Annotated in this window: 55 protein-coding genes and 1 pseudogene (2 of these 56 cut by a window edge); 26 read left to right on the forward strand and 30 right to left on the reverse strand. The window is 70.7% G+C overall.

Annotated features, from left to right (window positions below; translation table 11 throughout):
* Window positions 1–289, forward strand: partial view of a LacI family DNA-binding transcriptional regulator gene (locus ACN20J_RS06685; RefSeq protein ID WP_190228598.1) — the 3' portion only. It extends 743 nt beyond the left edge of the window; the window shows 289 of its 1032 coding nt (coding positions 744–1032); the start codon falls outside the window, past its left edge; the stop codon is at window positions 287–289.
* A gap of 10 nt (window positions 290–299) precedes the next feature.
* Here the strand turns inward: ACN20J_RS06685 and ACN20J_RS06690 are convergent, their stop codons facing one another.
* Window positions 300–692, reverse strand: a complete 393-nt coding sequence (locus ACN20J_RS06690) for an SseB family protein (protein WP_190228599.1) — start codon at window positions 690–692, stop codon at window positions 300–302.
* Between the two features lie 356 nt (window positions 693–1048).
* On the opposite strand from ACN20J_RS06690, the gene ACN20J_RS06695 reads away from it, so the two are divergent.
* The 3 genes from ACN20J_RS06695 to ACN20J_RS06705 all read left to right on the forward strand — a co-directional run bounded on the left by ACN20J_RS06695 (window position 1049) and on the right by ACN20J_RS06705 (window position 2712).
* Window positions 1049–1633 carry a TMEM165/GDT1 family protein gene (locus ACN20J_RS06695; RefSeq protein WP_189838743.1) on the forward strand — a complete coding sequence of 195 codons (585 nt, stop codon included), beginning with the start codon at window positions 1049–1051 and terminating at the stop codon, window positions 1631–1633.
* Window positions 1634–1806: 173 nt separating this feature from the next.
* Window positions 1807–2157 (forward strand): VOC family protein, encoded by a 351-nt coding sequence (locus ACN20J_RS06700; RefSeq protein ID WP_361890027.1) that lies wholly within the window; start codon window positions 1807–1809, stop codon window positions 2155–2157.
* An 84-nt stretch (window positions 2158–2241) separates the two neighbouring features.
* The gene (locus tag ACN20J_RS06705; RefSeq protein WP_190228601.1) at window positions 2242–2712 is read left to right on the forward strand and encodes a MarR family winged helix-turn-helix transcriptional regulator; all 471 of its coding nucleotides are present in this window, start codon (window positions 2242–2244) and stop codon (window positions 2710–2712) included.
* Between the two features lie 39 nt (window positions 2713–2751).
* Here the strand turns inward: ACN20J_RS06705 and ACN20J_RS06710 are convergent, their stop codons facing one another.
* On the reverse strand, window positions 2752–3609 hold the full coding sequence (locus tag ACN20J_RS06710; RefSeq protein ID WP_190228602.1) for a LysR family transcriptional regulator: 858 nt from the start codon (window positions 3607–3609) through the stop codon (window positions 2752–2754).
* A gap of 334 nt (window positions 3610–3943) precedes the next feature.
* Here ACN20J_RS06710 and ACN20J_RS06715 point away from each other — a divergent pair, with 334 nt between their 5' ends.
* From ACN20J_RS06715 to ACN20J_RS06755, 9 genes are all read left to right on the forward strand, one after another.
* Window positions 3944–4666 (forward strand): lysophospholipase, encoded by a 723-nt coding sequence (locus ACN20J_RS06715; RefSeq protein WP_419665496.1) that lies wholly within the window; start codon window positions 3944–3946, stop codon window positions 4664–4666.
* Window positions 4663–5535 carry a sulfurtransferase gene (locus ACN20J_RS06720; RefSeq protein ID WP_419665497.1) on the forward strand — a complete coding sequence of 291 codons (873 nt, stop codon included), beginning with the start codon at window positions 4663–4665 and terminating at the stop codon, window positions 5533–5535. Before ACN20J_RS06715 ends, ACN20J_RS06720 begins: the two co-directional genes overlap by 4 nt.
* Window positions 5536–5588: 53 nt before the next feature.
* Window positions 5589–6473, forward strand: a complete 885-nt coding sequence (locus ACN20J_RS06725; protein WP_259333448.1) for an ABC transporter permease — start codon at window positions 5589–5591, stop codon at window positions 6471–6473.
* 62 nt (window positions 6474–6535) lie between these two features.
* Window positions 6536–7282 carry an ABC transporter ATP-binding protein gene (locus ACN20J_RS06730; protein ID WP_189839198.1) on the forward strand — a complete coding sequence of 249 codons (747 nt, stop codon included), beginning with the start codon at window positions 6536–6538 and terminating at the stop codon, window positions 7280–7282.
* Entirely contained in the window at window positions 7279–8259 is a 981-nt protein-coding gene (locus ACN20J_RS06735; RefSeq protein WP_246575083.1) for an ABC transporter substrate-binding protein, read from the forward strand. Before ACN20J_RS06730 ends, ACN20J_RS06735 begins: the two co-directional genes overlap by 4 nt.
* Before the next feature lie 87 nt (window positions 8260–8346).
* The gene (locus ACN20J_RS06740; RefSeq protein WP_189838737.1) at window positions 8347–9447 is read left to right on the forward strand and encodes an LLM class flavin-dependent oxidoreductase; all 1101 of its coding nucleotides are present in this window, start codon (window positions 8347–8349) and stop codon (window positions 9445–9447) included.
* Window positions 9448–9530: 83 nt separating this feature from the next.
* Window positions 9531–10535, forward strand: a complete 1005-nt coding sequence (locus tag ACN20J_RS06745) for an ABC transporter substrate-binding protein (protein ID WP_419665498.1) — start codon at window positions 9531–9533, stop codon at window positions 10533–10535.
* A gap of 62 nt (window positions 10536–10597) precedes the next feature.
* On the forward strand, window positions 10598–11704 hold the full coding sequence (locus ACN20J_RS06750; protein ID WP_419668844.1) for an acyl-CoA dehydrogenase family protein: 1107 nt from the start codon (window positions 10598–10600) through the stop codon (window positions 11702–11704).
* The gene (locus ACN20J_RS06755; protein WP_419665499.1) at window positions 11701–13089 is read left to right on the forward strand and encodes an FAD-binding oxidoreductase; all 1389 of its coding nucleotides are present in this window, start codon (window positions 11701–11703) and stop codon (window positions 13087–13089) included. The genes ACN20J_RS06750 and ACN20J_RS06755 overlap by 4 nt, the downstream gene beginning before the upstream one ends.
* On the opposite strand, the pseudogene ACN20J_RS06760 reads toward ACN20J_RS06755, so the two are convergent.
* A pseudogene (locus ACN20J_RS06760) lies at window positions 13090–13511 on the reverse strand (IS982 family transposase); the annotation flags it as partial.
* A 70-nt stretch (window positions 13512–13581) separates the two neighbouring features.
* Between ACN20J_RS06760 and ACN20J_RS06765 the strand changes: the two are divergent.
* Window positions 13582–13971 (forward strand): hypothetical protein, encoded by a 390-nt coding sequence (locus ACN20J_RS06765; protein WP_189838735.1) that lies wholly within the window; start codon window positions 13582–13584, stop codon window positions 13969–13971.
* 409 nt (window positions 13972–14380) lie between these two features.
* Window positions 14381–15346 (forward strand): hypothetical protein, encoded by a 966-nt coding sequence (locus ACN20J_RS06770; protein ID WP_419665500.1) that lies wholly within the window; start codon window positions 14381–14383, stop codon window positions 15344–15346.
* Window positions 15347–15495: 149 nt separating this feature from the next.
* Here ACN20J_RS06770 and ACN20J_RS06775 read toward each other — a convergent pair whose 3' ends face one another.
* Window positions 15496–15903, reverse strand: a complete 408-nt coding sequence (locus ACN20J_RS06775; RefSeq protein ID WP_125534890.1) for an SseB family protein — start codon at window positions 15901–15903, stop codon at window positions 15496–15498.
* A 121-nt stretch (window positions 15904–16024) separates the two neighbouring features.
* The gene (locus tag ACN20J_RS06780; protein ID WP_361907917.1) at window positions 16025–17266 is read right to left on the reverse strand and encodes an acyl-CoA dehydrogenase family protein; all 1242 of its coding nucleotides are present in this window, start codon (window positions 17264–17266) and stop codon (window positions 16025–16027) included.
* A 236-nt stretch (window positions 17267–17502) separates the two neighbouring features.
* Between ACN20J_RS06780 and ACN20J_RS06785 the strand changes: the two genes are divergently transcribed.
* A complete protein-coding gene (locus ACN20J_RS06785) occupies window positions 17503–18768 on the forward strand; it encodes an alpha-L-fucosidase (RefSeq protein WP_419665501.1) in 1266 nt (421 codons plus the stop codon).
* Window positions 18769–18792: 24 nt separating this feature from the next.
* Here ACN20J_RS06785 and ACN20J_RS06790 read toward each other — a convergent pair whose 3' ends face one another.
* The 9 genes from ACN20J_RS06790 to ACN20J_RS06830 all read right to left on the reverse strand — a co-directional run bounded on the left by ACN20J_RS06790 (window position 18793) and on the right by ACN20J_RS06830 (window position 31062).
* Window positions 18793–19074 (reverse strand): metal-sensitive transcriptional regulator, encoded by a 282-nt coding sequence (locus ACN20J_RS06790; RefSeq protein ID WP_055616905.1) that lies wholly within the window; start codon window positions 19072–19074, stop codon window positions 18793–18795.
* A 148-nt stretch (window positions 19075–19222) separates the two neighbouring features.
* Complete coding sequence (locus ACN20J_RS06795; protein ID WP_419665502.1) at window positions 19223–19783, reverse strand: cysteine hydrolase family protein; 561 nt, start codon at window positions 19781–19783, stop codon at window positions 19223–19225.
* Entirely contained in the window at window positions 19780–21276 is a 1497-nt protein-coding gene (locus ACN20J_RS06800; protein WP_189838730.1) for a purine-cytosine permease family protein, read from the reverse strand. Before ACN20J_RS06800 ends, ACN20J_RS06795 begins: the two co-directional genes overlap by 4 nt.
* Window positions 21277–21421: 145 nt before the next feature.
* The gene (locus ACN20J_RS06805; protein ID WP_419665503.1) at window positions 21422–23641 is read right to left on the reverse strand and encodes an NADP-dependent isocitrate dehydrogenase; all 2220 of its coding nucleotides are present in this window, start codon (window positions 23639–23641) and stop codon (window positions 21422–21424) included.
* Between the two features lie 121 nt (window positions 23642–23762).
* The gene (locus tag ACN20J_RS06810) at window positions 23763–25253 is read right to left on the reverse strand and encodes a hypothetical protein (RefSeq protein ID WP_419665504.1); all 1491 of its coding nucleotides are present in this window, start codon (window positions 25251–25253) and stop codon (window positions 23763–23765) included.
* A gap of 271 nt (window positions 25254–25524) precedes the next feature.
* Window positions 25525–27906, reverse strand: a complete 2382-nt coding sequence (locus tag ACN20J_RS06815) for a bifunctional salicylyl-CoA 5-hydroxylase/oxidoreductase (protein WP_419665505.1) — start codon at window positions 27904–27906, stop codon at window positions 25525–25527.
* An 11-nt stretch (window positions 27907–27917) separates the two neighbouring features.
* Window positions 27918–29627, reverse strand: coding sequence for an AMP-binding protein (locus ACN20J_RS06820; protein ID WP_419665506.1), 1710 nt, complete (start codon window positions 29625–29627; stop codon window positions 27918–27920).
* Between the two features lie 41 nt (window positions 29628–29668).
* The gene (locus ACN20J_RS06825; protein WP_419665507.1) at window positions 29669–30583 is read right to left on the reverse strand and encodes an acyl-CoA thioesterase; all 915 of its coding nucleotides are present in this window, start codon (window positions 30581–30583) and stop codon (window positions 29669–29671) included.
* On the reverse strand, window positions 30580–31062 hold the full coding sequence (locus ACN20J_RS06830) for a cupin domain-containing protein (RefSeq protein WP_190228611.1): 483 nt from the start codon (window positions 31060–31062) through the stop codon (window positions 30580–30582). Before ACN20J_RS06830 ends, ACN20J_RS06825 begins: the two co-directional genes overlap by 4 nt.
* A gap of 180 nt (window positions 31063–31242) precedes the next feature.
* On the opposite strand from ACN20J_RS06830, the gene ACN20J_RS06835 reads away from it, so the two are divergent.
* On the forward strand, window positions 31243–31662 hold the full coding sequence (locus ACN20J_RS06835; protein WP_190228612.1) for a RidA family protein: 420 nt from the start codon (window positions 31243–31245) through the stop codon (window positions 31660–31662).
* Between the two features lie 97 nt (window positions 31663–31759).
* Here the strand turns inward: ACN20J_RS06835 and ACN20J_RS06840 are convergent, their stop codons facing one another.
* The 4 genes from ACN20J_RS06840 to ACN20J_RS06855 all read right to left on the reverse strand — a co-directional run bounded on the left by ACN20J_RS06840 (window position 31760) and on the right by ACN20J_RS06855 (window position 34845).
* Window positions 31760–32791: a hypothetical protein gene (locus ACN20J_RS06840; protein ID WP_419668845.1), complete on the reverse strand. Its 1032-nt coding sequence runs from the start codon at window positions 32789–32791 to the stop codon at window positions 31760–31762.
* 286 nt (window positions 32792–33077) lie between these two features.
* Window positions 33078–33524, reverse strand: a complete 447-nt coding sequence (locus ACN20J_RS06845) for a DUF7144 family membrane protein (RefSeq protein WP_189838722.1) — start codon at window positions 33522–33524, stop codon at window positions 33078–33080.
* 52 nt (window positions 33525–33576) lie between these two features.
* On the reverse strand, window positions 33577–34041 hold the full coding sequence (locus ACN20J_RS06850; protein ID WP_419665508.1) for an SHOCT domain-containing protein: 465 nt from the start codon (window positions 34039–34041) through the stop codon (window positions 33577–33579).
* 120 nt (window positions 34042–34161) lie between these two features.
* Complete coding sequence (locus ACN20J_RS06855) at window positions 34162–34845, reverse strand: HdeD family acid-resistance protein (RefSeq protein ID WP_419665509.1); 684 nt, start codon at window positions 34843–34845, stop codon at window positions 34162–34164.
* A 311-nt stretch (window positions 34846–35156) separates the two neighbouring features.
* On the opposite strand from ACN20J_RS06855, the gene ACN20J_RS06860 reads away from it, so the two are divergent.
* Window positions 35157–35651, forward strand: a complete 495-nt coding sequence (locus ACN20J_RS06860; protein ID WP_308405906.1) for a potassium channel family protein — start codon at window positions 35157–35159, stop codon at window positions 35649–35651.
* Between the two features lie 74 nt (window positions 35652–35725).
* On the opposite strand, the gene ACN20J_RS06865 is transcribed toward ACN20J_RS06860, so the two are convergent.
* The 4 genes from ACN20J_RS06865 to ACN20J_RS06880 all read right to left on the reverse strand — a co-directional run bounded on the left by ACN20J_RS06865 (window position 35726) and on the right by ACN20J_RS06880 (window position 41248).
* Window positions 35726–35923 (reverse strand): hypothetical protein, encoded by a 198-nt coding sequence (locus ACN20J_RS06865; RefSeq protein WP_419665510.1) that lies wholly within the window; start codon window positions 35921–35923, stop codon window positions 35726–35728.
* Window positions 35924–36097: 174 nt separating this feature from the next.
* A complete protein-coding gene (locus tag ACN20J_RS06870) occupies window positions 36098–36616 on the reverse strand; it encodes a hypothetical protein (protein ID WP_189838717.1) in 519 nt (172 codons plus the stop codon).
* A 39-nt stretch (window positions 36617–36655) separates the two neighbouring features.
* The gene (locus ACN20J_RS06875) at window positions 36656–38293 is read right to left on the reverse strand and encodes an MFS transporter (RefSeq protein ID WP_189838716.1); all 1638 of its coding nucleotides are present in this window, start codon (window positions 38291–38293) and stop codon (window positions 36656–36658) included.
* Window positions 38294–38533: 240 nt separating this feature from the next.
* The gene (locus ACN20J_RS06880; RefSeq protein ID WP_419665511.1) at window positions 38534–41248 is read right to left on the reverse strand and encodes a LuxR C-terminal-related transcriptional regulator; all 2715 of its coding nucleotides are present in this window, start codon (window positions 41246–41248) and stop codon (window positions 38534–38536) included.
* A 525-nt stretch (window positions 41249–41773) separates the two neighbouring features.
* Between ACN20J_RS06880 and ACN20J_RS06885 the strand changes: the two genes are divergently transcribed.
* The 8 genes from ACN20J_RS06885 (at window position 41774) to ACN20J_RS06920 (ending at window position 50870) form a co-directional block, all read left to right on the forward strand.
* Window positions 41774–42544, forward strand: a complete 771-nt coding sequence (locus ACN20J_RS06885) for a response regulator transcription factor (RefSeq protein WP_361908836.1) — start codon at window positions 41774–41776, stop codon at window positions 42542–42544.
* Window positions 42531–44642 (forward strand): sensor histidine kinase, encoded by a 2112-nt coding sequence (locus ACN20J_RS06890; RefSeq protein WP_419665512.1) that lies wholly within the window; start codon window positions 42531–42533, stop codon window positions 44640–44642. The genes ACN20J_RS06885 and ACN20J_RS06890 overlap by 14 nt, the downstream gene beginning before the upstream one ends.
* 123 nt (window positions 44643–44765) lie before the next feature.
* Window positions 44766–45125 carry a hypothetical protein gene (locus ACN20J_RS06895; RefSeq protein ID WP_246575087.1) on the forward strand — a complete coding sequence of 120 codons (360 nt, stop codon included), beginning with the start codon at window positions 44766–44768 and terminating at the stop codon, window positions 45123–45125.
* A 142-nt stretch (window positions 45126–45267) separates the two neighbouring features.
* The gene (locus ACN20J_RS06900; RefSeq protein ID WP_419665513.1) at window positions 45268–45903 is read left to right on the forward strand and encodes a class F sortase; all 636 of its coding nucleotides are present in this window, start codon (window positions 45268–45270) and stop codon (window positions 45901–45903) included.
* A 212-nt stretch (window positions 45904–46115) separates the two neighbouring features.
* Complete coding sequence (locus ACN20J_RS06905) at window positions 46116–48371, forward strand: hypothetical protein (protein WP_190228620.1); 2256 nt, start codon at window positions 46116–46118, stop codon at window positions 48369–48371.
* Window positions 48371–49513 carry a hypothetical protein gene (locus ACN20J_RS06910; RefSeq protein WP_190228621.1) on the forward strand — a complete coding sequence of 381 codons (1143 nt, stop codon included), beginning with the start codon at window positions 48371–48373 and terminating at the stop codon, window positions 49511–49513. Before ACN20J_RS06905 ends, ACN20J_RS06910 begins: the two co-directional genes overlap by 1 nt.
* Before the next feature lie 17 nt (window positions 49514–49530).
* Window positions 49531–50406 carry a hypothetical protein gene (locus ACN20J_RS06915; RefSeq protein WP_190228622.1) on the forward strand — a complete coding sequence of 292 codons (876 nt, stop codon included), beginning with the start codon at window positions 49531–49533 and terminating at the stop codon, window positions 50404–50406.
* Window positions 50407–50462: 56 nt separating this feature from the next.
* A complete protein-coding gene (locus ACN20J_RS06920; protein ID WP_190228623.1) occupies window positions 50463–50870 on the forward strand; it encodes a hypothetical protein in 408 nt (135 codons plus the stop codon).
* Between the two features lie 69 nt (window positions 50871–50939).
* Here the strand turns inward: ACN20J_RS06920 and ACN20J_RS06925 are convergent, their stop codons facing one another.
* From ACN20J_RS06925 to ACN20J_RS06960, 8 genes are all read right to left on the reverse strand, one after another.
* Window positions 50940–51314: a hypothetical protein gene (locus ACN20J_RS06925; RefSeq protein WP_419665514.1), complete on the reverse strand. Its 375-nt coding sequence runs from the start codon at window positions 51312–51314 to the stop codon at window positions 50940–50942.
* A gap of 207 nt (window positions 51315–51521) precedes the next feature.
* Complete coding sequence (locus ACN20J_RS06930) at window positions 51522–53030, reverse strand: gamma-glutamyltransferase (RefSeq protein WP_419665515.1); 1509 nt, start codon at window positions 53028–53030, stop codon at window positions 51522–51524.
* Window positions 53031–53032: 2 nt separating this feature from the next.
* Window positions 53033–53665 carry a cyclase family protein gene (locus ACN20J_RS06935; RefSeq protein WP_419665516.1) on the reverse strand — a complete coding sequence of 211 codons (633 nt, stop codon included), beginning with the start codon at window positions 53663–53665 and terminating at the stop codon, window positions 53033–53035.
* On the reverse strand, window positions 53662–54516 hold the full coding sequence (locus ACN20J_RS06940) for a creatininase family protein (protein WP_419665517.1): 855 nt from the start codon (window positions 54514–54516) through the stop codon (window positions 53662–53664). The genes ACN20J_RS06935 and ACN20J_RS06940 overlap by 4 nt, the downstream gene beginning before the upstream one ends.
* Window positions 54517–54583: 67 nt before the next feature.
* Window positions 54584–55063: a cytidine deaminase gene (locus tag ACN20J_RS06945; protein ID WP_361991545.1), complete on the reverse strand. Its 480-nt coding sequence runs from the start codon at window positions 55061–55063 to the stop codon at window positions 54584–54586.
* Window positions 55060–55824, reverse strand: a complete 765-nt coding sequence (locus ACN20J_RS06950; RefSeq protein ID WP_419665518.1) for an amidohydrolase family protein — start codon at window positions 55822–55824, stop codon at window positions 55060–55062. The genes ACN20J_RS06945 and ACN20J_RS06950 overlap by 4 nt, the downstream gene beginning before the upstream one ends.
* Before the next feature lie 6 nt (window positions 55825–55830).
* Entirely contained in the window at window positions 55831–56889 is a 1059-nt protein-coding gene (locus ACN20J_RS06955) for an ABC transporter ATP-binding protein (protein WP_189838704.1), read from the reverse strand.
* Window positions 56886–57098, reverse strand: the final stretch of a protein-coding gene (locus ACN20J_RS06960) for an ABC transporter ATP-binding protein (RefSeq protein ID WP_419665519.1). It continues 921 nt past the right edge of the window; only the last 213 of its 1134 coding nucleotides appear in the window; its start codon lies beyond the right edge, outside the window — the gene reads right to left on this strand; its stop codon occupies window positions 56886–56888. The genes ACN20J_RS06955 and ACN20J_RS06960 overlap by 4 nt, the downstream gene beginning before the upstream one ends.

The raw sequence follows: 57098 nt of genomic DNA on the forward strand, positions 1-57098 counted from the left end.
GGCCCAGTGCCCGGACGTGGACGCGGTGTTCGTCGCGTCCGACCTGATGGCTCAGGGCGTACTCACGTCACTGGAACGGGCCGGGCGCCGCGTCCCGGAGGACGTCTCGGTGGGCGGCTTCGACGACTCCTCGGCCGCCCTGGCCGCCCGCCCCCAGCTCACGACCATCCGGCAGCCGTACGACCGGATCAGCGCCGAGATGGTGCGGGTGCTGCTCGCCCAGATCGGCGGGGAGGATCCGGCGGCGGTGATCCTGCCGACGGAACTGGTGAAGCGTCAGTCCACCTGAGACCGGCGCCTCACGCGGCTTTCAATGGTGGACCCAGCAGCAGGTGCACGCCCTCCACCGACAGCGTCACGGCCTCGGGCGAACCCGGGTCGATGGTGAGCGCCAGGCCGCGCCGGGGCCAGTGGGCCGGAATCATGCCCAGGGGTACGAGGTGGTAGCACTGGATGTCCGGCAGGGCCTGAGCCATGCGCTCCTCGGACGTGAAGACGAGGACGGCCCGGCCGATGACCGGCAGGATCAGTTTCCGCGTCTCCGCGTCCGAGGCCGGCACCAGCACCTCGGTGCCGGCCAGCCGCGTCCGCGCGGCGCCGTCCAGGCCGTTGTGGGCGAGGACGCTCAGCGCGCGCAGGATCACATCGGACGTGTCGTCCGAGTTTGTCGCTTCGTGAAGTGAGCCGTTCATGAGGGTTCCGCTCGTGAGTCGCGGGCTGGACCATCCCTTGCCCGTCCGCGTCAAGTGTTCTTCGCATACCCCCGGCCCGCACTCTCATGCGAGGCCCGTATGGGTGTCCTGTACACTGAGTGACTGCGAAGGGGAGTAGTCCTGCGAACCGGTCGTCGACACACTGGAGCCCTCGGGTTCCCGGTGGCCGGGCCCGCGTGATCACACGGGTGGACGAGACCTTCGGCCAGGCATTGATGTGCCCGCGAGTCCTTGCGGCGCACCCGTCATACCGGGCCGATCGGTTCTCCCGTCGCCCCGGTCGAGGGCGCTTCGCGAAGATCCGGGGGCCCGGTCCCAACAGAAAGCCACCCGGAATGCATCTCGACCCTCTGGCGATCCTCACCGCCTTCGGGCTGATCTTCCTCGCCGAGCTGCCGGACAAGACGATGTTCGCGTCGCTGGCCATGGGCACCCGTATGCGGCCGCTGTACGTGTGGTTCGGTACGTCCACCGCGTTCGTCGTGCACGTCGCGATCGCCGTCGGCGCCGGAAGCCTCATCGGTCTGCTGCCCGACTGGACCGTCAAGTCGGTCTCGGCCGCGCTCTTCGCGTTCGGCGCCTTCATGCTGCTGCGCAGCGGAGGGGACGACGACGAGGAGGACGCGGGAGGCCGGACCGTCACCGGCTTCTGGCCCGTCTACACGACCGCCTTCATGGCCGTCTTCATCAGCGAGTGGGGTGATCTGACACAGATCACGACCGCCAACCTCGCGGCCACCAACGGCGTCGCGTCCGTGGCCGTCGGTTCCGCCGCCGCCCTCATGTCGGTCTCCGCGCTCGCGCTGCTGGCCGGGCGGTTCATCGCCAAGCGCGTACCACTGAAGACCGTCCAGCGCATCGGCGGTCTGTGCATGCTCGGGCTCGCCGTCTGGTCGGTCGTGGAGATCTTCGCCGGGTGACGATCCGCGCGCGCCGGTGCGACCGGTCAGGATCCGACCCGTCCGTTCCTGACCGGTCAGGAACGGAGAAGCGTGCTCCCACCCCTCGGCCATAGCGTGTTTCCACCGGCGAGAAACCGGTCCGAACCGGTGACGACCGCCGGTGGAGATCACGACCAGCGGAGGAGCCCGTCATGTCCGAAGGCCTCAAGACCATCACTTATCCCGTCAAGGACCTCGCCCGGGCCAAGGCCCTGTTCGGCTCGCTGCTGGGGGTGGAGCCGTACGTGGACGAGGCGTACTACGTGGGCTTCCGGGCCCCCGGCGGGCCGGAGGTGGGGCTCGACCCCAACGGCCACGCGAAGGGTCTGACCGCGCCCGTCCCCTACTGGCACGTCGCCGACATCAAGGCGAGCCTGGCCGGTCTCGTCGACGCGGGCGCCGCGGTCGTCCAGGACATCCAGGACGTCGGGGGCGGCACGCTGATCGCCTCCGTGAAGGACGCGGACGGCAACGACGTCGGTCTCGTCCAGGAGGCGTCCTGAGCAAGGTGGGCAAGTCGAGCAACTCCATGCAACTGCACTAGTTGCATGGTAAACAATGGCCGCTTTCTCTGTTACCGTGCGGATATGGCAGCAGAGAAGGTCGCTCCCCGGCTCGAGGACCAGTGGCGGGACATCCTGTCGGTGCACGCGCGCACCATGTGCGAGATCGACCGCGAGCTCCATCCGCACGGCCTCGGCGCCAGCGACTTCGAGGTGCTCGACATCCTCGCGTCGACCACGGCGACCTCGGGCCCGGACACCGGCTCGGACACCGGCTCGCGTACGGGCAGGGGCTCGGGCACGAACACGGGCTCGGGCGCGGGTCCCGTCGAGCAGTGCCGGGTGCAGAACATCGCCGACCGCGTCCATCTGAGCCAGAGCGCCCTCTCCCGCCTCATCGGCCGCCTGGAGAAGGAGGGCCTGGTGGAGCGGAGCGTCTGCCAGGAGGACCGCCGCGGGGTCTGGGTGGCCCTCACCGGCAAGGGCCGCGACCTGCACACCGAGGTACGCCCGCTGCAGCGCGCCGTCCTGGCCCGCATGCTGGCCGACAGCTGAGCCACCCTGCCGAGAGCCGAGCCCCCGGAGGGGGCCGAGTCATCCCGCCGGGCGCAGCAGGTCCCGTACGGCCTCGAACGCCGCCGCGACCGTCTCCGGGTCGGCGCCCGGCCGGGCCAGCGCGCTCATCGGGATCGGGGTGACCGACGGCAGTCCGTCGTACGGGCTCAGTCCGTCCGGCGCGGGACCGACCGCGGCGAGGAGCGCCACGCCCACACCCGTGCGTGCCACGTCGAGCACCCCCGCGAGATAGCCGGCGTCGCCGACCACCGTGGCCGCGACGCCGTGTGCGGCGAGGGTCGCGATGGCCCGGCGGCGGATCGCGCACGGGTCCTCGATGGCGACCAGCGGGACCGGGGCGGGTGCGGGCGGCGGCACCCAGCCGGGAGTGGCGTGCCAGGTGAGCGGGAGACCGCCGACCGGAGTCCCCTCGGTGGCCGCCGCCTCCGTCACATACACCGCGACGTCCACGCTGCCGCGTTCCACGGCCTCGACGAGCCGTGCCGAGCGGTCGATGCGGAAGCGCACCCGGCAGCCGGGCCGCACTTCCTGGACGGCCGCGGTCAGGCGGGGCAGGAACTGGTCGGCGGCGTGCTCGGTGGACCCGATGGTGACGGTGTCGCCCTCGGTGTCGAGCAGCACCCGCACGGCCTCGTCGTGGACGGCGAGGATGCGGCGGGCCTGCTCCACGAGGAGCCGTCCCTCCGGGGTGAACCGGGTGCCCCGGCCCTCGCGTTCGACGACCCGGCTCCCCAGCGTCTTCTCCAGCCTGCGCACATGCTGGCTGACCGCGGACTGGCTCAGGGCGAGGGAGTGGGCGGCGCGGTGGAAGCCGCCGCAGTCGGCTATCGCGGTCAGGCTGCGCAGGGCCACGATGTCCAGGACAGGTTGGGGCATACGGCGACCGTAGCCCGTCGCCCTCATCGATCGCGATAGCTGATCGATTTCGATGCGGAATCGTCGTTGGACGGAATCCGCCCCGGCCGGTCATGATGAACCCATGGTTCCCACGACCGCTTCTGCTGCCCTTCTGACGCAGCGCCGAGTCATTGACTTCGGCGTGGCGTGCAGCGCGCGCTGTCGTTGATTCCCCGCCGGTCACCGGCGTTCCCGCTCGGCCTCCACTGATCGTGTCTCCCCTGTCCTGACACGTGTCGGCAGGCTGCCGCGCCTCCCCCTCGCTCCTGCGGTCCTCCTTTCCCCCTGCCCTGAACAAGGGAGTTGCTTCCTCATGCCCTCCTCGCTGCCCACCCCGCCGTCCACCTCATGGGACGAGCCCGAAGGTCTCGCGGCCCGCGGCACGCTGATCGTGCTGGCCGGCCGGGGCGAGCACGGTGGTGTGTACGAGCGGTTCGGCCGCCGTCTCGCCTTCGACGCCTATCGCGTACGTGCCCTCGGTGACCCGGTCGCCGATCCGTCCGTGCTCGACGAGGCGGCCAAGCTCCTCGCCGACGAGTCCCTGCCCGGCCCGAAGGTGCTGGTCGGCTCGGACACGGGTGCCCTGTACGCCGCCCGGCTCGCCGCCGAGCAGACTCCGGGGATCGACGCGCTGATCCTGGCCGGTCTGCCCACCGCCCCCTGGGCGTCCGGGAGTTGGGAGACGGAGGTCGAGGCACGCACCGCCTGCCCCACCCACCAGGCACGCCTCACGAACGACTCTGGCTTCCGGCGCGGGGCACTGGACACGGCCCCGGACCTGCCGGAGCCGAGCCTGGATCTCGTACGGGTTCCCGTGCTGGCCCTGCACGGCGCCGAGGACACGGTGAGTCCGCTCGCCGACGCGCTTAGCGCCTACGAGGGGCACCCCGACGTACGGACCGTGACCTTCAACGGCGGCCGGCACGACGTGCTCAACGACGCGCTGCACCGCACCGCCGCCGCCACGGTCGTGCTCTTCCTGGAACGGCTGCGCCTCTCCCCCGAGCTGCCCGCGATCGCGGAGGGTCTCGCATGAGCGCCCGGGTGACGACGACGGTCGAGGAACTGCGCGAGCTGATCGACTCCGGGCGGCCGCCCGTCCTGCTCGACGTGCGCTGGGCGCTGGGCGACCCGCACGGCCGCGACCACTACGAGGCCGGCCACATTCCGGGGGCGGTGTACGTCGACCTGGACCGCGAACTGGCCGGTCCGCCGAGCCCGGAGGGCGGCCGTCATCCGCTGCCGGACCTCGCGGATCTGCAGGCGGCTGCACGGAGTTGGGGCCTCAAGGAGGGGCGGCCGGTCGTCGTGTACGACGACCTGGGCAACACGGCCGCCGCCCGCGCCTGGTGGCTGCTCCGCTGGGCCGGAGTGCCCGAAGTGACCCTGCTGGACGGGGCGTTGGGCGCATGGCGGTCGGCGGGGCTGCCGCTGGAGTCCGCTCCGGGTGCGACAGAGTCGGCTGCGAATACGCCGGATCCGGAGCCGGGCGACATCGTCCTCCGGCCGGGCGGGCTGCCGGTGACGGACGCGGACGGTGCGGCCCAACTGGCCGCAAGCGGGCTGCTGTTGGACGCCCGTGCCGGGGAGCGCTATCGCGGTGAGCAGGAGCCGGTCGACCCTCGCGCGGGCCACATCCCGGGCGCGGTCTCCGCCCCGACCGGCGAGAACATCGCGGCCGACGGGACGTTCCTGCCGCCCGAGGAGCTGCGCAAGCGGTTCGAGGACCGCGGTGCCGGTGAAGCGGCCGTGATCGGCGTGTACTGCGGGTCCGGTGTCACCGCGGCCCACCAGATCGCCGCCCTCGCAATCGCCGGGTTCGACGCGACGCTCTTCCCCGGCTCCTGGTCGGCCTGGTCCGCCGATCCCGCCCGCCCGGCCGCGACCGGGCCCCTGCCGTCCTGATCCGCACCCAGCAGTCCCCAACCGCCTTCGGCCGTCCCGAGAGGAAGACCGCCATGCCGACGAAACAGATCGGGGTGACACCCCCGGTACTGGAGAAGCCCGAACCGCCCGCCGAGCCCACGCCCGCCCGCGTCACCATCCGCGGTACGGCTCATCTCCCCCGCCGCCGCCTGTCCGTCCCCCGTTCCGTACGCCGGGCAGCCGGACCGGTCGGGCTCGTGGTCCTGTGGTTCCTGGGCTCCGTCACCGGTGTGCTCCCGGAGTCCGTACTCGCCTCGCCCGTGGACGTCGTACGCCAGGCCGTCGAGCTGACGAAGACCGGCGAACTGCCGGACGCGATCGCCGCGTCCGGGCGCCGGGCGGCGACCGGGTTCCTCATCGGAGGGACGGTCGCGCTGTCGCTGTCCCTGCTCGCCGGGCTGTTCCGGCTCGGGGAGGACGTCATCGACTCCTCGATGGGCATGTTCCGGGCGATCCCGTGGGTCGGTCTGATCCCGCTGTTCATCGTCTGGTTCGGCATCGAGGAGACCCCGAAGATCGCGCTGGTGGCCCTCGGCGTGACCTACCCGCTGTACTTCAACATCTACGGCGGCATCCGCTCCACCGACGCCCAACTCGTCGAGGCCGCAAGGATGATGGGGCTCGGCAGGTTCGGTCTCATCAAGTACGTCATCCTGCCGAGCGCGCTGCCCGGTGCCCTCGTGGGACTCCGGTACGCCCTCTCCACCGCCTGGCTCGCCCTCGTCTTCGCCGAGCAGATCAACGCCGACGCAGGCCTCGGCTATCTGATGAGCAACGCCCAGCAGTACTTCCGTACGGACGTCATCGTGCTGTGCCTCGCCGTGTACGCGCTGCTCGGTCTGGCCTGCGACTTCGCCGTACGGGTCCTCTCGCGCCGCCTGTTGAGCTGGCGTGCCTCCTTCGAAGGCGAGGCGTGACCATGACCGCGAACACCGTGAACACCCTGAAGTCCCAGCCCGCGCCGGCGACCGCTACGGCAGTGGCGAACAGCGTCGAGATCCGGGGGCTGTCCCGCGCCTTCGACGGCAACACCGTGCTGCACGAGCTCGATCTCGACATCCGTGAGGGCGAGTTCGTGGCCCTGCTCGGCCACAGCGGCTGCGGCAAGTCGACCCTGTTGCGCATCCTGGCCGGGCTCGACGACGAGATCGGCGGCGAGGTGACCGTGCCCGCCCGGCGCAGCGCCGCGTTCCAGTCGCCGCGGCTGCTGCCCTGGCTGAAGGTGTGGCGCAATGTCGTCCTCGGGCTGCCCGGCCGGCCCGACCGGGCGCTGGCCGACAAGGCGCTGGACGAGGTCGGGATCGCCGAGCGCGCCACCGTCTGGCCCAAGACGCTCTCCGGTGGTCAGGCCCAGCGCGTCTCGCTGGCCCGCGCTCTCGTCCGTGAGCCCGAACTCCTGCTCCTGGACGAGCCGTTCGGGGCGCTGGACGCGCTGACCCGCGGCAAGGTGCAGCAGCTCGTCGCCGAGCTGTGGGAGCGGCACGGCTGCGCGATCCTCCTGGTCACGCATGACGTGGAGGAGGCGCTGCTGCTCGCCGACCGCGTCCTCGTGATGGACGAGGGGCGCATCGCCCACGAGGTCACCGTCGAGCTGCCCCGCCCCCGCGATCTGACCGCCCCCGAGTTCGTCACGCTCCGCGCCCGCCTGCTCGGCTGGCTCGGAGTCACCCACACCGGTACCTCCGACGTCCCCAACCCCCGTACCCCCGAAGGGAACCCCTCGTGAAGCGCACCATCTTCCGTACGCTCGCCGCCGCTCTCGGTCTGAGCGCCCTGCTGACGGTGACGGGCTGCGGAGGGGACTCCGCCGCGGACACGGCCGGCGGCTCCTCGGACGTCACGCTCACCATCGGCGACCAGGCCAAGACCCTCCAGACGATCCTCGCCGGTTCCGGTGCCCTCAAGGGGGCCGACTACAAGGTGAAGTGGGCCGAGTTCGAGGGCGCGGCCCCGCTCTTCCAGGCCGTGCAGGCGGGCGCCGCCGACACCACGTACTCCGCGGACCTGCCCGCGCTCCAGGCGCTCAGCGGCGGGGTGAAGTTCAAGAACGTCGCCGCGCTGAAGAACGACGGGCACCACACCGGCATCGTCGTCCGCAAGAACTCGGACGTGAAGAGCGTCAAGGACCTCAAGGGCAAGAAGGTCGTCGTGTCCTCCGCGAAGGGCAGCATCGCCGAGTACCTGCTCGCCAACGTGCTTCAGCAGAACGGCCTCAAGTACTCCGACGTGAAGGTCCAGTACCTGCTGCCGACCGACGCGCAGGCCGCCTTCTCCTCCGGCAAGGTCGAGGTCTGGGCGACCTTCGGGGTCTACCAGGCGGTCGGCCTCCAGCAGGGCGGCAGGCTCCTCGTGGACGGCGCCGACGGACGGATCAGCGGCTACGGATTCATCGGGGCCTCCGAGAAGACGCTCGCGGACAAGGCGAAGAAGGCCGCGCTCGGCGACTTCCTGAAGCGGCTCGGTACGGCCCTGAAGTGGACGAGCACCCATCAGGACGAGTACGCCGACGCCATCGTCGAGCGCAACGGCGCCGACCCCGCGATCGCGAAGACCCTGGCCTCGGCCGCGTACAGCAAGGTGCTGCCCGTCACGCCCGAGGTGAACAAGACCGTCCAGGACGTGGCCGACCTGATGCACGGCATCGGTGTCCTCGACCCGAACGTGGATGTGGCGAAGTCCGCCGACGCCTCCGTCCTCAAGTAGCGGCCCTCAAGCCGCAGCTCTCAAACAGCAGGCCTGAAGCAGCGACAGAAGCACTCTCACGTCGCTTGCCAAGCAAAGGAGTTCACCATGCCTGTCGAGTTCATCAGCGCCGTGCACACCGACTCCGGGGCGTCCGGTCCGGCCGCCGCGAGCCGTACCGGTCTCGATGTCGACCATCTGCGGCGGTACGCCCGGGCGTTGGACGACGGAGGCTTCGACCACACCCTGGTCGCCTACCACTCGGCCTCGCCGGACGCCTTCCAGATCGCCCAGTTCGTGGCCACGCACACCGAGCGGGTGCGTCCGATCCTGGCGCACCGGCCGGGCGTGATCTTCCCGACGCACGCGGCCCGCGCCCTCGCGACCCTCGACCGGATCAGCGACGGCCGCCTCACCGTGCACATCATCTCCGGCGGCAGTGACGAGGAGCAGCACCGCGAGGGCGACTACCTCGACAAGCGGGAGCGGTACGAGCGGTCGGACGAGTACATCCAGATCCTGCGGAAGGTGTGGCAGGCCGACGGGCCCGTGTCGCACGAGGGCACGTACTTCAAGTTCGAGGGCTACTACTCGGACGTGAAGCCGGTGAACGGCCTGGTGCCGATCTCGGTCGGCGGGTCCTCCCAGGACGCGTACCGCGTGGGCGGGCAGCAGGGTGACATCTTCGGGCTGTGGGGCGAGCCGCTGAAGGAGACGGCCGAGCAGATCGCCGCCGTGAACGCGGTCGCGGACGCCGCCGGGCGCCCCCGTCCCCGTATCTGGGTGTCGTTCCGCCCGATCATCGCGCCCACCGACGAACTGGCCTGGGAGAAGGCGCACCGCACCCTGGGCGTGCTCAAGGACCAGGCGCAGAACACCGAGCTGCTGCGCCACTACAAGACGAGCGGCCGACCAGCCAACGTCGGTTCGCAGCGGCTGCTCGACATCGCGGAGCGGGGCGAGGTGCACGACCGCTGCCTGTGGACGGCCCCGGCGGTCGCCACCAACGCGGCCGGCGCCTCGACCGCACTGGTCGGCTCCCCCGAGACGGTCGCGAAGGCGCTGCTCGACTACGTGGACATCGGCTGCGACCTGCTGTCGATCCGCGGCTACGACCCGCTCAACGACGCGATCGACTACGCCCGTTACGTCCTGCCGCTGGTCCGGCAGGAACTCGCGCACCGCGCTTCGGCGGACCGGGCCGCCTGACCGTTCAGGCCCTCACGCGCTCCGTTCCCCTTCCTCTCCCGCCCTCCGTCCCCGTCTGAATCGATTCCTCTCATGGAGACTCCGTGTTCCGTCGCACCCTGCTCACGTCCACCGCCGCGCTCGCGCTGCTGCTGCCGCTCGCCACAGCCTGCGGAGGTGACGCGGAGGCCGAGTCCTCCTCCGGTGTCTCCTCGGTGACGCTGGCCGTCGGCGCCACCGGCTGGAAGAACGAGGAGGCCGTTCTCAAGTTCGCCCACCTCGACGACACCCCGTACAAGGTGAAGTGGAGCCTGTTCCAGGGCGGTGACCAGCAGCTCCAGGCCGTTCGCGCCGGAGCCCTCGATCTGGCTTCCTCCAGCGAGATCCCGCCGATCTTCGCCGCCGCCGACGGCAAGCCCAACTTCGAGGTCGTCGCTGTGCAGCGCGGCACGACCCTCAACCAGGAGGTCATCGTCCCCAAGGGCTCCAAGGTGACGGACATCGCGGGTCTGAAGGGCAAGAAGGTCGGCTACGTCCAGAACACCACCGCCCACTACTTCCTGTACGAGCTGCTGAAGCGGGAGGGCCTTGAGTGGTCGGACATCGACGCCAAGCCGCTCCTGCCCAACGACGGGCTCGCCGCCCTGAACGGCGGCGGCATCGACGCCTTCGCCTCCTACGGCACATCGGTCATCACCGCCCACCAGCAGGGCGCCCGCACGGTCGGTTCCGGCAAGGACGTCCTGGCCGGCAACTTCCTCTGGTCGGCCCGCGACAGCGTGTTGAAGAGCCCCGCCCAGCGGGCCGCCGCGGCCGATCTGATCGCCCGGATCACCAAGGCGTACGCGTACATCCGTGACGGCCGCGAGCACGAGTTCGCGAAGGTCGTCGCCAAGGCCACCCACCAGCCCCTGGCCCAGGCGGAGAAGGACTTCCGTGACGCCCAGGCACAGCGCCCGACGCAGGCCAGGACGGTCGGCGACGACACCATCGCCTCGCAGCAGAAGGTCGCCGACGCCTTCACCGAACTGGGCGCCCTGAAGGAGAAGCTGGACGTGAAGTCCTTCTGGAGCCGCGCACTCGACACCGACCTGGAGAAGGCCCTGTGACCGTGAACTCCCGCGCGAACCCGGACACGAGCCCGGACGCGAACCCGGCCGTGAACCCGGACCTGACCGCGCGCCTCGCCGAACTCGCCGTGGGATACGACCGGTCGGGCGACTTTCCCGCCGAGTCGATCCAGGTGGTGCACGAGGCGGGGTTGCTCACCGCGACCGTCGGGGAGCGGTACGGCGGCCGGGGCGCCCGGGTCGAGGAGACCGCACGCATCCTGCACACGCTCGGCCGGGGCGATCCGTCCGTGGCCCTGATCACGGCGATGACCCTCAACACCCACGCCCGCGAGGCAGTACGGCCGACATGGCCCGAAGAGCTGTACGCGCGCGTGCTCAAGGAGTCCGAGCAGCGGCCGGTTCTCGTCAACCACGCGCGGGTGGAGCCCGATCTGGGTTCCCCCGCTCGGGGCGGACTGCCCGCCACGGTCGCCCGGCGCACCGCGGACGGCTGGTCGATCGGCGGGCGCAAGCGGTTCGTGACGGGCGCGGAGGGGCTGGACTGGTTCCTGGTGTGGGCGACCACCGACGAGCCGGAGCCGCGTGTGGGCACCTTCCTGGTGCCCGGCGGTTCGCCGGGCATCGAGATCACCGACCGCTGGGACCAGTTGGGGCTACGGGCGAGCGGCAGCCACGATGTGACGTTCCGGGACGTGGAGGTCCCGTACGAGCATGTCGTCGGGCTCGGCCCGCACGGTCCCGCGAGCGAGCAGGACAACCGGGCGGGCGCCTCCCTCCATCTCCCGCTCGCCGCCCTGTATGTGGGGGTCGCGCGTGCGGCGCAGGCCTTCTTCCACACCTTCGCGCACACGCGCGTGCCCGCCAATCTCGGTCACCCGGTGGCCCGGACCGAGCGCTTCCGGCGGACGGCCGGGGAGATCGAGGTGCTCCTCGCCACCGCCGAGCAGCTGCTCTTCGACGGGGCCGCGCGGGTCGACGCCGAGGACTCGGCCTACACGCCGGAGCAGGCTCTCGGCGCGCGCGTACTCGCCGACCGGCACGCCGTACGGGCCGTCGAGCTGGCCGTGCGACTGCTCGGCAATCCGGGACTGGCCCGCGGCAATCCTCTGGAGCGGCACTTCCGTGACATCCAGTGCGCGCCCGTGCACGCGCCCCAGGAGGACATCTCCCTGCTCGCCATCGGAACGAAGGCACTCGACCTGTGACCGCTCCCGCGACGACCGCTCTTGAGTCCACGAAGGCCGCCGAGCTGCTCGGGCTGCTCGCCCGTGACCTGGCACCCGACCGGCTGGCCACCGATCCGCGCACACTGGCCGCGCACGCCACCGACCGTTCCGGTGCCCGGTCCGACGGCAGTCCTCTGGCGGTCGTCCACGCCCGGCGCACCGAGGACGTCACGGTCACCCTCCGGCACGCGCACGCCCTGGGTGTGCCGGTCGTGCCGCGCGGCGCGGGCACCGGTCTGTCGGGCGGCGCGACCGCGGGCGAGGGCGTACTGGTCCTCGACCTGTCCGGCATGAACCGCATCCTCGAACTGTCGGCGGACGACCAGCTCGCGGTCGTCGAACCCGGCGTGATCACGGCCGAGTTGGACCGCGCGGCGGGCGCCCACGGCCTGCGGTACGCACCCGACCCCGCGAGCGCCGCCATATCCACGATCGGCGGGAACATCGCGACCAACGCGGGCGGTCTGCGCTGCGCCAAGTACGGCGTGACGCGGGACAGCGTGCTCGGTCTGGAGGCGGTGCTCGCGGACGGCACGGTGGTCAGGACCGGCCGCCGTACGGTGAAGGGCGTCACCGGCTACGACCTGACCGCCCTGCTCACCGGCTCCGAGGGCACCCTCGCCGTGATCACCTCGGCGACACTGCGACTGCGGCCCGTTCCCATGGCGACGGCCACGCTCGCCGCGTACTTCCCGTCCTTCGAGGCCGCGGCCGAGGCGTCGTACGCGATCGGCCGGGCCGGGATCGAACCGGCGCTGGCCGAGCTGGTCGACGGGCCCGTGCTGCACGCCATCGACCCCGAACTGCGGGAGCGGGGCGCGGCGTTGCTGGTCGTCCAGTGCGACGGGGCGGGGGCGTCCGTGGAGGCGGAGGTGGTCGCGCGACTGCTCACGCCCCTGGCCACGACGGTCGAGGTGACCGACGATCCCGCCGAGGCCGAGTCGCTGCTCGCCGCGCGCCGGCTGGCCCTGCCCGCCCTCGAACGGCTGGGCCGGCCGCTGATCGAGGACATCGCGGTACCTCGGTCTCGGCTGGCGGAGGCGGCTCGTTCGATCCGTGCCATTTCCGAACGCCATGGCGTCCCGATCTTCACCATCGCGCACGCGGCCGACGGGAACCTGCACCCGATCATCGTCGTGGATCCGGCCCTGGACCGGCTCCCGGATGCCGCGTGGGAGGCGGCGGGTGAGATCTTCGCGCTGGCGTTGCGGCTGGGGGGCACGCTCACGGGGGAACACGGGGTGGGTGTCCTCAAGCGGCAGTGGGTCGCGGAGGAGTTGGGTCCTGCGGCGCACGCGTTGCAGCGGCGGCTGAAGGAGGCGTTCGATCCCCGGGGGATCCTCAACCCCGGCAAGAGCCTCTGAGTAGCCGTATTCGGCCCAACCTGCCAGGTCGGAGCGTTTGACGGTCTCGCGGGAGCGGCCGCATTCCGGGGTGGAGTCCACGACCCGTACGTCGTCGCTCCACACCGAGGTGGTGGTGGCCAGGATCCGGTTGCCGCTTCGCATCGGACCGGCTGCCTTGCGCGGTCGCTTGTTGTACCGGGTTGCTGGGGCAGGTAGGCGAAGAGGTGGCGCAGGTGGGCACGGGCATGGCGGCGTCATTTGGCCTCGGAGGTGTAGCCGAGTATGGCCTGCATCGTGGCGAGGGTGACCAGTTCGGCATCGCTCAAGCGGGGCGTAATGCCGACGGGCCGGCGCCACGGCGCCAGGTCGGGATGCTCCATCAGCATGTCATCGGTCGTCGCATAGATTGCTGTCGCGAGGGTGGCCACGTCGTTCGTCACAAGACGACCCTGGACACCCTCGTTCTCGTCTCCGCAGGCACCCCTTGGACCACACCACCAGGAGGAACCAGTGTCATACCCGCAACTGCTCACCCCCGAGGAGAAGCTCGCCGACGCAAAGAAGCTGTTGAGCCTCCCGCGTATCGTCGTGATCTGCGGCTCCACCCGCTTCATGACCGAGATGAACGAGGCCGATCTGCGGGAGACCAAAGCCGGAAGGATTGTCGTCAAACCGGGCTGTGACATGAAGTCGCCGCACGAACTCTGGTCCGATCCTGTCGAGGCCGAGGCGCTGAAGGTTCGACTCGACGATCTGCACCGGGCGAAGATCCGCCTAGCTGATGAGGTACTCGTAGTCGGCGACTACATCGGAGACAGCACCCGAGCCGAAATCGCCTACGCCCGGTCGCTGGGCAAGCCTGTGCGGTTCACGCACCCCGAAGTCGACCCTGACGCCTGACCGCCCGCTGCCACCTCGACAACCAGGGTCGGCAGCCCGCCGCCTGACCGTCTCGCGGTGGCTTCGGCCGCCGCCCACCCTCGCACCCTCCGCAGACATCTGTCGGCGCACACCCGAATGTGCCCAACCGGGTACGGATATACGTGCTCGCCCCGGTGCCTGCGTATCCGGTGTCCGCGTGCCGTGACCGTTGCCGTGCAGAGCGTCCTTCGGATCGGTGTTGTCAGCGGCTCGTCGTAGGGTCCCGGCAGAAAGTTCCCCGTCTCTCGGAGTCCTCGTGCCCCAGCCTGCTCGACTCGTGACCACGATCGCTGCCCCTCTGGCTTTTTCCAGAGCCGACGACGCGCCCCGCCTGGAGTTGCGAGACGGAACGCGGCTGCTCATACAGCGCGGTGACACGGAGCTGATCGTGCAGAACCTCGAGCCGTCGGCCACGGCCGAGACCGTCCGCTTCGTGGCCCCCTGGCCACGCCGGTACGGTCAATGCGCGGTCTCGCCCGCCGGTGACCTGGCCGTCTTCGCCGGACTCCACGCGCTGCAGGCCCTCGACCCCGCGGGAAACGTGCGGTGGGAGGTGCGGCACCGCTGCTGGGCAGGCTGCGCGGGGCACGACGCCTTCACCGAATACGCCAACGAGCGAGACCACCGGTACGTCGGCAGCGGCTCGGCCGGGTTCTCCGCAGACGGGACACTGGTGTGGGTGCACACCCGCGGTCCCCTGGCCTGCGACCGGGGCCGAGGAGCAGACGAATGGCTGGTCATCGCCGCCAAGGACGGTACGGTGCTCGCCCGCGCAGCGACGCACACGGCAGCCGCGGGTTCCGACCACATTCCGCATCCGGACCCCGACCAGATGGGCCTGACCATCGGTGAAGGACAGGACGGCGCTGCGCTGCGCTGGGGACGCTGGAACGGACACACCCTCGCCATCGACAGCTTCGGCGACCAGGACCGCGTCCTGCTGGCGGTGAGTCCCATCGGAAACCGCCTGCTCACCGTCACCCACGACCAGGACACCCTGGCCCTCCACCGGGTCACCGACGGCACGGTGGAAGCCGAACTGTCTGCCACCGCACTCCCAAGACACCCCGCGCTGGAAACCGAGCAGTTTGAAACCTTCGAGGACGACGAGGCACAGGCGTTCTTCGACTACGAGGGCGGCTTCCTCGACGAGGACACCGTCGTTGTCGGGACAGTCGAAAGCGACGAAGAGTTCGGCACGGGCCGGCACTGGCTCATCGATGCGGCCCGTATGCGACTGACCGACCAGCTCGTCTACCCCTTCGAGGTGCCCAGCCTGCCAAGGGTCCTCGGCGACGGCACCTGGTACACCGTGTCCGCCACCGAGACCGCTGTTCATCTGTGGACCTTGTAACTGCGCTTCCAGCCATCGCACACCTTCGGCGCTGAGCACGTTCAACCTGGTGCTCGTCCTCAGCAGAGTGCGCACTTCCCCGCGCCCCTAAAGACAGAAGCCAGGGGCGCGGGAGCCAAAGGCATCCCGCGCCCCAGAACACGCCCCGCTCAGGCGTGCGGCCGTACCAGCAGCGCACGCACGCCCTGTGAGCTGAGCGTCAGCCCGTGCGGAGCACTCGCGTCGATGCCCAGCGAGACCTCGCTGGTGGGCCACTGCTCGGCGAGCGCACCGAGCGGCACCAGGCGGTAGCGGGAGACCGACGGCAGCAGCTCGGCCATCCGCACCTCCGAGGTGAACACCGGAACCAGCGGGTCCCCGCCCGGCTGCTCGATGACGGGCAGGGCGACGACAGAGGGATCACCGGCCGCCTCGTCATCGGCGTCGTCCGGCACCGGGACCAGCACGTCACTGCCGGCCAGGGTGTCCAGGGCATCGCCGTCCTCGGCGTTCTCGGCCAGCACGGTAAGCGCTCGCTCGGCCTCCGCCGTGACGTTGTCGTTCGAGGAAATCTCCATGGCACATCCCGACGTAGTAACGAAAACAGGCCGCCCGGACCAGGTTCCGACCCGGGCGCGGCTGGTCGCGTACCCGTCGCGGGAGGTGCCATGCGTGTCTCACCCGGACGTCACCGAACGCTCACGGAATCAGCGGGATGTCGTGCGAGGGCAGCCCGAGCCGGTCGCAGCCGACGCGCCGCGCGAGCGGCTCGGCCATGCTCGGCCCGATGTGCGTCCAGTACGTGGCGGCGTCCCGGAAGTAGCGCTGCATCCGCGCGCCGTCGCGCGCGTGACGAGAACCCGCCGTGCGGAAGAGGATGCTCTGCGTGACGTCCCAGGCCATGCGGCCCGCCGTGAGGAAGACCAGTGCGAGCCGGTTGTCGTCGGCGATGGTGAAGGGCGCCTCCCCGGAGACATTGCGGCGGCAGGTCTCCAGGTAGTCCTCGGCATTGCGCTGGAGGGCCGCCTCGGCGGTGTGGATCGCACCGAGTGCCTCGCCCAGGTGCCGCTGGTAGTCGTGGAGCTCGGCCCGCGTGCGGTCCGGTTCCAGGGTCAGCGGTCGCTCGGCGACGATCCTGGCGTACTCGTCGGCGGCGGCGTACGCGGTGCCGACCATGATGGCGGCCAGTTCCCCGTGGTAGAAGCTGGGGGCGCGGCCCGCGTACAGCGCGTTGCCGTGCAGCTTCGATCCGGGTGTGCCGCCCTCCACCGGCAGGTCGAGCAGGCTCGCCTCCCGGGTGAAGTACTCGGGGATACGGGCCTGCTCCATACGGACGCTGTTGGAGCCGCTGCCGCGCAGCCCGAGGACGCCGTGCCAGTCGTCGAGCAGCGTCCACACGGGGCGCGGCGCGACGAACAGCACCAGCGGTCCGGGCGGGTCCCCCTGTTTCTCCGGGGCGCGCAGGGTCTGGCCGACGTAGTGCGTGGAGTACGGCGATCCGGAGGCGTACGGCCAGGTTCCGTCGAGGACGACATGCCCGTCGCCGTCCGGGCGGGCCACACCGACCGGCATGACGGTGGACGCGGCGCGGAACTCGCCGTCGTCGCCGAAGATCTCGTCCTGCGCCCGCTCCTCGAACTGCGCCGCGACCTGGAGCACATGGGCGGCGGTCAGGGAGAGCGCCCAGCCCGTGGAGGGGCAGCCTCGGGCGATCTCGGTGACCACGCGGTAGAAGGTCGGCAGGCCGAACTCGTATCCGCCGTAGCGGCGCGGCTGCAGGATCCGGTAGAAGCCGGCCCGCAGAAAGTCGTCGTGGGTGTCCTTCGGGTAGCGGGTCAACCGCTCGGTCTCCGGCTGGCGTTCGAGCAGTGCGGGCCGCAGGGCGACGGCTCGGTCGATCAGTTCGCGTTCGGTCAGTCCGGGCTCGGGAGCGGCGATCACGGTGCCTCCTGACGTGTGGGGCCGTCCGTACGTGACGCGGTACACGTGATTGAACACGCCACGGGCCGCTGCTGTACCCACCGGATAGCGCCAAGTAGTTCCGCACTGGGGTGTACGGGAGTGATCCGGTGGCGCGCCGAGGGATGGGCACGGCATCTCGATCCCAGGGTGAAAACGGACCAGTAGTGGTGACCGTCGCCCACGCGTCGAACCGGGTGCGCGCCTAGCGTGGAGCCATGCCGATGCAACCCTGGTTTCCCGATGCCAAGCTGGGCATCTTCATCCACTACGGCATCTACGCCGTGGGCGGCGCCGCCGAGTCCTGGTCGTTCTACACGGGCGAGATGACGCACGAGCAGTACATGAAACAGCTCGACGGCTTCACCGCGTCGCACTACGACCCGGACGCCTGGGCGGAGTTGTTCGCCCGGGTGGGCGCGCGGTACGCGGTGCTCACCGCCCGGCACCACGACGGTGTCGCCCTCTGGGACACCGACCACCGCAACCTCGACGTGGTGCGGGACACCCCGGCGGGGCGCGACCTGGTCACCGGCTTCGTCGACGCGCTGCGCGCCCGGAACCTCAAGGTCGGCCTCTACTACTCGCACTCCGACTGGAACCACCCGGACTACGCGAGTCAGCGGCACCCCGGGCCGATCATCGTGCCGCCCAACGAGTACTCGCACGCCGAGCCCGGCAAGGAGGACCCGGCGGCCTGGGCGCGCTATCTCGCCTACCGCGACGGCCAGGTCGGCGAACTCGTCGAGCGCTTCCGGCCCGACGTCCTCTGGTTCGACGGGGAGTGGGAGCGCACCGAGGAGCAGTGGCGGATGGGCGAGCTCGCCCAGCTGATCCTCTCCGGCAACCCGGACACCATCCTCAACGGCCGCATGCTCAGTTACGGCGACTACGCCACGCCGGAGCAGGGAACCCCGCTTCGGGCCCCGGACGGTCCGTGGGAGCTGTGTCTCACGATCAACGACTCGTGGAGCTTCCGGCCGCAGGACCGCGACTTCAAGTCGGTGCGCCAGTTGGTGCGTTACTTCACGGAGACGATCGGCATGGGCGGCAATCTGCTGCTGGGCGCCGGACCCCGTGAGGACGGGACGATCCCCGAGGAGCAGATCGAACGTCTGGAGGGCCTCGGCGCGTGGATCGCGCGGCACTCCGACGCCGTGTACGGCACGGTCGCCGGGCTGCCCGCCGGGCACCACTACGGCCCCAGCACCCTGTCCGCCGACCGGCGCACCCTGTACCTGGTGTGCTTCGACGCTCCCCGCGACTCCGTCTCGATCCGCGGCCTGCGCAACCCGGTCCGGCGGGCCACGGTCCTCGGCACGGGCGCGGAACTGGGCCACCACGTCACCGGCGGCCTCGACACCGTTCCCGGCGTGACGTGGATCGACGCGCCCACGGCCGCCGATCTGGACGAACAGGCGACGGTGATCGCCGTCGAACTCGAAGGGGAGCTTGACCTCTACACGGGGGCGGGGCGCCTCTGACGACGGTCTTCCGGCGAGGGCGCGTCAGGCGAGGGAGAGGAAGAGCTTCTCCAGGCGCGCCCGCATCTGGTCGCGGTCCAGGTCCTGCTCGCCGCCCTCGTCGGTCATGCAGTGCTGGAGCCCGGTCGCGATGATCGCGAACCCGGCGCGGTCCAACGCCCTTGAGGCCGCTGCCAGTTGGGTGACCACCTCTTCGCAGGACCGCCCCTGCTCGATCATGTTGATCACGCCCGCGATCTGCCCCTGGGCCCGCTTGAGCCGGTTGATCACGGACTTCAGCTCGTCGGCCGCCATCTGCAGTTCCATGTGGAGCGCTCCCTCGGTATATACCCCACCCGGTATCGTACGCCTCGCCCGATGGGGTCTGGGGTGCCGTGTGGGGCCCGTGTTGCTCGGGGGCTCACGCGACCGTCGCTCAGGCGCTCAGGCGCTCACGCGACCGGTGCTCAGGTGCTCACGCGGCCCGGTCGAGCACCTCGGCCACGGTGACCACCCGGATCAGCGGCCGGTACAGGTCCATGATCTGCAGGGCCTTGGCGTGCGAGGCGTCGTCCGCTCCCGCGCAGGCGTCGGCCGCGACCCACACCTCCGCTCCGGCGTCGGCCGCTGCCAGCGCGGTGGAGAGCACGCAGCAGTCCGTACTGACTCCGGCGAGCACCAGACGGCCCTCGGGACCGACCCGCTCGGCCAGTTCCGGGGTCCATTTGCCGAAGGTCGGGGCGTCGACAAAGTGCCGGGCGTGGGGCGCGAGTTCGTCCACCAGCTCCCAGAGACGGTCGTGCGGCGGCCGAAGCGCGAAGGGCCACTGCTCGTAGTACGCCCGCCAGGCGCCGACGGGCTTCTCGGGTGCCAGGAACCGGGTGAAGGTGACGTCTTCCGCGAAGGCCGGCAGCAGGCGGCGTACCCCGTCCGCGGCCTCGGTGAAGCGGGGCGCGGCCCAGGGGCTGTCCGGCTCGGCGAAGACACGCTGCATGTCGATGACGGCCAGCAGGCCCTGGGGTCCCGGTCCGCTCATGCGCCCGGCACCTCCACGTCCAGCGGTCGGCTCGGGGGCGCCGACTCCTGCGTACGGACCCGGCCGCGGCCAAGTGCGAGGGTGCCGAGGAAGCCGAGGGCGAGCGCGGCGAGTACACCGAGGTTGGCGTAGGCCCAGGAGCCGTCCTTGCCGCCGAGGCCCAGCGGGCCGAGCAGATAGCCCTGCCACTCCAGCCAGCCGGCGGCCGTGTTGGTGACCAGGCCCCAGCCGATCGCGGTGGCGGCGAGGGTCAGCACCAGCGGGAGCGGTTCGACGTCGCCGTAGCGGCCGCGGGGGCGGAAGAGGTCAGCCTCGTCGTAGTCGCGGCGCCGCAGCGCGAGGTCTGCCAGCATCACACCGCACCAGGCGGCGACGGGCACCCCGAGTGTGGTGAGGAAGCCGATGAACTGGCCCAGGAAGTCGTCCGTGAGGAAGACGATGTAGATCGAGCCCGCGATCATCAGGACGCCGTCAAGCAGGGCCGCCAGATAGCGCGGCACACGCAGGCCCGCCGCGAGCAGGGCGAGGCCGGAGGAGTAGATGTCGAGGACCGCGCCGCCGACGAGACCGAGTACGGCCACTGCGGCGAAGGGGATCAGGAACCAGGTGGGCAGGATCGTGGTCAGCGCGCCGATCGGGTCGGCGGCGATGGCCGTGTTGAGCGTGGTGGAGGATCCGGCGAGCAGCAGGCCGAAGACCAGCAGGAGCAGGGGTGCCACCGAGGCGCCGAAGGTGGTCCAGCCGACCACGCCCCTGCCGGAGGAGTCGCGCGGCAGGTAGCGCGAGTAGTCCGCGGCGGCGTTGACCCAGCCGAGTCCGAAGCCGGTCATCATGAAGACCAGAGCGCCGATGAACTCCTGGGCGGAGCCGGACGGTACGGCGCTGACCGCCGACCAGTGGATGTGGTCGGCGACGAGCCCGATGTAGACGACGGTCAGGACACCGGTGACGACCGTGATCACCGTCTGCAGCCGCATGATCAGGTCGAAGCCCATCACTCCGCCGATCACGACGAGCGCCCCGACGACGATCAGGGCGATCACCTTGGTCCCGGTGCCGCCGCCCCAGCCGAGCCGGTCGAGAACCGTTGCGGTGGCCATCGTCGCCAGGGCCGTGAGCACGGTCTCCCAGCCGACGGTGAGCATCCAGGAGACGACCGAGGGCAGCCGGTTGCCCCGTACGCCGTAGGCCGCCCGGCTGAGCACCATCGTCGGCGCGGATCCGCGCTTGCCCGCCACCGCGACGAACCCGCAGAGCAGGAACGAGAAGACGATCCCGATCACCCCGGCGGCCAACGCCTGCCAGAACGAGATCCCGAACCCGAGCGCGAAGGACCCGTAACTCAGGCCGAGGATCGACACGTTGGCGCCGAACCAGGGCCAGAACAGCATGCGAGGCGTGCCCTTGCGCTCGGCATCACCGATCACATCGAGGCCATGCACCTCCACCTGGAGCTGCCGAGTGCCTGATCCTCTGTCGGGAGAGTCCGTCATCGTCGACCTACCCATCTGGCGAGCCCCGCGCCCTTTTGGGGGCGCGGGGCTGTATCGATATATGCGGCTCCGCCGCGTGGGCGCGACCAGCCACGACGGACCCGCGGACGACGACGGGCCACCAGCGGAGCGCTACGGCTCAGCTTCAGGCGAGCGTGGCCAGCGCCGCGTTGAGCGTCGCGGACGGCCGCATCACTGCCGCCGCCTTGACCGGGTCGGGCTGGTAGTAGCCGCCGATGTCGGCCGGCGACCCCTGCACCGCGATCAGCTCGTCGACGATCGTCTGCTCCTGCGCGGTCAGCGTCTCGGCGAGCGGGGCGAACGCCTTGGCGAGCGCCGCGTCGTCGGTCTGCTTGGCCAGCTCCTGCGCCCAGTAGAGGGCGAGGTAGAAGTGGCTGCCGCGGTTGTCGATGCCACCGAGGCGACGGCTCGGCGACTTGTCGTTCTCCAGGAACGTGGCGGTCGCGCGGTCGAGCGTGTCCGCGAGGACCTGGGCACGCGCGTTGTCCGTGGTCTGCGCGAGGTGCTCGAAGCTGGAGGCCAGCGCGAGGAACTCGCCCAGGCTGTCCCAGCGCAGGTAGTTCTCCTTGACGAGCTGCTGCACGTGCTTCGGCGCGGAGCCGCCGGCGCCCGTCTCGAAGAGGCCGCCGCCGTTCATCAGCGGGACGACCGAGAGCATCTTGGCGCTGGTGCCCAGCTCCAGGATCGGGAACAGGTCGGTCAGGTAGTCGCGCAGGACGTTGCCGGTGACCGAGATGGTGTTCTCGCCGCGGCGGATGCGCTCCACGGAGAGCTTGGTCGCCTCGACCGGGGCCAGGATGCGGATGTCCAGGCCCTCGGTGTCGTGCTCGGGCAGGTACTGCTTGACCTTCTCGATGAGCACGGCGTCGTGGGCGCGGCTCTCGTCCAGCCAGAACACGGCCGGGTCGCCGGTCGCTCGGGCGCGGGTGACGGCGAGCTTGACCCAGTCCTTGATCGGGTCGTCCTTGGTCTGGCAGGCGCGGAAGATGTCGCCGGCGGAGACCGTCTGCTCGATGACGACGTTCCCGGCCTGGTCGACGAGGCGGACCGTGCCGGTGGTCGGGATCTCGAAGGTCTTGTCGTGGCTGCCGTACTCCTCGGCCTTCTGCGCCATCAGACCGACGTTCGGAACCGAGCCCATCGTCGACGGGTCGTAGGCGCCGTTGGCGCGGCAGTCGTCGATGACGACCTGGTAGACACCGGAGTAGCTGCTGTCCGGGAGGACCGCGAGGGTGTCGGCCTCTCCGCCGTCCGGGCCCCACATGTGGCCGGAGGTGCGGATCATCGCCGGCATGGAGGCGTCGACGATGACGTCGGACGGGACGTGCAGGTTGGTGATGCCCTTGTCGGAGTCGACCATGGCGAGCGCGGGGCCGTCGGCGAGCTCGGCGTCGAAGGACGCCTTGATCTCGTCGCCCTCGGGCAGGGACTCCAGGCCCTTGTAGATGCCGCCCAGACCGTCGTTCGGGGTCAGGCCGGCGGCGGCGAGCGTCTCGCCGTACTTCGCGAACGTCTTCGGGAAGAAGGCGCGCACCACGTGACCGAAGACGATCGGGTCGGAGACCTTCATCATCGTGGCCTTGAGGTGCACGGAGAACAGCACGTCCTCGGCCTTGGCGCGGGCGATCTGCGCCGTGAGGAACTCGCGCAGCGCGGCGACGTGCATGACGGACGCGTCGACGACCTCGCCCGCGAGGACGGGTACGGACTCGCGCAGGACCGTGGTGGAGCCGTCGTCGCCGACCAGCTCGATGCGCAGGGAGCCGGCCTCGGTGATCACCGCGGACTTCTCGGTGGACCGGAAGTCGTCGACACCCATGGTCGCGACGTTGGTCTTCGACTCGGGGGTCCAGGCGCCCATGCGGTGCGGGTGGGCCTTGGCGTAGTTCTTGACCGACGCGGGGGCGCGGCGGTCGGAGTTGCCCTCGCGCAGCACCGGGTTCACGGCGCTGCCCTTGACCTTGTCGTAGCGGGCGCGGATGTCGCGCTCCTCGTCGGTCTTCGGGTCGTCCGGGTAGGCGGGGAGCGCGTAGCCCTGCGCCTGCAGTTCGGCGACCGCGGCCTTCAGCTGCGGGATCGACGCCGAGACGTTCGGCAGCTTGATGATGTTGGCCTCGGGCGTCTTGGCCTGGTCACCGAGCTCGGAGAGGGCGTCGGCGATGCGCTGGCCCTCCTCCAGGAACTCGGGGAAGAGGGCGATGATCCGTCCGGCCAGCGAGATGTCACGGGTTTCCACAGTGACACCGGCCTGCGACGCGTACGCCTGGACCACCGGCAAGAACGAATAGGTCGCCAGGGCCGGGGCCTCGTCAGTGTGCGTATAGATGATGGTCGAGTCAGTCACCGGGTGCTCCGCTCCACGTCTGCAACATTGCTCGACATCAAGATATCTCCTGATCGGACCTGACCGGACAGGAGGCCGCACAAGTACGTCACAGTCCGGCCGGAGCCCGTCTGTGGCGGGCTCAGCGCGCGGCGGGCGCGACGTGGAGGAGCAGGCCGGTGACGCGGTGCCGTTCCCAGGTCCGGGCGAATTCGGGCGCCTGCCCCTTCGGTGTCGTGAGGGCGGCGACCGGCAGCCGCTCGGCGGCCCCGACGATGTCCGCCGCGGTGGTGTTGGCGTTGTGCCCCTGGGTCTGGACGGAGCGGCAGCCCGTGTAGAAGGCGATCGGGATGGCGAGGTGCCCGGTCAGCAGACAGGGCGGCCGTACGCCGAGTCGGTGCAGCTCGGCCGCCGTGCGGGCCCAGTCGCGGTGCGAGGCGGTGGTGCGGTCCACCGTGCGGGTCAGCACCGTGTACTGGACCGCCAGATGTCCGGCGAGACCGAGCGCCACCAGGGCCGCTGCCACCGGTCGCCGTTTGCGGATCGACGCGGTGACGAGGTGGATGAGCGCGTCGGCGACCGGGATGACCAGCAGCGCGTAGTAGGGGAGCAGGAAGCGCGGCGCGGCGTATCCGATCATGAACAGGTACGGGATGCCCGCCGTCGTGGCGCAGGCCAGGGGCAGGAGGGTGCCCGCGGTGCGCCGCGCCCTGACCGCGACCGCCAGCCCGACGGCGGCGAGCAGCGGCAGGACGAACCACCAGACGATCATCTGGGTGGCCGGAATCGACCCGTCGCACGGGCGGCACAGGCTGCGTCCGCCCAGGGTGCGCAGTTGGTCCAGGACGGCGATGTTCCAGCCGAGGCCGCCCTGGATCCCGGAGGCGTCGGCGAGCCGCTCGCTCAGGCCGCCGAAACCGACGTACGCCTCGACGACCCACTGCGCCGCCCCGGTCGCCAGCCCCACGACGAGTGCCGCCAACAGGCGCGGCCGTCGCCGGCGAGGGAGGCACACCAGCACGGCGAACAACGGCAACGTGACCCAGACGGCGTCGGTGGGCCGCATCCACGCCATCAGTGCCGCGCTCGCGCCGACACCCCACAGGGCCGCCCGGTCGTCGGGGTCGGCCTGGGCCCGCAGGAAGTAACCGACACCTGCCAGGGCGCCGATCGCGACCCAGTAGTTGGGCATGGCCTGCGGGCCGTAGAACACGGTCACCCACAGCGTGGCGAACAGGGCACCGCCGGCGCCGAGCACCCGGGCGGGGAAGAGTCCGCGCCAGGCACGCAGCGCCAGGAAGAGGCCGAGCCCGGACAACAGAGCCAAATAGACCCGCAGCAGTTCCGTGGACGAGGACCATGAGGCGATCGGCGCGACCAGCAACGAGACACCGCGGGCGCGCGGGGCGCTGAAGAACGCCGCCGGGGTGTCGCTGCTGACCTGGCTGACGTACACCGACTCGTCCCAGCCGAGGCCCATCCCCGGGCGTACGAGCGCCAGTTGGGCCAGCGTGAAGGCGGCGGCGACCGCTGCCGGCCAGGCCCTGCCTCCGGTGTGTGGACCGACGCGGGCGGCCCGCGTCGATCCGTGGCGCTCTGCCGCGACGAGCGTGTCGTTCAAGGTCTTGGCCATCGCCCACCCTTCGTCCCCGCGTGGGCGCGGGGCCTCTTCCGTCTCCGCCGAGGCAGGCAGGACGAAAGGTGTGATCCGGTGAAAACATGGCCAAATTAACGCGTGATCTTCGGGGGCGCAGTGCGGCAGGAGGGAGGCGTTCCGCTGTCCGGAGCAACGCCTCGGCCGAAACCCGGGCGCGCGGACCGGACGCACGAGAGCCGTGCGGCGCGCTCACTGGCTGCGCCGCACGGCTCACTGCACGGGTTGTCGGAGGGGGCCCTCCGTCGGCTCAGGTGACCGTCGCCGGCTCGCGGGGCGGGGTCCAGCGCAGATGGACGGTCTGGTCGGAGTCGTCGGAGCGCAGCAGCGAGAGGCGGGGGCGTACGGCGTCGGTGCGCGAGGTGGGTGGCTTGCGGCTGCCGGCCCGGTACTGGACCGGCCATTCGCTCGCGGCACCCCGGTACTCCTGCTCGGCCGCCGCGTGCAGCGTCCAGTGCGGGTCGTAGAGGTGGGTGCGGCCGAGGGCGCACAGGTCGGCGCGGCCCGCGAGGAGGATCGAGTTCACGTCGTCGTAGGAGGCGATCGCGCCGACCGCGATGACGGCGGTGCCGGTCGCGGCGGTGACCTCGTGGCGGATCCGGTCCGCGAACGGGGTCTGGTACGAGCGGCCGTACGCGGGGTCCTCGTCCCTGGTGACCTGTCCCGAGGAGACGTCGATGGCGTCCGCGCCATGGGCGACGAAGGCGCGGGCGATACCGACGGCGTCGTGCTCGGTGTTGCCGTCCGGAACCCAGTCGGTCGCGGAGATGCGCACGATCATCGGCCGCTCGGCCGGCCAAACGGCCCGCACCGCGTCGAAGACCTCCAGGGGGAACCGGAGCCGGTTCTGCAGCGAGCCGCCGTACTCGTCGGTGCGGTGGTTGGCGACCGGCGAGAGGAAGGAGGACAGCAAGTAGCCGTGCGCGCAGTGCAGTTCGAGCAGGTCGAAGCCCGCCTCCGCGCCCCGGCGGGCGGCTGCGACGAAGTCGGCGGTGATCCGGCCCATGTCGGCGCGGGTGACCTCGCGCGGAACGGCCGACCCGGGTCCGTACGGCAGTGGCGAGGGGCCGACGGTCTCCCAGTTGCCGTCCGGCAGCGGGTCGTCCATTCCCTCCCACATCAGCCGCGTGGAGCCCTTGCGGCCGGAGTGGCCGAGCTGGAGGCCGATGCGGGCGGTGCTGCGGTCGTGGACGAAGGACACGATCCGCGCCCAGGAGTCACGCTGTTCCTCGGTCCACAGCCCCGTGCAGCCGGGGGTGATACGGGCGTCGGGCGAGACGCAGACCATCTCCGTCATCACCAGTCCGGCCCCGCCCATGGCCTTGGAGCCGAGGTGGACGAGATGGAAGTCGCCTGGCACGCCGTCGACGGCGGAGTACATGTCCATCGGGGAGACGATCACCCGGTTCTTCAGCTCCAGCTCCCCGAGCCGGAACGGCTGGAACATCGCCGGCGCGACCTCGTCGAGGCCCTGCGACTTGGCGAAGGCGGTGTCGACGCGGTCGGCGAACTCCTGGTCGCGGGTGCGGAGGTTGTCGTAGGTGATGCGGCGCGAGCGCGTGAGCAGGTTGAAGCAGAACTGGGTCGGCTCCTGGTGGACGTACATGCCGATGTTCTCGAACCACTCCAGCGAGGCCTGCGCGGCCCGCTGCGTGGACTCGACGACGGGTCGCCGTTCCGCCTCGTAGGCCGTCAACGCGCCCTCGATGTCCGGGTGTTCGTGCAGACAGGCAGCGAGGGCGAGCGAGTCCTCCATGGCCAGCTTGGTGCCCGACCCGATGGAGAAGTGCGCGGTGTGCGCGGCGTCGCCGACGAGGACGAGGTTGCCGTCATGCCAGCGCTCGTTGCGTACGGTGGTGAAGTTGAGCCACTTCGAGTTGTTGGCGAACACCTGGTGGCCGGCGAGTTCCTCGGCGAAGAGTCCGCGCACGCGCTCCACGGCCCGTTCGTCGGAGGCGCCCGGCGGGAACTCGGTCTCCTCGGTGTCGTCGAAGCCGGCCCGCCGCCAGACGTCCTCGTGCATCTCGACGATGAAGGTGGAGCCGGTCTCGGAGTATGGGTAGCCGTGGACCTGCATGGTCCCCCACTCCGTCTGCCTGACGAAGAACTGGAAGGCCTCGAAGACCCGGTCGGTGCCGAGCCACATGTATCTGTTGTGCCGCCGGTCGAGCGAGGGGCGGAAGACGTCCGCGCGGGCCGCCCGGACCTGGGAGTTGAGGCCGTCGGCCCCCACCACCAGGTCGTACGAGGCGCTCAGGTCGTCCACCGGAGGGGCGAGCGTCGAGTAGTGCACGGAGACACCGAGCTTGCGGCAACGTTCCTGCAGCAGCCGGAGCAGGTCCTTGCGGCTCATCGCGGCGAAGCCCTGGCCGCCGACGGTGTGGCTCCTGCCCCGGTAGTGGATGTCGATGTCGGTCCAGCGGGCGAACCGCCGTGCCATGGCGTCGGCGAACTCCGGGTCGGCGTTCTCGATGCCGCCGAGCGTCTCGTCGGAGAAGACGACGCCGAAGCCGAACGTGTCGTCGGGGGCGTTGCGTTCCCAGACGGTGATCTCGTGGGCCGGGTCGAGCTGTTTCATGAGAGCAGCGAAGTAGAGGCCGCCGGGGCCACCGCCAACGATCGCGATCTTCACGGGAGTTCCTCTCACTGCTCGACGGCGGCCTTGGTGGCCTGCTCGTCCTCGACGATCCTGCGGAGCGCGAACCGCTGCAGCTTGCCGCTGGCGTTGCGGGGCAGCGCGTCGCAGAACCGCACGTCACGCGGGTACTTGTAGGGAGCGATGACCTCTTTGACGTGGTCCTGGATCTCCCTGGCCTTGGCGGCGTCGCCCGGCACGCCCTCGCGGAGCACGACGAACGCGCAGACGACGAAGCCGCGTTGGGCATCGGGCTTCCCGACTACGGCCGACTCCAGCACATCGGGGTGGGTGTCCACGGCGGCCTCGACCTCGGGCCCGCCGATGTTGTAGCCCGAGGAGACGATCATGCTGTCGCCGCGGGCGTGGTAGTGGAAGTAGCCGTCCTCGTCCCGGTGGAAGACGTCACCGGTGACGTTCCAGCCGTCCACGACGTAGTCCTTCTGGCGTTCGTCGTCGAGGTAGCGGCAGCCGACCGGGCCGATGACACCGAGCCGTCCCGGCTCGCCGGGTCCGAGCTCCGAGCCGTCCGGGCCGAGGATCGTGGCGCGGTAGCCCGGCACCGGCTTCCCGGTGGCGCCGGGCCTGATGTCGTCACCGGCGGCGGAGAGGAAGATGTGCAGCAGCTCGGTGGCGCCGATCCCGTCGACGATCCGCAGCCCGAGCCGGTCCCTCAGCCGCTCCCACACCGCCTTGGGTATGTGCTCACCGGCCGACACCCCGACCCGCAGCCCGGCGAGCCGCTGCTCCTGCCCCTCCCGCAGGATCGCCTGGTACGCCGTGGGGGCCGTCGCGAGCACGGTGACGCCCAACTCAGCCACGTACTGGGCGAGTTGGAGCGGTGTGGCGGCCTCGGTCAGCAGCGCGCAGGCGCCCGCCCGCAGCGGGAAGACGACCAGCATGCCGAGGCCGAAGGTGAAGGCGAAGGGGGCGCTGCAGGCGACCAGGTCGTCGGGGAGCAGGCGCAGCACATGGCGGCCGAAGGTGTTGTCGATGGACAGGATGTCGCGGTGGAAGTGCATGGTGATCTTCGGGACACCGGTGCTGCCGGACGTCGGCGCGAGGAGCGCCACGTCGTCGGCGGCGGTGTCCACGGCGGTGAACTCGCCGGACTTGGTACCGGCCCGCGCGACGAGGTCGTCCGATCCGTCGCCGCCGAACTCCACGACCGCCGTCAGCGCCGGCGACGCGGCGTCCTGCTCGGTGTGCGCGTCCTGCGCCTCCCGGACGGCGTGCACGTCCTCGGCGAACCGCCGGTCCACCAGCGCGACGGAGGGGCGCGTGCGCTCGACGATCGGGGCGATCTCGCGGGCGCGCAGCGCGGCCATGACGGTGACGACCACTCCCCCGGCCTTGAGCACGCCGAGCCAACTCGCCACCGCCCAGGGGTTGTTGGGCGACCGCAGCAGGACCCGCTGCCCGGGGACCAGCCCCAGGTCCTCGGTCAGCACCTGGGCGACCTGGTTGGCCCGGGTCCGCAACTCGCCGTAGGACCAGGTCTCCCCGGCCGGTGTGCGCAGCGCCGGACGGTCGGCCCCGAACGTCGATACGGGGATGTCGATGAGCTCGGCGGCGGCGTTGAGCCGCTCCGGGTACCGCAGCTCCGGAGTGCTGAACTCGATCGTCGGCAACAGGTGCGCGGGAGGCAGGTGATCGCGCGTGAAGGTGTCCAGGTGCGCGGAGATCGCGGATATCGGGAGAGGCGACGGAGGAGTCAACGCGGGCGTCCTTCCGGGAGCCCACCGGTGGAGGCGGCGGGTCAGGTGGGGCGGATCATGCCCTCCTGGACGACGGTGGCCAGGTGACGGTGGTCGCGGGTGAAGAAGCGACCCGAGCCGAGACCGCGCCCCGCGTCGGCGGCGCCGGCTTCCTGGAGGTACAGGAGCCAGTCGCCGACGGGTTCGGGGCGGTGGAACCACATGGCGTGGTCGAGGCTGGCGGTGACGAGCCCGGGTTTGGCCCAGGGCAGGTCGAGTACGCGCAGAACGGGTTCGAGGATCGTGTAGTCGCAGACGTACGCCAGCGCGGCCAGGTCCCGTTGGGCGTCGGTGAGCCCCTCTACGGACCTGAGCGGGTCGAACGGCTTGAGCCACACGGCCTGTTGGGGGACCTGCTTGCCCTCGACGGTGAGGTAGACCGGGCCGGGCACGTGCCGCATGTCGAAGCCCCGGCCGCCGGACCAGTAGGCCTTCGACTCCTCGGTCATGGAACCGCCGCTGAGCTCGGCGAGATACGCCGCCGAGCCGGGCAGTTCCTCGGGGTCGGGCAAGTCCTCGGCGAGTTCCGGGAGTTCGGCCTCGAAGGTCTGGCCGGGCTCCCCCGCGGCGAAGTTGGCCAGGCAGACGTAGAGGGTCTTGCCGTTCTGGTAGCCACGCACCTGCCGGGTGCTGTAGCCGCGGCCATCGCGCAGCACCTCCACCTCGTAGCGCACGCCCGCCCCGATGTCGGCCGGGCGCAGGAAGTAACTGTGCATGGAGTGCAGGGTCTTGCCGTCGGTCACCGACCGCATGGCCGCGGCGGCGGCCTGGGCGACCAGGTCTCCGCCGTACGCCTTGGGCCACGGGCAGGGCTGGGTGACGGCGGTGAAGGCGAGGTCGAAGTGCTCGGGCTCGGCCGGTGTCAGCGCGACGGCCGCGGTGAAGATCTCCGAGGTGGGCGGGGTCCCGTTCGTCATCGGTCCAGCCAATCCCGCAGGTCGGCGTCCGCGATGTCGGGGAGGTTGACCACGATGTTCTCCGGCGTCCGGGTGGTCATCCACGTCAGCGGCTTGTTGCGGGAGAGGTTGCACTCGATGTGTGGCATGAACGGCGGCACGAAGACCCAGTCGCCCTCCCCCATGTCGACGTAGTCCTCGAACTTCTCGCCGAAGTAGATGCGGGCCCGCCCAGACAGGACGTAGCCGCCCGTCTCCGCCTCGCCGTGGTGGTGGGTGACCGAGCGGTAGCCGGGCTCGTTGCTGACCTTGCCGAACCAGAGCCGCTGTGCCGGGGTGTGCTGGGCACTGACGCCCGAGACACGAACGGCCCCACCGGAGTCGGCGGTGTTCCCGCTCTCGGAGCCGGCGCGGGTCACCACGGGCGCGACGAGCCCGCTGGGCAGCCGGTACATCGAGTTGTCGCCCTCAAGGCGGTACTTGCTGAGGTCGGGCTCCATGGAGAGGGCTCCGTTTCAGTCATGACGGCTCGGACGACTTCGGTTCAAACGGCTTCGGTTCAAACGGCTTCGGTCCCGTTCGCGCTATCTCGTTTTTTTCACGACCGTCATTTACTGTCAATACATGCCACTGTACGGATCGTCGGATCGGACCGCGACCGACCTCGAACCGGAGGCCGCATGAAGCACATCCCCGTGAACCCGGCTGCCCTGCCGACGCCCAGTGGCTACTCCCACGGAACCCTGGCGGGGAACACCCTGCATCTCGGCGGGCAGACAGCCCTCGACGCCGATATGAAGATCGTTCCTGGGGGGATCGTCGAGCAGTTCCGCCAGGCGTTCGGCAACGTCCTGACGACACTCCGGGAGGCAGGCGGCCTGCCGGAGGACCTGGTCAGCGTGACGATCTACCTCACCGACATCCCCGACTACCAGGCCCACGGCAGGGAGATCGGCAGGGTCTGGCGCGAGCTCGCCGGGCCCGTGTACCCGGCGATGGCGGGGATCGGCTGCACCGCCCTGTGGCAGCCCGAGGCGATGATCGAGATCCTCGGCGTGGCCGTGATCCCGGAGGAACGGCTCGTTCGACCGAGTCGGTGAACCGTGGCGGGTCGGCCAGCCACACGACTGCGGCCTCGGTGACCGCCCCTGTGTCGGGGCGGCCACCGAGGCCGCAGGTCAATCGCGAGACGCTCGGTCAGTCCGTCGGCGCCGCCTTTCGCAGGGCCGTGATGCACATGCTGACGGCCTGCTGGAGTTCCTCCAGGCGCTGGAGCATGTCGTCCTCGTAGATGGTGTCGAGGTCGTCCACGTCGTCGAAGGTCAGCTCCTCGAAGACCTTCGTCGCCTTCTGCAGGCTGCTGTAGAACTTCGTCCGGCGCTCCTGGAGGCGGAGTTCCGGGTTGGCCTGGACGGTCTGGGCGACGAGGTCCTTCACCGTGTCGTAGGCGTCGGTGGCCCACTCGCCGGTGTCCTCGTCCTCGTCGAGCTCGTCGATGAGGGACAGGTGGCGCTCGGCCTCGGCGCGGAGTTCGGCGGGAGCGTCGATCGTCTGCCCGGCAGGGGTCTTGACCTGGCCGTTCTCGACGATCTGGCGGACGTAACCGATCCGGCTCGCGGCCTGCGTCTCGGTGGCGACCGCCTTCTTCAGATCGTCGGTACGGGCGATGTCACGCGCCAACTCGGTCTGCAGGGACGGGTCCTCCTTGAGCCGGTCCAGGAGCGCGGCGCGGGCCGCCTTGGCGGTGGAGGGGTCGGCGAGGATCGCTGCGCGCAGCGCGGTGGGGTTCTCGGCGACCTCCAGCGCCTTGGTCGGGCGGATGCCCTCGGCCTCGGCCGCCGCGGCGATCGCGGTGCCGCGGTCGGAGGAGGCGCTGGAACGGGAGATGTAGTACGAGTGCCACACGTCGGAGTCCGGCAGCTCCACGTCCTGGCCCGGGGCCAGCGCCTCGAAGTACGGGACGAGCCCGTCGTCGGCCGCCTTGTCCCACGCCTTGTAGTAGCGCATGACCCGCTCCGGCGAGCAGCCGGCCAGCTCGGCGAACTCCTTCGCGGAGATCTTCGCCGTCTCCCCCGCGGCCTCCCCGCCGGGCCGCACACTGCGGGCGACCTTCAGAGCGAACGCCCAGCCGCCGGCCCTGACGTACGCTCCGAAGTCCCGGGCGTCCTGAGCCACCACGTCGGTCGCGGCGCTCTCTGCCACCACGTCGGTCGCGGTGGCCTGCGCCACGCCATCGCTCGCGGTGGCCTGCGCCACGATGCCGTGCGTGGAGCTGGCCGGAGCACCGTCGTCGGGCGCTCCGGGCTCCTCCCAGAAGGACTCGTCCGCGGGCGTTCCTTCTCCGGGTGTCTCGTCGGCGGACTGGACGGCCGGTGCGGGCTGAGCGGTCTCCACGGTCACTGAGCGACTCTCCTGGGGAAGGTGGTACGGGCTGCAACGGACAGAGCGTGCAGCCTATATGAGCCTGCTCATGATGCTTTGAACGCTCGCGTCGAACACTCGGGAGCGGTCGTGCTCAGGAGTGGTCGTACTCGCCGGAGTCGTCCTGCCGGACCACGCACAGGGCCCAGATGATGAACGCCGAGAAGGCGATCATCACGATCGACCACACCGGGTAGTACGGCAGGGACAGGAAGTTGGCGATGATGATGAAGCCGGCGATGGTGATACCGGCGACCCGCGCCCACAACGACGCCTGGAACAGTCCGAGACTGACCACCACGGCGACGGCGCCCAGGATGAGGTGGATCCAGCCCCAGCCGGTGAGGTCGTACGCGAAGACGTAGTCGCGTGTCGTGACGAAGACCTCGTCCTCGGCGATCCCCATGATCCCCCGGAAGATGTCCAGTACGCCTGCGATCATGAGCATGACCGCTGCGAAGGCGGTCAGGCCGTGGGCCCATGGCCGCCCGGCCGTCTGCGGGTGGTGCGCTGCGGATGATGCGCTGTGTGTGGCGGTCATCTTGCTGCCTCGATTCAGTCTCGTGCGGTGCCCTCGACCAGTGCGAGTGCCGTCAGCTGCCGGAGGCGGTGCCGCCCGCGCGTTCCGACGGGCCGTGGCCGCTCAGGACCAGCTCCTTCGCCCGGCGGAACTCCTCGTCCGTGATGTCGCCACGGCCGCGGATCTCGGACAGCTTGGCGAGTTCGTCTGCACTGCTGGGCCTGCCGTCGCCGCCCTTGGCGGTCTCGCGGACGTAGCTCGCGAAGGCCTCCTGCTGTGCGCGTGCCTGCGCGGCCTCCCGGCGGCCCATGTTCTTGCCACGGGCGATCACGTAGACGAAGACGCCCAGGAAGGGCAGGACGATGGTGAACACCAGCCAGCCGGCCTTGGTCCAACCGCTCATCTTGTCGTCACGGAAGATGTCGACGACGACCCGGAAGAGCAGAACGAACCACATGATCCACAGGAAGAACACCAGCATGGACCAGAAGACGCTCAGCAGGGGATAGTCGTACGCGAGGTACGTCGACCCGCTCATCTCTTTCCTCCGTCCCGGGCCTTCGCCCGCCGGCCGTTGGTCTGTCGTCTCCAGCCTGCGCATGACCACGGCCCGGCGGCCTCACCCGAGGCGGGTGAAGGGAGCCGGGCCGGGCGGGCCTCAGGCGGTCCGGGCGGGGTCGTGCGACCCCGCGATACCGGCCCTGCGGAGTGCGGCGCGCCAGGCGAGGGCGAGGGCCACCTCGGCCACGCCGAGCAGGACGAGCCACAGTCCGAGCAGCCGGGTCAGCGCCCTGGCGGACTCGGAGGGCAGGGCCAGCACCACGATCCCCGCGACGATGCCGATCACCGCGATACCGAGGACGAAGCCCCGGTGGGGCAGGTCCCGGGCGGCGAGGGCCGTGTAGAGGGTGAGGATGCCGGACACCACCCAGACGATCCCGACGATCAGCGAGAGCGCGGCGATGGTCTGCAGCGGGTTCCTGAGGCACAGCACCCCTCCGAGGACGTACAGCACGGCGAGGAGCAGTCCGGGCAGCCGTTCGCCGTGGTCCTCCCGGGCGAAGGTCCCCACGAACCGGAACGCCCCGGTCACGAGCAGATACAGGCCGATGAGGACCGCCACGACGTGCAGGGTCCCCTCCGGCCAGACCAGGATCAGGATGCCCGGCACGAGCGTGGCGATCGCGGAGCCCAGGACCCACGTCCAGGAGCGCCCGAGTTTCTCCAGCACCGCCGCGGGGTCGGCGGCGGGGACGGGGGCCGCCCCGTAGGGCGTGTGGTCCGGCCCGTCGGGTGTGTGTGCCGGTCCGGTGCCCGGTGCGGGATCACGCGACACGGTCATGGCTCCTCCTCGCGCGATCGAGAGGCTCGCTCCCGGGCCGCCGACGGGGCGGCACACGGGGATCGCACGGCCAGCGTCCCGCCCGTCGCCGGTCACCGGGTCACCCTCGGCGGGTGATCCGTGGGGGCCGCCGGAGCGATGAGGTGGGGGCCGGAGGACACGCGCCGACGTGCGGCGCGCGGACGAAGAGACACGAGATGGATGATCGAGCGGCTGCCCGGAACGATCCCGAGGCCGCCCCGACCGAGTCGACCCGGTCCGAGCAGGCGGCGGACCGGAGACGAACGGGTCCGGGGCGGCGGGAGACAGTCGTGTCCGTCGTCCGGGCCGTGGGTATCGCGGCGGGTCTCGTCACCGCGTACTACCTGCTGCCCCTGGACGATCGAGGCACGGCCCGCACCGCGACGCTGCTCACGTGCGGCCTGCTGGCGGTCGTCGTGGTCTTCCTGTGGGAGGTACGGGCCATCACGCGCTCGACCTCGCCCCGTCTGAAGGCCGTCGAGGCACTGGCCGTCACGCTGGCTCTGTATCTGGTGCTGTTCTCGTCCGCCTACTACCTGTTGGACCATTCCTCCCCGGGCTCCTTCAGCGAACCGCTGAACAGAACCGACGCGCTGTACTTCACCCTGACCACGTTCACCACCGTCGGGTTCGGCGACATCACGGCCCTGTCCCAGACAGGACGCGTGGTGACGATGCTCCAGATGCTCGGCGGACTGATCCTCGTGGGCATCGCGGCGAAGGTGCTCGCGGGCGCGGTCCGGGCGGGCCTGCGACGGCAGGGCCGGGAGCCACCGCCGGAGTAGGACGAGCCACCGCCGGAGCAGGACTCAAGGAGCGCTCAAGAGGGCTCAAGGAGTGCGGGCTTCCGGCGGAGACGTCACTCCGGCAGCTGGCGCATCTCCAGGACTCGTAGCCCCAGCGACCGGCAGCGGGCCAGCAGGCCGTACAGGTGCGCCTCGTCGATAACCGAGCCGTACAGGACCGTGTGTCCGGACATCAGCACGTGATCCAGCTCCGGGAAGGCACTCGTCAGCGTCTCCGACATGTGTCCGTCGACGCGGATCTCGTAGCGCATGAGCTGCCCTCCCGCGGGTGGCCTGGGACAGGCGGGCTGCGGCCTTACGCTGCGATCCTCCGCCTCGGCGGACCGCCCGGCCTCACCCCGTAGAGGTGATACGGCGGTCGGCACGCGCTTCACCTGCGTCGATGCTCCCCGCTCCCCGAGGCGGGGCTTCCCGCGCCAACGCCGTCAATGCGTCAGATAGATCTTGAACGCGATGATCAGCAGCCCGAGCAGCAGGTTCACCGTGGCCGTGGTGGCCACCAGGCGCCAGGAGGCCCCGGCCCGTCGTGCCGCGGCGGCCGACCAGCCCACCTGGCCCGCCACGGCGACCGCGAGGGCCAGCCACAGGGAGCCCGACAGGTCGAGGCCCAGGAGGGGGCTGACGGCGAGGGCGACGGCAGGAGGGACGGCGGCCTTGACGATCGGCCACTCGTCACGGCACACCCGCAGCACGATCGCGCGGTCCAGTCTCAGCTCCGCCAGGCGCGCCCCGAACAGCTGGGCGTGCACATGCGCGATCCAGAACGCCACGCCGGTGAGCAGGAGCAGCAGCATCAGTTCCAGACGTGGGAACTCGCCCAGGGACCCGGCCCCGACGATCACGGAGGAGGCGAGCATGGATCCGTAGACGCCACCGGTGTAGTCGGCACGCTCCCGGCGCTCGGCGCTGCGCGATCGGGCCGCGGTGTGCTCGGCCTCGGACATCGCGACCTCCCTCGGAGTCGGCCGGCCGGAGCCGATCGGTCAGTCGGCCGGGCCGGTCGAGCCGATCGCCCCGGTGGGCGCGCCGGTGTCGGGTTGCTTCGGACGGCCGGCCCCTCGGGTCGGCAGATGCGACGTGACCAGGAAGCTGGCGAGGGTGATTCCGCCGGTGGCGAGGATCGCCGCCTTCAGTCCGTTGAGCTGCGCCGACGCGTACGAGTCACCGAGGGCGTCGACCTCGGACGGCGGCAGTCCGGCGCGTTCGGCGGCCGAGCGCACCTGGTCGGTGGGCACGAAGGTGATGCCTGCTTCGAGGGCGACTCCGGTCTGCTGCCGGGCCTCCTCGGACAGCTGCGGGTTCTTCTCCACCTGGGTGGTGAAGGCATGGGCCAGGGCGCCGATGAGCAGCGATCCGATGAGGGCCGTGCCGAGCGCGGAGCCCAGGTTCTGGGCGGTGAACTGCAGCCCTCCGGCCTCGCTGCGTTCCTCCTCGCCCACGCTGGACTGGACGACATTGCCCAGCTGCGAGGCGAGCAGGCCCATGCCCACTCCGAGCAGGGCCATGGCTCCGGCGAACTGCGCGTCGTCGATCACGGGATCGATGGTGGCCAGCAGCCACACGATGGCGCCGGTGAGGGTCAGCAGGGCCAGCCGGACCACCCGGCGCGGTCCGGCCGCCCGCCCCAGCCGGGAGGCGACCATGGAGGCGGCGAGCATGGTGATGGACACCGGGAGCAGCCGCAGACCTGTCTGGAAGGCGTCGAAGCCCTGCACCACCTGCAGATACAGCGGGATGGTGAAGAACAGCCCCAGCAGGATCAGGTTCTGGCTCACCAGTGTCATCAGGCCGGATCGCAGCGCGGGCTTGCGCAGCAGGGGCAGATGCACCAGGGGCTCGGCGCCGCTCGCCTCCCGCCGTTTCTCCCAGTGATGGAAAAGGGCCAGTACAGCGATCCCTGCGGCGACGACGAACAGCGTCGGCGCGAAGCCGAAGATCGTGAAGGGCGGGTTGCGGGGCTGTACCCATCCCCAGGAGCCGCTCTGCAGCACACCGAGGACGCCGAGCGCGAGCCCGGTCGCCGAGAGTGCGGCGCCGACCCCGTCCAGGCGGGGGCTCGGACCGGTCCTGGGCTCTTCCGTGATCGCCCGGTGGAAGCAGAGCACGATCAGGACGACCACGACCTCACCGGCGAACACCAGCCGCCAGGTGAGGTACGTCGTCACCCAGCCGCCCAGCAGCGGGCCGACCGCGATGCCGGCTCCGGCGAGTCCGCCGATGACGCCGTATGCGACGGCCCTGTCCCGGCCCCGGTAGGCCTCGGCCACGAGGGCCGCCATGGCGGGCAGCACCAGCGCGGCACCGAGTCCCTCGATGACCGACCAGCCCAGCGCGAGGACCCACAGGGTCGGGGCCACGGCGGTCAGGGCCGATCCCGTGGCGTAGACGACGAGCCCGAACAGGAACAGGCGACGGCGTCCGAAGATGTCTCCGAGCCGGCCGCCAATGATCATGAAAGCGGCCATGACCAGCGCGTACAGCGTGATGACGGCCTGGATCGCGGTGACCTCGGTGTCGAAGTCCTCCACCAGCTGACTGATGGACACGTTCATGACGGAGGTGTCCAGGACCATCAGGAACTGGGCCGTGCCCAGGACCATCAGCGCCCGCCAGTGCCTCAAGGTGCCCACCTCGCCGAGTCGCCCCGGGACCCGGCGGAGTCCACCGGGTGGCGGCCGGCCGATCGATGCCCGGCCGCCACCCCCATCGCACCCGAAGAACCGGCCCCGCGCCTCACCCCGCACGGGCGAGCCGGACACCCCGCGACAGCCCCCGACCAGGCCGGGATCCCCGGTTGAGCAGGGATCCCCGGTCGGGCAGGAGTCCCCAGTGGGGCAGGCCGCGAAGGCACAGCCACCCGCTCACAGCAGCCGCAGCTCCCGCGCGCGGTGCACCGCGTCGTGGCGCCGGTTCACCGACAGCTTCCGGTAGACGCTCTTGAGGTGGGTCTTGACCGTGTTCACCGACACATACAGATCGGCGGCGATCTCCTCCGTCGACATCATCTGGGCGAGCCGTTCCAGTACGTCGTGCTCGCGTCCGCTCAGCTCCTCCACGACCGGTGGCAGCGGCTGGTCCCCAGGGCGGGCCCGCTGCGCGTCGCACGGTGGCGGTCCGGGGGTGAGCCAGCCCTCGGCCAGCCCGCGCAGCGGCACCGTACCCAGCAGGGGCCTGATCCACGGTCCGGCTTCGAGGAAGGGGCGCCGAAGCCGTTCGCGCCGTGCCTCGTGGAGGGCGTGGGCGACGAGTCTGCGCGCGGTGGCGGAGTCCCCCGCCCGGTCCGCGGCCTGGGCCCGCACCAGTGAGGCGCGGACGGTCACCGCGGGACCCGTACGGCGATCGGGACCGGCACCGCCCTCGGGGCGCACGCGGTCGAGCAGGTCGAGCGCCTCGGCGGGCCGGCCGGCGGCGAGCTGTGCCCGTGCGGCCCCCACGACACACGCCGGCTGGTCGCCGGACACCTCTTCCAGCAGTTCGGCTGCGGTCTCCGGCCGGCCTTCCGCCAGATGGACGGCTGAGGTAACCAGCGCCTTGTGCGCCTCCGACCAGGGTGAGACCACGTCGGCGGCGACGCCCGGTTCCGCCGCTTCGAGCGCGGCGTGCGTCTCTCCGCGGGCCAGGAGCAGCCTGGCCGTGGCAAGGGCTCGCCCCGCCCGCATCACCGGGTCCCGCATCGCACGATGGGAGTCGGCCGCCTCGTCGAGGAGTGCCTGGGCCCGGTCGAGTTCGTTGCGGTCGACGGCCACGGCGGCCAGGACGAGGAGCTCGATGCCCGAGCCGGACTCCTCCCTCAGACCGAACCGCTCGGTCTCGGTGACCGCCGCCAGGGCCTTGCGCTCCGCCCTGCCGGGCCAGCCGTTCAGATAGTCGATCAGGGCCAGATGACCGAGGGACTCCTCGCGCGGAAGCGCCGTCGAGGCTCCCCCGGAGCAGGCGACCGCCGTGCTCAGGGCGTCACATGCGTCCTCGAAGTTCCCGGCCCACAGCCGCGTCGAGCCGAGGTGGGTCGACAGGAGGGCGGCGAGTTCGGGATGGGCGTCCAGGAGCTGGGCGGGCACCTCGTGCTGGAGTGCCTCGGCGGTCTCCGCCGCCGTCTCGGCCCTTGCGGGGGAACCGGTCAGCCGGCCGGCCAGGGCTTCCAGCAGGGCATGGCTCAGCCGGGCCGCCGCGAGTCCGGGAGGGCCGTCCCCGGCCGGTGTCCGGTCCTCCTCCGCCAGGCTCTGCTCGGCGTGCCGCAGGTGGGGCAGGCCATGGTCGAGGTCGCTCCGCGCCAGCTCACGGGCCGCCCGGACGAGATCCGTGGCGGGGCTCGTGGCCTCGGGGCCCATCCCAGAGAACAGTTCGGCCAGATGGTCCGAGCGGAGACCGGTGAAGAGCTGGCCGATGGCGAGGCCGTCGACGAGGGCACCGGCGGTGAACTCCCAGTCGCCCGCCGCGGCACCGTGGCCGAGCGTCTCCGCGAGGGGTCCGGAGTCCCGCAGCCATGCCGCGGCCCGTCGGTGGAGTTCGGGCTCCAGACCGGGAGAGCGCATCCGCAGATGGGCGTGGAGGATCTCCCCGAACAGCGGGTGGAGCCGGTACCGGTCGTGCCCGAGATACTCGACGAACGCGTTCTCGCGGTGCAGCCCGGCCAGGACGGACTCGGCATCGGCTCGCCCGGTCAGCGCGTTCGCCAGCTCGGGACCGAAGCGATCGAGGACGCTGACCCGCAGCAGGAGGTCCTGCGCCTCGGGGCTCTGCCGCTTGAGCACCTCCGCCAGCAGGAAGTCGGCCACCGTGGTGCGGTCGACCTCGAACTCCTTCAGATACGTCTCCGGATCCGGGCTCTCCTGAGCGGCCAGGGCACACAGCCGCAGCCCGGCGGCCCATCCCCGGGTGCGCTCCACGAGGGACCGCGCGGCGGACACCGGCACGCGCAGCCCGTGCAACTCCAGCAGCGCGGCGGCCTCCTCGGGGGTGAAGGCCAGCTCCGCGGCCCTGATCTCGGTCATGTCGCCGACCGCCCGGTAGCGGTGCAGCGGCAGCAGAGGCTCGGTGCGGGTGACGAGGATCAGGCGCATGCCCCGTCCCGCGTGGTGCAGGACGAATTCCAGCTGCTCCGCGATCTCCGGCGCCGTCACACGGTCGTACTCGTCGAGCACCACGATCACGGGCCGGTCCCGGTCACTCAGGCTCGCGGCGAGGCGCGTCAGCAGCGTCTGGTCGACTCGGCTCGCGTCGGCCGGCGAACCGACCTCGGCGGGCAGGGGTACACCGGAGGCGCTCAGTGCCTGGAGGAAGTACGCCCAGAACATGCCGCAGCCCTGGGCGGCGGCGTCATTGGTGAGCCAGGCGACGGACCGGTCCTCGCGTGCGGCCCAGTCGGCGGCCAGCAGGGTCTTGCCCGCGCCCGCGGCACCGCTGACCATGGTCAACGGCGTCCGCAGAGCCTGGTCGAGATGCCTGACCAGCCGCTCCCGTCGCAGGAAGGTCGCGGGACGCGCCGGTATCGCGAACCGCGTGTGCAGGAACGGGTCTCCTTGGGGATCGGCGCACGACGTGGTCGGTTCCGGACCGTTCTCCTCCAGCCCAGCCATGGCGCTCACCACCACTGCTCGTCAGGTCATGGGCAGCGCTCCCCCTCAGCATCCCGCGGTTCCTGCACATGTGCACGCCAACCAGACGCCAGTGGCTTCTCCAGGGGCTGCAACGGCATCCGCCGCCGAGTCCTGTGGGTTCGTACGAGGCCCGTGCCCGTCCGGCAGGCGTGGCCCGGTCCTCTGTCGGCAGGACCGCAGTGGTCAGGTCACGGACGTGAGGACCCGCGGCTCGCTCCCCCGCCGGACCGATCTTCTCGGCGACCGGGACGACGTGATTGGTCTAGGCGGGCATCTCGTCGGCGGCGTACGCGTCCGGGCCGCGCCGTCCCTCCCGCGCGAGCGTGTGGACGTACGGGAAGCCGCCCGGGGGCAGCTGCCGACCGTCGGCCGGCGGGACCTCGCCGCGACCGCGACGGAGCGTCCGGCTTCACGACCGTGGCCTGAACTGCCCGCCCGAAAAGGTCACTTACCACTGTCCCCGGCTCCACGCTCGTTACGCTCTCCGGCGTGTGCGCAAACATCATGGTCGCTGAAGACGACACGAAGCAGGCCGAACTGGTGCGCCGTTATCTGGAGCACGAGGGACACACGGTCACGGTGGTGGAGGACGGCCGTACGGCTCTTGAGCAGGTTCGGCACCGGGAGCCCGACCTGCTCGTCCTCGATGTGATGATGCCCCGGGCCGACGGCCTCGACGTGGTACGGATCCTGCGCGCCGAGGGCCGCGAGGTGCTGGTGATGATGCTGACGGCCCGCAGCACCGAGGACGATCTGCTGCTCGGCCTCGACCTCGGTGCCGACGACTACGTGACCAAGCCGTTCAGTCCGCGTGAGCTGGTGGCCCGGGTGCGTACGCTCCTGCGCCGCAACCGGACCTCCGAGGGGCCCGCCCCTGCCGCCGCCGACCCCGCGCCCGGTGCCGCCAAGGACGGGGCGATGTCGGTGGGCGCGCTCAGAGTCGATCCGGACCGGCACGAGGTATCGGTCGGGGGGACGCCCGTCGTGTGCACCCCCGGCGAGTTCCGCATCCTGGCCGCGATGGCGGCGGAGCCCGACCGGGTCTTCACCCGGCAGCGGCTCCTGGAGGAACTGCACGGCTTCGACAAGTACATCAGCGGCCGCACCGTCGACGTACACGTCATGAACCTGCGCAAGAAGATCGAGCGCGCACCCCGGCGGCCGGACCGGTTGCTCACCGTTTTCGGTGTCGGCTACAAGCTGACGGATCCCGCGAGGACCAAGAGGACCGATACGGGTACCAACGCGAAGAGCGTGCGCCGTGCGTCGTCGTGACGAGCGGGCGCGGCTGCCGCTCCGCAAGAGCCTGCTCGGGCGGCTGCTGACCGTGTCGGCGCTGGTGGCCTCGTGCTCGGTCGCCGCCACCGCCTGGCTCGCCGTGCAGACGACCTCCGGCGCGATCCGCCAGGAGCAGGGCCAGAACCTCAGCGCGGATGCCGAGATCTACAACACCCTCCTCGGGTACGCGGCGACCCACCCGGGCTGGGAGGGCGTCGACGGCACCGTGCGCAAACTGGCCGGGAAGTCCCAGCGCCGGATCGTGCTGACCACCCAGGACAAGCGCCCCCTCTTCGACTCCTCCGACGACTCGAACGGCACCTCGTCCCCCGCCCCGCTGCCACCGCAGGCTTCGGCTGTCGTCGACCCGCTGTCCGTCGACACCGTGCTGGTGCCCGACACCGCCTCCGCGGGCGCGGACCGTGTCGATCCACGTGCGGTAGGGCCGTTCCTGCTGCCGGCGAAGGAACGTACGCTCCTGCGGAAGGCCAGCGCCGACAGCGCGGAGTGCCTCGGTGCGGCGGGCATCGCCGCGGACATCGTCGAGAGTCCGAGCGGGCGGTCCCGCGTCCAGTTCGTGAGCAGTGAGACCGACCGCTCCATGGAAACGAAGTGCCTGGCGTCCTACGCGTCCGGTCCCACGCCGACCGAGCGGAAGGCCCTGCGCGCGCTCAACCAACTGGCCGACGCCTGTCTGAAGCGGCAGGGCCGCACGGGTGTGAAACTGAACCTGGACCTGTCCTGGGACCGCGGATTCGGGTCGGGAGGCACGGACACCGGCCTGCCGGTCGCGCTTCCCACGACCGGCCTCAGCAAGCGGGAGGCGGATGCCCAGCAGCGGGCCGCGGAGCAGAAGGCGGTCGAGGAGAAGGCGGCGCTGGCGAGGGCCACCAAGGAGCGAGCGACCGACGACGGGCGCATGCCCGCGGCTCACAGCAGCAAGCACGACCGGGCCATAGCCGCCTGCGTCGGCAGCGCCCGCCGCGAACAGCTCACGTCGTATGTCGCCGCGCCCGCACTGCTGTTCATCGACAGCACCGACGCCGCCGCCGGCGTGCCCGGTTTCGATCTCTCCCCGGCCAACACGGCCCGCATCGCCGGGGTCACGGCCCTGGTCCTCGCCCTCACCGTCGGCGCCTCGGTGATCGCCGGAGCCCGGCTCGTACGCCCGTTGCACGCGCTCACCGGTGCCGCCCAGCGGATGCGGGACGGCATGGACTCGGCGCCCGTACCGGTCGGCTCGGACAACGAGATCGGACGGCTGGCGGCGGCCTTCAACGACATGGCCGCGCACCGGGCCCGGCTGGAGGAGCAGCGCAAGGTGATGGTCAGCGACGTCGCCCATGAGCTGCGTACCCCGCTGAGCAATATCCGTGGCTGGCTGGAGGCGGCACAGGACGGACTGGCCGAACCGGACCCGGCGTTCGTCTCCTCCCTGCACGAGGAGGCGGTGCAGCTTCAGCACATCGTCAACGATCTCCAGGACCTGGGGGCGGCCGACGTGGGCGCGCTGCGCCTGCATCTGGAGCCGGTGCGCGTGGACGACCTGCTCGGCCAGGTCACCGCGGCACACCAGGGGCTGGCCGAGACGGCGGGTGTCACCCTGGCGGTCTCCGCGGTGCCGCCCGACGCGCCCCGACCACCGCTGCTCGACGCCGACCCCGTACGGCTGCGGCAGGCCATGAGCAACCTGGTCTCCAACGCCGTACGCCACACACCGTCCGGTGGCAGGGTGACGCTGCGCTCGTACGTCACCGAATCCGGGGAGCAGGTGGCCGTGGAGGTCTCCGACACCGGCAGCGGCATCCCCGCGGACGACGTCCCTCATGTGTTCGACCGCTTCTGGCGGGCGGAGAAGTCCCGCAACCGCAGCACCGGCGGCAGCGGCCTCGGCCTGGCGATCGTCCTCAAGCTCGCCGAGGCCCACGGCGGCACGGCGAGCGTGGTGAGTACGGAGGGTCAGGGCTCGGTCTTCACCCTGTGGCTGCCGATCGGGCGGGGCGAGACAGCCTCCACCGGACCTGAGAACGGACCGGAAGGGACTGTGCGGAACCGCGGGATTCACGGGGCCGGGGAGACCCCTGGACAGCCCTGATGCGATGACCATGAGCTTCTGACAGCTTCTTCACAAGTGGGCGCGAGTGTGGGGCCATGCCCGGAACCTGGTGCGGCTCGCCAACCAGGTACCACCAAGGCCGGGCTGGAACTGGAGCGATACATGTCCCGCCAACTCACCCTGCGTTTCGCCGTTCTGACCGCCGTCGCGACCGGCGCGATGCTCGTCCCGGTCGGCGCAGCGGTCGCCGACGACCCGACGCCCACGCCGACCGCGGCCACGGGAGAAGACAAGACCGCGGCCGAGAAGAAGGCCGAGGACGCCAAGAAGGCGAAGGAGCTCGAAGCCAGGAAGGCCGCGGCCGCCAAGGACCTTCCGAGGGGCGGCGTCGCCGCGGGCGAGGCCCCGGCCGGAGACACCGGCACCGGCACCCTCGTCGGTTCGGCCACCGGCGCTCTGCTGCTCGCGGGCGCCGGCACCATCGTCCTGCGCCGCCGCGCCGCGGGACGCCACAACGGCTGACGCCCGGCACAGCCCCACCGGGCACAACAGTGGCGCCGCCCGTCTCCGGGCGGCGCCACCGCGTATGGGCCCGGTCCCGTAATCGTTCAGGCCCTCTGCCTCTGCTTTCGGTTCTGCTCCCGGTTCTGCTCTGGAGTCCGTCGTGTCACCTGCACCCCGTCCGGTACGGCGCTTCGGCGCCCTGCCGGCCCCTGCCCGGCTCGCCCTCGTCGTACCCGTGGTCCTCGCCGTGCTCACCGGCTGTTCGTCGGCCGCCGACAAGCCTGCCCCGGCCTCTCCGAACACCCCCGCTGCCGCCGGTACCGCCTCGCAGGGCGCTCCGGAGGCCACAGAGTCGGCCGTCCCTACCGAAGTCGCCATCCCCTCGGTCGGGATCACCAGTTCCCTGATGGAGCTCGGTCGCAACCCGGACGGGACCGTGGAGGTCCCCCCGGCCGAGAAGGGCATGACCGCCGGCTGGTACATCGGCGGCTCCGTGCCCGGTGAGGTCGGTCCCGCCGTGATCATCGGCCACAACGACACCCGCTTCGGCAAGGCCGTCTTCCACGACCTCAAGAAGATCAACAAGGGCGCGGACATCACCGTCACCAACAACCGCGGCGAATCGGCGCACTTCACGGTCACGGACACCGAGAGCGTCAGCAAGAACTCGTTCCCCACCGAGAAGGTCTACGGCCCGACGAAGGACCGCGCTCTGCGACTGGTCACCTGCGACGGAGACTTCGACGCCGAGGGCCATCCGGTGAACAACCTCATCGTCTACGCGAAGTCGACCTGAACCGGGCGTAGTTGTTCCGTTTCGTGCGGTAATCACAGAACGCCGGGCAAGGGGACGGCCACACCGGTACGGTGCCTGCCAGATGGGGAGTGAAGCACCTAACTCGGCCTCGGCGGGATGAATGGTGCCACTGTACGACTGGGGGACACTTGTCGAACATTTCGACGGCCATTGACGCCCTGCTGCAAGCCCGGCTGCGGCAGTTACCCGAAGTGCAACGCGAAAGCGAGCGCTGGCACACGCTCGGCGAACACCTCGCCGAATTGGACGACGCACTCGCCGATCTGCGGGTGCACACCACCATGGACGCCGAATTGGTGACGGCCCTGACACTTCCTCAGCTGACGGAGATCCAGCTGGCCGTCGCGCAAGCGGCGGACTCGTTCAAGGTGATCGCCTCCCGCTTCACCCGGACAACGGTCAACATCGGTGTGAGCGGCGCGGCGCGCATGGGCAAGAGCACCCTGCTGCAGTCGATCTCGGGCCTCGACGACAACCAGATTCCAACCGGTCACGGCATCCCGGTCACCGCGGTCCGCAGCCGGATCTTCCACTCGCCCGCGGTACGGCGGGCCGAGTTGGAGATGCACAGCCCGGAGAGCTTCCTCACGGCGGTGATCTCCCCGCTGCACGCGGCGCTCGACCTCTCCCCCGCACCGCGTACGGTCGCCGAATTCCGCGACTGGGTCTACCCGGAAGCCCACCCCGACACCCGGCACAGGGTGCTGCTGACCCGGCTGCGTGAACTCCACAGCGCCCTGACGTCGTACGAGCCGTTGCTGACCGGCGGCGTCAAGACAGTGCCGCTGGAGGAGGTGCGGCCGTTCGTGGCGTATCCGACCCACGAGGAGATCTCCAAGGCCGGCGAGCGGGTGGAGCGCGCCTATGCGGCTGTGCGCGAGGCCCGCATCGAGTGTGCCTTCCCGCATGAGCATGTGGCCAGGATCGGCATCGTCGACCTGCCGGGCCTCGGGGAGGTCGTCGCGGACGCCGAGCGGCAGCATGTGGCGGGTCTGCGCAACGAGGTCGACGCGGTGCTGGTGGTCAAGCGTTCGTCCGACACCTCCTCGTTCTTCGACGAGACGGACACCGCCGGACTCGGTCTTCTCGACGAGGTACGGGGATTCGTGCGCAGCACCGGAGAGTTCGCCTACCTGGTGCACAACACCGATCCGGACAAGCCCCACCTCGCGGAGAACCTCCGCGGCGACCTGTTGCGCAATGTCAACGGGGGCGAACCGGACCGCTTCTTCACCGTCTTCGAGACCGACGTACGCGACCCGGAGCGGGTCGGCCGGGAGGTGCTCGGCCCCCTGCTGAAGCGGATGGCGGAGGGCCTGCCCGTGATGGACGCCGAGGTGCTCGCCGGCACCCGCACCCAGGCCTCGTCCGTACGGGACCGTACGCGCCTGCAGCTCACCGATCTGCGTCGGGCACTCGACCAGGTGGCCCGGCGGGCCGGAGTTCCGGAGGAGGTCAACGAGGCCAAGGCCGCGCAGTTGCGCAGCACCATCGCCAGGCGGCTGCGCGTGCTGGTCGCCGAACTGGCCGCGGAGGCGCACGGCTCGGTGCTGGACCAGGGCTTCGGCGAGGCCGTCGAGAAGGCGTACGAGGACGTCGTCGGCTGGATCCAGGACGGCTTCGGGAAGGGCCCGGACGCCTGGAAGGAGGAGGCGCTGGCCTGCATGATCACCGAAGGCCACGCGGCGGCGTTCGCGGGGCCTGAGTTCAGCAGGATCCGGGTCGAGATCAGCCGCCGGTTCGCGGCGCTGGACGACTTCTTCACGGCACGCCTCACCGCCGCCTGGGACCGCACGGCCGCGGTCCTCGCGGCCGAGTGCGGAGCGCTCTTCCAGGACGACGGCAGCAGGGAGGCGGACAGTGCCTCCAGCTCCGACGACGCCACCGCCGCACCCGCCGTCGCACCCGCGGCCCAGTCCGGACGTGATGTCCTCGCCGAGCTGGCCGAACTGTTCGCCGCTTCCTCCCAGCCGTGCCCGGGCCTCGCCTCCGCGGTCAACAGCCTGCTGGACGTACGGCTGGAGTACCGCACCCTGCTCTACCCCCGGGTACGCCCCGATCTCGCCCCGCTGAACCTCCAGGTCACTCATCCGGACACGGGCGAGCAGATGCAGCACGTGGCGGTTCCCCTGACCGCGGAGGGCGCCGAGCACCTCCACGAGCTGTTCAACAGCCTTGCCGAGCAGGCGGCGTTCCGGATCCAGAGGTCGCTGTCCCAGGAAGCCGCGGTGCCCGCGGTCGTCATCCACGCGCTGGTGGAGCAGTTCGAGGACACCCTGATCCGGTCCGGTACCTCGGTCATGGAGTTCCGGCGGTTCGTCCGCTCGTACCGCAACGACCTGTGGCCCGCGGAGTTCAAGGGAATCGACGAGGCCAACAGCCGCTTCGCCCGCGTGCTCCGCGTCACACAGGACATCTCCAAGGCGCTTGAGGAGGGGCAGCGGTGATGGACGAGCGTTCTGTCTTCGAGTACAAGATCGGCCTGCTGGCCCCCAGCCGCGTGGGCAAGAGCACGCTGATCGCCAGCCTGCTCACCGAGGGCCAGCAGCAGTTGGCCCAGGACTCCTCGGTACACCTGCTCACCGCGGACCGGCCCACCAAGAACCGGCTGGGGGCCACCTACAACCTGGTCTCCGGGGCACTCAAGGCCCGGATGTTCGAGCCGGGCGTCGTGCCCAGTACCAGCGATCCCTCCTGGTTCCGGCTGCTGCTGGAAGCACGGGGACAGGACCTGCAGATCCGGTTCGACATGCTCGACTACCCGGGGGCGTGGCTGGAAGGAGCCGGCGGAAGCACCGAGGACGAGCAGAAGTGGAACGAGTGCGAAGCGTTCCTCGCCGACAGCTCCGTGCTCATCATCCCGATCGACTCGGTGCTGCTCATGGACTCCGGTGACGACCACGCGCATCTGCTCGCCTCGCACCTCTCCGTGTTCCAGATCAACCAGGCCGTACTCAGGTGGGCGAAGAACCGGCGTGAGCTGTCCGGTGAGCCCGCGATGATCGTGTTCTGTCCGGTCAAGTGCGAGACGTACCTGTCGGACAGCGGCAGTCTGCAGGACCACGCGGGTGCGCTGCGGGACAAGGTGCTCGACCAGTTCAGCGATGTGCTCAAGACGGTCCGGGACGCGGCCCCGCACGCGGCGGTCCGCTACCTCCCGATCGACACCTTCGGTTGTGTGGAACTCGTCTCGGCCCGCTGGATCCGTGCCCAGGGATCTCCCGGCGGCGAGATGCTCATGCCCAAGTACCGGGTCCGCCCGCCTGGCCGGATCGTCCGGAAGGGACTGGACGACCTCCTCACCCTGCTGTGCCGGCAACTGGTCGACACCGCACGGGCGCAGAGCGAGCGGGCGACAGCCTCTAGGCAGACGGCGGCCCTGCATTCCCGAAGCTACGCGGAGTTGAGGGAGGGCTTCTTCCGCGATCTGTGGCTGAACTTCAACGGCGAACGCGACCGTCGCAGGCACACCGCCGCCGCCGACGAGAGGCTGTTCGCCATGTCGCAGCGGACCACCCAGTCGCTCTTCGACGTGCTCACCGCCCTGGCCGGGCGCGAGAGCGGGCCCCGTCTGCACCACCTGAGCTGACCGCCGAAGGGACTACCGTGCACGTCTATCTTCGAACCCGGGGTGCGCCGCGCAAACTGGACTACGCCTTCCTCGGCGCCGCCCCGGGAAGCCGCTGGTGGGACACCTACTCGGAGCTCACCGCCACTGAACGGCCCTGCCTGCTCGCCGTGACGTCGAAGGACCGCTGGCAAGTACTGATCAGCGGGGTGCCCTCGGCCCGGACCGACTCCGTGGGCACGCTCGTCTACTACACCCTGGTCCTCGACGGCTCCCCCTGTCCGCCCGGAGCGACGGCGAGTGGGCAGGACCGGGCCACGGTGCTGGCACTCGCGTCACGCTGGCTGGACGACATCACCCGTCACCCCGAGGGCCGCGGGGTGCTCTCCGAGCTCCTGGACAGCCTGTGTTCCAGCGCCGAGGTGGACCGGCTGCTGGCCGCCCGCAACTCGGAGCTCACCACCGAACGAGCGGAACTCACCGCCCGGCTCGGCGCGGCGCTGGAATCACTGAAACCCGTCCCGTCCGCGCAGGACACCGGCGACCCTTCTCCCGTTCTGCTCACGGAGCGCTGGATCGCCGGACGTACGACGCCGGGCGCGGACGCGGCCTTCCTTGCCCAGCTGTCCTCGCTGCTGTCCGGGGAGGACGGTCAGGCACACCTGCTCAACCTGGTCTCGTCCGCCGAGGACATCACCACACTGCCCCAGAAGTCGGGGCCACTGGCCGTACTCATCGAGGGCGGCATGGTCGGCGACTCCGCGATGCCTGCCGAGGCCCTTCCGAAGCCGACTCCGGAGGTAGTCGTCCGGACCCCAAAAGCACGGTGGCGGGCAGCAGTGGTTCCCACAGTGCTGACCGCCCTGATCCTGCTGCTGGTGGGCCTGGCGCTGATCGCCGGCAACTGGACCTGACCAAATCGTTTCTGGTTCCAGGCCTGAAAAGCTTCCACAGCCCGGAAGGACGCCACGTGCAGGTCTCGGTCGAGCTCCGCGCAACGAGACGGCATCTGACGTTCTTTTCCTCGGCCACCTATCAAAAGGAGTGGCTGGATCCGGATTCCCTGATGGCCTTCCGCTGTGAATTCGTCGCGGCCGAAGCGCGGACCCGGCCCCCCGTCCGGGCCTTCCTTCTCGCCCGGCTGACCGTCGGCCGGGCCCGAGTATTCAACTACGAAACGGCCCGCTACGAATTCGGTGGCGTGGAGGACCTCGACTTCGCCGTCTCCTTGGATGGCGAGACGGTGTACGAGGCATACGGCGCCCGACCGATGGAGGAGGACAAGGGACTTACTTTCAGGGACGAGAGCGGTTCCTGGACCACGATCCGCCCGATAATTCCAGCCCTGAAACAGGCAGTGCGCGACGAGAATCCGTAACAGCATGTCAGCGTGCCGAACGATAGGGCTCATCGTCCAGGGCCGCTCGCGCGGAGTCGGTGAAATCCTTCAACCGCGCTCTGGCTTCGAGTACATGCGCGGCGTGTCTGGTCTCCATGTTTCGGTCCCAGCTCCGCGCACGCTGTCGGCGTGCCAGGAGAAGAGATCGGCCAGGGCGACGCCGAGCGCCGTCATCAGGGCGTCCGCGGACTCGACGACCGCCGTGGACCCCTCCACCGCCACAGTGGAGGCGGCACGGCGAGCGGCGCCCACCAGGTTCTCGGCAGCCCTCATGCGCTCCATCGCCTCATCGAGGTCCACGGGACCAGCCGCGATCAGCGCGGTCCAAGCCCTCCGCAGGCCCTCCTCGGCCGCCACAGCCTCGGTGATCAACGCGCTGTACGCGGCCTGGCGAACTTCTCGGCGCCATCGATGGTGCTCCAAGTAGGCCTGTGACCTCACCTGCCAGCGAGTCGACCAAGCTGCCACGACCGCCGCGACAGTTGTCCCCGCGACGCCGACCGACGAGCCCAGGATTGCCGCCACCCCTGCATCCATCCGTCCAATTCTGGGGTCACCGGGCCGAACGCACCAGCTACTCACAGCAGTTGACGGACACAGCGACGCCGTGCGGCAGCGCGAACGACAAGCTCATCGGCGTACCGGGTCCACCAGGATCGCCGTGGTCCCGTCCGCCCTCGGGTCGCTCGCCGCGTCGGTCCTGCCCGCACGCAGGCGTGCCGTCTGTACGTGGCCGGCCTCGTCGTGCGGTCCTGCCGTCCGGGCGACCTCCAGGCCCAGACGGTTCGCGACGGTGGTCAGGTGGTCCGTGTCGGGGGTTCCGGGTTCGAGGAGGAGGGTGGGGTGCGGGCGGTTCAGGTCGCGGGAGCCGATGACCCAGCGTGGGCGGGCGAGCAGGGCTTTCGGGTCCGGGGCGTCGAGAAGTTCCTCGGCGACCTGCGACAGGATCCACGCCTGGGCCCTGCCTCCCTGACAGCCGAGCGCCACGACATGCCCCGGAGCGGTGGCGAGTGCCGGGCACAGGGTGTGCGGGGGCCGCGCCCCGGGCCGCAGCGCCCCGGGGTGCGCCGGGTCCAGGCTGAACGCCGAGCCACGGTTGTGGAGCACTACTCCGGTGGCCGGCTCCGCGATACCTGATCCGAAGCTCTGGAACACGCTCTGGATCAGGGCTATCGCGTTGCCCTCGTCGTCCACGGCGGTGATGGCCACCGTGTCCCCGGCGGGTCTGGGGCCGGAGGGCAGTGCGGCGATGTCCCGCTCCGCGCGCAGCAGCAGGCCGTCGAGGTCCACGACGCCCGACCGGGGGTCGCCGAGGAGCGCGTCCCGGCTCAGCTCCGCCTGCCGGGCGGCAGCCAGGCGGTCGCCGCCGCGTCCGAGTACGGCCAGCAGGGACGCTCCCTGACTGGGCGGCGGGGCCGCCCACCAGGTGACGCCGTTGCCGGTCGTCGTGCTCAACGGGTCGGTGTTCTCGGCTCGGTGACCGGCGAAGTCCGCAGCGTCGAGCAGGCTGCCGCGTTCCCGCAGGCCCGCGACAAGGCGGCAGGCGGTCGGCCCGGTGTAGAAGTGGCGCCAGTCTTCGGAGAGTTCCTCCAGGGTCGCGGCGAGTGCCGGCTGGAGGAGGGTGGCTCCGACGGCCAGGGGTTCTCCTGCCTTGTCCAGCAGCAGCGCCGACAGTCCCGGGTCGGCCCGTACGACGTCGAGGCGGTTGTGGATCGCCCTGGCCAGGCCCTCGCTCACCGGGACACCGTCAGCGGCCAGGGCGATGGCCGGGGCGAGGCTGCGGGCGAGCGGCAATCGCGCCCCGAGACGGGCGAGTTCGGCCCACCCGGCGACCACTCCCGGAACCGTCACCGTGTGCGGGCCGCCGGCCGGCATCCTCTCCCCCGCCGCCCGCAGAGATGCGGGATCGGTGGCCGCCGCCGCGGCTCCTGCCGAGAGCACCGCACGGACCGTGCCGTGCTCACCGTCACGGACCAGGGCGACGAGGTCGCCGCCGATGGAGCACTGGTGCGGGTAGGCAACCGTGAGGGCGGCAGCGGCGGCGAGTGCGGCGTCGGTCAGGCCGCCGCCGACGGCCGTCACTTGGCGCGCCGCCTCGATGGCCGCGGGATGGGGTGCGGCGATGGCGATCGTGGCCACGGTCAGTCCCGGGTGGTGAGGATGGCGCGGGCGAAGGAGCCGTCGGCGCCGACCAGTTTGGCGGGCAGGCAGGTCAGGTCGTAGGTCCCGGCGGGCACCTGGTCGAGGTCCGCGTTCTCCAGGATGAGCACGCCGGCGCCCAGCAGGGAGTGGTGGACGTCCCAGGTGTCGGTGCGGTGGTGGCTCTCGATGGTGAGGTAGTCGATGCCGATGAGTTCGACCTCGTGCTCGATCAGCCAGTCGGCCGCCTTCGGGGAGAGGCCCACCCACTGCGGGGCGCGCTCGGTCTCCTTGAGGGCGCCCGCGGAGTTGGAGGTCTTGAGCAGGACGCGGGTGTGTCCGGCCGCCCCGCCTTCTTCCAGGTGGTGCGGTTCCACGTCGCCCTCGACGTGGGTGAGGTCGATGACGAGGGCGGGCCCGACCAGCGAGTACAGGGACACCTCGTCGATGGGGGTGGCGCCGTCGCGGAAGTGGGCGGGCGCGTCGACGTGCGTGCCGGTGTGGGCGCCGAGCCGCCAGCGCGTGACGTTGGAGGCGTCGCCGTTGGAGAGGGACTCGACGATCTCCACCTCGGGCTTGCGTCCCCAGTGCAGCATCTCGGGGTGGATGGGCAGGGTGATGTCGTAGATCTTCACGCGGTCGCTCCAGGACGGTGGGTCGGGTCGGGCCAGGGTTCGCGTACGGCGGCCGACACGGCTCGGGCGGTCGTGAGCAGGCAGCGGTCGAACTCCTTCTCGCCGTGCTTGGCGTCGGCGTCGGCGACGTCACGGCCCCAGACGCCGGTCTCGCTGACCTGGTCCATCCGGTAGTCCCAGAAGGAGTCCACGTCGACGTGCGAGGTGGCCTTGTCCATCCGTACGAGCTCGGGGTGGAGGTGGAGCATGACCGAGGTCTCGAAGAAGTTGGCGTGCATCAGTGCCCGGCCGTACTGGACATGCCCGTCGACCTCGGGGCCGGGGTACATCGTCACGTAGCCCAGGGCCCGTACGCGGGCGTCGCGGTGGCGCACCCGGAGCTTCTCCGCGGACACGTCGAGCGCGCCGTTGTTCCAGATGTGCCCGTTGAGCAGGATGAACTGCCGTACTCCGGAGGCGTACAGGGAGTCGATGACGTCCTCCACCACGGCGATCAGCGTTTCCGGGCGCAGCGCCACCGTGCCGCCGAAGTCGCCGTGGGAGGCGGAGACGCCGAAGCTGAGCGGTGGCACCACCGGTACGCCGGTGAGGGCGGAGACACCGAGGGCGACGGCCTCACAGATGAGGGTGTCGACGGCCAACGGCAGGTGGGGGCCGTGCTGTTCGGTGGCGCCGACGGGGATGATCACGGCGTTCTGTGCGGTCGCGGTGGTCTCCGCCTGCTGCCAGGTCAGTTCCTCCCACCGCACCGGGGCCCCGGAGCCGCCCAGTTCGGCGGCGAGTGTGGGAACGTCCAGGCCGGTGGGGACGACGGGCGGCTGTCCGGGGAGCTCGGGGACGGCTGGTGTCATGATGCTTCCTTCTCCGCTGAGGTCACGGTGCTTGCTTCGTCCGGGCTGCCGGGTTCGCGGCCGGGGTTCACCATGCGCGCCGGCTCTTGTCCGGCAGCAGGTCGAGGGCCCTGACCGGGACGACCTCGTTCTCCTCGACCGTGGTGATCCAGACCGTCGCGTCCGGGCTGTAGTCGCTGATCAGTTCCCGGCACACGCCGCACGGCGCGATCACCCGGAACCGTCCGGCGGGCTTGATCTGGACGGAGACGACCGAGGTGACCTCCAGCGGCCGTTCGCCGGGGTACGCCCCGCGGGCCGCTCCCAGGGCGACGCCCTCGGCGCAGATGGAGCTGCGCCGGCAGGAGCCTTCGAGGTGGACCCCGGTGTGCACCGCGCCGTCGGCGGTACGGACCGCGGACGCGACCTCGTGCCGGCCGTCGCGCCAGACGCGGGCCAGCAACTCCTGTGCCAGGGTGAGCAGTTCGGCGTCCTCGTCGCTCATGGACGCGGGCACGGCGACGCGCGCGATCCCGGTGGACGCCGTGCCGGGGAGCGCGGCGCTCATTCGGGGATCCCGAGCAGACGGGCCATGTTGCCGCCCTCGACGAGCGCACGGTCCTTCTCGTCCGGTATCGCCTTCGCGATCTTCATGCGCTCCAGGTCGAAGTCGGAGCCGGGCCACTCGCTGCCCATGAGGATCTTCTCCGGCCCCAGCCGGGCGTAGGCCCGCTTCACGTCGCTCATCAGCGTCGCCGAGGTCTCCAGGTACACGTGGGGCTGCCGCTCGGCGACGATGATCGCTTCGGGAACGTTCCATACAGCGCCCATGTGGGCGATGACCGTGGGGACTTGGGGATGGTCACGGGCGATCTCCTCGATGGCCAGCGGGGCGCAGAAGGAGTCGTCCAGGGCGTTGACCAGGACCATCAGCCCGCGCCGCGCGCATGCTTCGAACAGCGGGTCCAGCAGGCCGTGGTCGGCGACGTGGTAGCCGTGCAGGCTCGGGTGGAGCTTGAGGCCCACCAGGCCGGCGTCGGCCATGCGGTCGATCTCCTCAATGGCGTCGTCGGCCTGCGGGAGGACCTGCCCGAACCCGAAGAAGCGGTCGGGGTGGGAGGCGACCAGGGAGCTGATGAAGTCGTTCTCGATGCGCTGGGCCAGCGAGCAGACCATGGCCATGTCGACGCCGGCGGCGTCCATCCGGTCCAGGATGCGCCGGGGCTCGAACGGGGTGTACGGCGGCGGCGCCTGACCCTTGCGGACGCCGGTGAGGTAGTCCGAGCGTCCCCGGACGTCCTGGGTGGTGTTGTACGCGTCGATGATCACGCGGGATCAGCCTTTCTCGGTGGAGCCGGGCACCAGGGGCAGGTGGCAGCGCACCGTGCGGCCGGGTGCGATGGTCCGCAGTTCCGGCATGCGGGTACGGCACTGGTCCTCGGCGAAGGGGCAGCGGGTCCGGAACAGACAGCCCTCCGGCGGGTTCGCGGGATCGGGCAGTTCGCCCTCCAGGACCCGTCGTTCGCGCCGCCCGCCGGGGCGCAGGGACGGAACCGAGGACAGCAGCGCTTCGGAGTAGGGGTGGGCGGGGCCGGAGAAGAAGTCGTCCCGGGACGCGACCTCGATGATCTGGCCCAGGTACATGACGGCCACGCGGTCGGCGATGTGCCGTACGACGCCCAGGTCGTGGGAGATGAACAGCATGGTCAGGCCGCGCTCGCGGACCATGTCGGAGAGCAGGTTCAGTATCTGCGCCTGGATGGAGACGTCCAGGGCGGAGACCGCCTCGTCCGCCACGACGAACTTGGGCGAGGAGGCCAGTGCCCGGGCGATGCCGATGCGCTGGCGCTGGCCTCCGGAGAACTCGTGCGGCTTGCGCCCGCCCGCCTCGGCGCCGAGGCCAACCCGGTCCAGCAACTCCGCCACGACCGGCCCGGCTTCGGCCCGGCTCGCACCGCGCGCCCGCCGGAGCGGTTCGGCGACGATGTCGGCGATCCTGCGCCGGGGGTTGAGCGAACCGAACGGGTCCTGGAACACCATCTGCAGGTCGGCGCGGGTGCGCCGCAGCCGGGTGCCCCTGAGCCGGGTGATGTTCAGGCCCAGGAAGTCGATGGTGCCGGACGTCGGCTCGATCACCCTCAGCAGGGCCCGGCCCAGGGTCGACTTTCCGCATCCCGACTCACCGACCAGGCCCAGCGTCTCGCCTTCGAGGATCTCCAGGTCGACATCGCGCAGCGCGCGGACCCTGCCGCCGCCCGAGCGTCCGCGGTACTCGACGCGCAGCTTCTCGGCCCGGATGAGCGGCGTCCCGGGCGGCGCCGGAGGCGTCGGGGATGTCGGGCCGGAGGCCGCGGTGGCGGATGCCGATGCGGATGCGGCCGGTGGCGAGGTCATGAGCGCCCCTTCTCGTTGCGTGCCAAGTCCCGTTCCGTCCGCACCGGCTGCGGGGCCGGGTCCCGGTCCGGCAGCGGGTCCGGGTCCGCGTCCGGGCCGGCATCGCGCGCCGCCTGGCGTACGGATCCGGTCAGGACGCAGGCGTCGAGGTGGCCGGGTTCGCCGTGGCGGTGGCGCAGTTCGGGCTGCTGTGCGCACGCGTCGTGCGC

It is taken from the genome of Streptomyces sp. 2-1 (assembly GCF_048564895.1).
Taxonomy (GTDB): Bacteria; Actinomycetota; Actinomycetes; order Streptomycetales; family Streptomycetaceae; genus Streptomyces; species Streptomyces phaeochromogenes.

Coding starts and splice junctions, on each gene's coding strand:
- ACN20J_RS06855 (WP_419665509.1), bottom strand. CDS start 34,845: ATGACCGTGTCGCGTGATCCCGCACCGGGCACCGGACCGGCACACACA.
- ACN20J_RS06870 (WP_189838717.1), bottom strand. CDS start 36,616: ATGTCCGAGGCCGAGCACACCGCGGCCCGATCGCGCAGCGCCGAGCGC.
- ACN20J_RS06885 (WP_361908836.1), top strand. CDS start 41,774: ATGGTCGCTGAAGACGACACGAAGCAGGCCGAACTGGTGCGCCGTTAT.
- ACN20J_RS06790 (WP_055616905.1), bottom strand. CDS start 19,074: ATGGAACTGCAGATGGCGGCCGACGAGCTGAAGTCCGTGATCAACCGG.
- ACN20J_RS06725 (WP_259333448.1), top strand. CDS start 5,589: ATGCCGACGAAACAGATCGGGGTGACACCCCCGGTACTGGAGAAGCCC.
- ACN20J_RS06710 (WP_190228602.1), bottom strand. CDS start 3,609: ATGCCCCAACCTGTCCTGGACATCGTGGCCCTGCGCAGCCTGACCGCG.
- ACN20J_RS06720 (WP_419665497.1), top strand. CDS start 4,663: ATGAGCGCCCGGGTGACGACGACGGTCGAGGAACTGCGCGAGCTGATC.
- ACN20J_RS06740 (WP_189838737.1), top strand. CDS start 8,347: ATGCCTGTCGAGTTCATCAGCGCCGTGCACACCGACTCCGGGGCGTCC.
- ACN20J_RS06845 (WP_189838722.1), bottom strand. CDS start 33,524: ATGACCGCCACACACAGCGCATCATCCGCAGCGCACCACCCGCAGACG.
- ACN20J_RS06695 (WP_189838743.1), top strand. CDS start 1,049: ATGCATCTCGACCCTCTGGCGATCCTCACCGCCTTCGGGCTGATCTTC.
- ACN20J_RS06800 (WP_189838730.1), bottom strand. CDS start 21,276: ATGACGGACTCTCCCGACAGAGGATCAGGCACTCGGCAGCTCCAGGTG.
- ACN20J_RS06850 (WP_419665508.1), bottom strand. CDS start 34,041: ATGAGCGGGTCGACGTACCTCGCGTACGACTATCCCCTGCTGAGCGTC.
- ACN20J_RS06700 (WP_361890027.1), top strand. CDS start 1,807: ATGTCCGAAGGCCTCAAGACCATCACTTATCCCGTCAAGGACCTCGCC.
- ACN20J_RS06715 (WP_419665496.1), top strand. CDS start 3,944: ATGCCCTCCTCGCTGCCCACCCCGCCGTCCACCTCATGGGACGAGCCC.
- ACN20J_RS06865 (WP_419665510.1), bottom strand. CDS start 35,923: ATGCGCTACGAGATCCGCGTCGACGGACACATGTCGGAGACGCTGACG.
- ACN20J_RS06945 (WP_361991545.1), bottom strand. CDS start 55,063: ATGAGCGCCGCGCTCCCCGGCACGGCGTCCACCGGGATCGCGCGCGTC.
- ACN20J_RS06785 (WP_419665501.1), top strand. CDS start 17,503: ATGCCGATGCAACCCTGGTTTCCCGATGCCAAGCTGGGCATCTTCATC.
- ACN20J_RS06955 (WP_189838704.1), bottom strand. CDS start 56,889: ATGACCTCGCCACCGGCCGCATCCGCATCGGCATCCGCCACCGCGGCC.
- ACN20J_RS06705 (WP_190228601.1), top strand. CDS start 2,242: ATGGCAGCAGAGAAGGTCGCTCCCCGGCTCGAGGACCAGTGGCGGGAC.
- ACN20J_RS06895 (WP_246575087.1), top strand. CDS start 44,766: ATGTCCCGCCAACTCACCCTGCGTTTCGCCGTTCTGACCGCCGTCGCG.
- ACN20J_RS06825 (WP_419665507.1), bottom strand. CDS start 30,583: ATGACGAACGGGACCCCGCCCACCTCGGAGATCTTCACCGCGGCCGTC.
- ACN20J_RS06880 (WP_419665511.1), bottom strand. CDS start 41,248: ATGGCTGGGCTGGAGGAGAACGGTCCGGAACCGACCACGTCGTGCGCC.
- ACN20J_RS06690 (WP_190228599.1), bottom strand. CDS start 692: ATGAACGGCTCACTTCACGAAGCGACAAACTCGGACGACACGTCCGAT.
- ACN20J_RS06830 (WP_190228611.1), bottom strand. CDS start 31,062: ATGGAGCCCGACCTCAGCAAGTACCGCCTTGAGGGCGACAACTCGATG.
- ACN20J_RS06795 (WP_419665502.1), bottom strand. CDS start 19,783: ATGAGCGGACCGGGACCCCAGGGCCTGCTGGCCGTCATCGACATGCAG.
- ACN20J_RS06775 (WP_125534890.1), bottom strand. CDS start 15,903: ATGGAGATTTCCTCGAACGACAACGTCACGGCGGAGGCCGAGCGAGCG.
- ACN20J_RS06835 (WP_190228612.1), top strand. CDS start 31,243: ATGAAGCACATCCCCGTGAACCCGGCTGCCCTGCCGACGCCCAGTGGC.
- ACN20J_RS06940 (WP_419665517.1), bottom strand. CDS start 54,516: ATGACACCAGCCGTCCCCGAGCTCCCCGGACAGCCGCCCGTCGTCCCC.
- ACN20J_RS06910 (WP_190228621.1), top strand. CDS start 48,371: ATGGACGAGCGTTCTGTCTTCGAGTACAAGATCGGCCTGCTGGCCCCC.
- ACN20J_RS06810 (WP_419665504.1), bottom strand. CDS start 25,253: ATGGCCAAGACCTTGAACGACACGCTCGTCGCGGCAGAGCGCCACGGA.